The sequence below is a fragment of the Glaciecola sp. HA4-3 genome, from assembly GCF_055693685.1.
Map to the genome: position 1 here is coordinate 1 of NZ_CM146340.1, position 57,671 is coordinate 57,671.

A 57,671-nucleotide genomic window follows, 5' to 3' on the forward strand; every position below is an offset into this window, starting at 1 on the left:
TAACCGTAGCCCAACCCCCGTCTACTGCCAAGTGATTTAGCATCGCATAATGTTCTCTTTGATAACTCATCGAGGACACTATGCCCAGAAAACGCCGAACCAAAGAAGAATGGAAAGCTACGTTAGAAGCCCAAAAGGCCAGTGGCTTAACAGCACCTGAATATTGCGCCAAGCATAAAATCCATCTGCAAACGTTTTACGCCAGAAAAAGCGACATCTTAAAGCCGTGGCCCAAACCCAATCCTAAGGCATGGGTAAAAGTGAGTAAAGATAAGACAGAGTTGACTGCACTCTCGCCGCAACTAAGTCTGCACTATCAAGGTGTGGTGATTAACGTGCTGCATTCGCCAGAGCCAGAGTGGTTAACGGATGTCATTAAAGGCCTTGCCTCATGAAGATGTTTGTCGAGCCTAACGATATTTATCTGCACACCCGTTTCGTGGATTTCCGCAAAAGCATCAACGGCCTGTTAGTGATCATCGAATGTGAGCTTGAGTTGTCTCCATTTGACGATGCAATGTTTATCTTTTGCAATAAAAAACAAGACAAACTCAAAATCGTCTATTGGGATAAAACGGGCTTTGCCATGTGGTATAAAGTGCTGCAAAAAAATCGATTTAAGTGGCCTAAATTAAGCGACATGAGTCACCTCAGATTAAGCGAACAACAGCTCACTTGGCTGTTAGGTGGCTATGATGTTATTGGGCACAGCACGCTTCATTACACGTCCATGGGCTTATAACGTATGATCATAAAAACAACTTATTGATCACGATTTAATCTACATAAAATCAGCTATTTAGGAGAGCATTGAGGTAAAATATAGGGCATGAAAAAAGCCCAGAGCACACTGCCGACTGACGTTGCCGCCTTGCAAGAGATGGTGCTTAAGTTGCGCGAGCAAAACCAAGCATTAAACGCGAAGAACCAGCGTTTAACCGAGATGTTTCGCTTAGCCCAGCAAAAACGCTTTGGCAAAAGCAGTGATACATTCGGTGGGCAAGGTGAGCTATTTAACGAAGCGGAAGAGATTGTTGAGCAAGCAGACAAAGCTGAGGCCGATGCTAGCGAAACTATCACTTACACTCGCCGTAAAAAGCGGGCTGAGAAGATAGCCGATGATATTCCTCGTGAGCGCGTTATCCATGATATCGCCGATGAAGATAAGTTCTGCGACTGCTGTGAGCATCCGCTGCATCAAATTGGCGAAGACACGAACGAGAAGATTGAGTTTATCCCCGCCCAAATAAAAGTGATTGTGAATGTGAGACCGAAATATGCTTGCAAAGCCTGCGAGCAGCAAGGGACTCACAATCGTATTAAACAAACCCCTGTGCCGCCAAGCATTATTCCCAAGGGCTACGCCACGCCTAGCTTAATATCCCAAATCATTACCAGCAAATATCAATATGGCTTGCCGCTTTATCGGTTAGAGAGCATGTTTGCGCAATACGGCATTGAGCTGTGTCGGCAAACCATGTCAAAGTGGATGATAAAAAGTGGCAATATCTTCGAAATCTTATACGACATGATGCGGCAAATATTACTGGAGCAACCGGTCATCTTTAGTGATGACACTACCGTGAAAGTCGTGGGCGACAATAAGGCAAAATCCTACATGTGGTTATATGGCTGCGGGGCAGATTCGCCTGCCGGTAGAATAGTGGACAGCGATATTCCCAATATCGTGCTGTTTGATTATAACAGTGGCCGAGGCGGCCAAGTGATAGTGGACTACTTAGACGGTTACAATGGTTACATGCATGCCGACGGCTACCCTAGCTATCATAAAACACAAGCGACCATTGTTGGCTGCTGGGCACATGCTAGGCGCAAGTTCACTGATGCGCAAAAAGCCATGGGCAAGAACAAAAGTGGCAAAATCAATTGGGCCATTAACCACATTAAAAAGCTATATCGAGTAGAAACCCTCATTAAAGATAAAACTATCGATGAGCGTTACCGCATTCGCCAAGAGCAAAGCCTGCCATTGCTTGATGAATTTAAAACGTGGCTCATTCAATCCAAAAGCCAAGTGTTAGGGCTAACCGACCTAAGTGATGCCATTCAATACTGTCTAAATCAATGGGAAAAGCTTGAACGTTATACATTAGATGGACGGCTCAGCATAGACAATAATCGCGCAGAGCGCTCAATAAAACCCTTCGTGAATGGCAGGAAGGCATGGCTGTTCTCACAAACTGCAAAGGGTGCTAAGGCCAGTGCGATACTTTATTCAATGGTAGAGAGCGCAAAAGCCAATGGGCTTGTGCCTTACGATTATATCACCCATTTACTCGAAGCCTTTACGCAACCTGAGCCTAACATCGAGCAATTACTGCCTTGGAATGTGAAGTTAGGTGACGGTCTTTAGGCGACGGTTACCTTATAGTTCACAATTTGAGCCGAATAAAACTTGTTATTCGGCTCAAAAAATGATTTGATTAATCAATTCTAATCGGCTCATTTGTGTTCACTGTGTATATTTGGGAATTAAAAAACTGGCCTTCTTTCTGTTATCAGCACGACCACGTAATGACTTTACTCAAAGAGTTAGACCTGCTGCACTCAAACTTAAAAGAACAAATATTATCAACGCCTGAAGGACTAGATTCTGAAGCACAGCTTAATGCGTTAATTCAAAATGCAATAAAAACCTCAGAGATCGAAGGCGAACAACTTGATGTAAGCTCTGTACGCTCATCGGTAGCCAAACATTTAGGACTAAACCAAGCAGGATTGATTTCGGGCACTAAACAAACCGACAACTTAGTTGATATGTTAATGCAAGCGACCTCGAATTTATCGGAACCACTTTCTCTAGATACATTACTTAAGTGGCAATCTATGTTGTTTACTAATGAATACGCATTAAAACCAGTAATTACAGGTAAGTTGAGAGGTGAATCACCAATGCAGGTCGTTTCTCAACGAGGCCGATTTACTAAAGTGCATTTTGAAGCGCCTCCTAAACAAACACTTGCTGATGAAATAAACGAGTTTTTATCTTGGTTTAATGAAAATCACCGAGAGCATTTTGTCGTTAAAGCGGCAATATCACACTTATGGTTTTTAACGCTTCACCCTTTTGACGACGGCAACGGACGGATAGCTAGAGCGATCACTGATAGATTGCTTGCTGTGGATGAGCAGACCTCAGTACGTTTTTATTCATTGAGTGCCGCCATTGAACAGAATAAAATTAGTTACTACGATATGTTAGAAGCAACACAAAATTTAAAGTCCGTTTCACAACAGCAAAATCAGCTAGACATTACCGATTGGATCATTTGGTTCTGTGAAGTTTTAAAGCAAGCATTATTGCAGGGACAATATCGAATTAAACGAGTATTAGCAAAATCACAATTTTGGTACTCCCACGCGCAAACGGTTCTTAGTGAACGCCAAATTAAAGTGTTAAATCGTTTGTTAGATAATTTGGGTGATGCGTTTATCGAGGGTATTAATGCATCAAAATACAAAGGTATAGCGGGCGTAAGTAAAGCTACTGCAACGAGAGATCTAACCGATCTTTTAAATAAAAATTGTATAGTACAACTTGATGGCGGAGGTCGAAGCACTCGCTACCATGTTAATATTCAGATATAAGCTTCGACGAATCACTAAGAATCACAAGGAATCAAGGAGCAGGTTCCTTGAAGAAGTATTTACCATGTTATCGGCGTTTGTCCCGGAACGATGGCTTAGTGACCATTGCCTAGCTTAACACTGTCTTATTGAGAAACAATTATCAGACTATATTTATTAGGGCGATAAGTTAGTTGCAAAAGTACTCACCAAGCTAAATGACAGCGCCACACCACCATCGGCTACGTTCGTAAGACAAGGAAACGTTCAAGGATTCAATCGGTATGCTTATGCTAACAATAACCCTTATAAATTTGTTGATCCTGACGGAAGTGCCCCCACTAGACTCGGGCAACGTTTAGACCAAAGAGTCAAAGACCTTGAGAGTGGCAGCATGACTAAAGAACGATACAATCAGGAACTAGCAGCGGAGGTAGAAGGGGGGATAGAGGGCTTAAAATTGGTTGGTGGTCCAGTGGGAAGAGCAGTTAGTGGAGCTGAGATGATAGTGGATATCGTCGGCGGTGATGCCCCAATAGCAGATATGGCTGCAATGGCCGGATCTGATGCTGCTGGGAATACTGTAAATGGTATTGCCGAAGGCTTCTCGAATGGAAGTAGTTCTTCTAAAAAAGTAAAAGTATTAAAGTTTGTCGCGGAAAATCTTATAGGAAATGGCGTCGGTGCTCTCTCTCAGAGCACCGAAGATCACATTAATACGACGATAGACAATACAGAGACAACCAAGGAAAAAGTATAGATGCTATATAAGTTGGTACTTATAGTTTTATTAGGCGCATTAACCCAACATTCTTTTGCTACTGGCAATGAAGTTATAAAAGCCAATAAATGGAGATGCGTTGACTCTTATATATTGGGAGAAACATTTACAATAAGTGAAAATTATTTATTCGAGATGTACGATGATTACTTTGTTCAAGAGGGTAAATTGGGAGTTAAGGACCAGCTAGAGCAAACGTCAACCTTGTATTATATTTCTACTCATCAGTATGTAGTGATAGGTAATAATTATGAGTCGTCTTTGACATCATTTAAAGTCGTAGAGATCGAGGACCCAATTGGTTTTTTTGATAAAAATACAATTGATAGTCTTGCGGATAAAACGATTGTGACTGAGACAGAGATGTCGTTGCTCGATGAAACTCATTTGGAAGCCGTTTTCGAAAATGGGGCGAAAGTCACGTGCAAAATAGAACAGCCAGCGATTTGATTGAGTAGAGTTAGTTAAAAGTGAGTCAGAGATGGAAGTAACGCTCGTTACCAAAACCGACCTACTTGGCAATGTCACTTAGTTCTCAAGTCTAGCTTGGCCAAAAACAATGCATTTGCATTACCCTTTTTATAATTTGAATTCGTAATAAGTGACAATGGTACTCACCTAAAAATAACCATAATCCACACCGAATCATCAAAAATAACCATATTTCACGCCTCGTAATTATTTTTAACGTAATTGATTTAAGTTTTCAGTCATAATATAGTCTGTAATCATTATTCATGGCGTGATGCTTTATATAATCGTTTATCATGTGCGATAATCGTTTTTCATGGTAAATCGTCATTTTTAGGTTGGTAGTATGGTATTAGCTAAACGCGCAAAGTTTTTTGATGAAGAAGTCTATCCAGAGTCTGAGGCCGAGCTGGTTGGATATGCTTGGCTTATAAATGAATTCCAACTAAGCGTTCCTGCCCCTAACGCTATATGCGCCATTGTCCCGGCTATAAACGCTAAACGAAGCAAAGGTAGGTGGTTAATATGGGGAAGCCGTTATCAGCCTGAAGCTCACTGGTTTGCACAATTAACATTTGCGTTGAAATACGAAGGCGTTGACTTAGCTATTATGAAAAGTTTATTTGGCGCTTTGGTAATCAAAGATATTACTGCTTCAGTTGAAAATGAAATAACAGGCGCGTATAGCCGCAGAATTTGGTTTTTCTATGAATGGCTTACTGAGCGAGTACTACCCATTGAGGATGTTACTGCTGGTAATTATGTTGACGCGCTAAATGAAAAGCTTCAATTTGGCTGCACCAAAACCAAGGTTTCACGCCAACGAATAAATAACAACTTACCGGGTGTTAAAGGGTTTTGTCCTTTAATTAAGAAAACAAAGACGCTAGTTCAGTATATTGGAGAAAACTTAGACGAAAAAGCGGCTAAGAATATCGGGGCTGTTCATAGCGATTTACTTGTAAGAGCAGCAGCTTTTTTACTGCTTTCAGACTCCAAGGCTTCATATACCATTGAAGGAGAAGCACCGCCTCATAATCGTATAGAACGATGGGGTAAAATTATCGGTCAAGCTGGTATGCAAGCACTGACAGTAGAAGAGATAGAGCGATTACAAGAAGTAGTCATTCCTGATAGTCGATTTATTCTGACGGGAATTCGTTGCTTTGGCGGTTTTGTTGGTGAGCATGATCGTGTGACGAACCTACCTATACCTGAGCACATATCAGCAAAGCCAGAAGACTTAGAAGAATTATTAGATGCCTTTCTAAATGCCTATGAACGAATGAAAGGCTCAGGGTTTCATCCTGTTTTAGCTGCTGCAATCATTGCCTTTTCGTTTGTAATTATTCATCCGTTAGAAGATGGTAATGGAAGAATTCATCGCTACTTAATTCATCATGTTTTAGCCGAGAGCGGCTTCACGCCTAAAGGCGTAATCTTTCCTGTTTCAGCAGTAATTCTAGAAAACATAAAAGAGTACAAAGCCGTATTAGAGCAGTTTACAAAGCCGCGTTTACAGTATATTGAATGGCGACCAACTCAAGACAATAATGTTCATGTAACAAACGAAACGGCTGACCTGTATCGATATGGTGATATGACGCGCTATAAGTGGAGTTTTTATTTGAGTGTGTAAAAGATACAGTAGACACGGTTCTCCTTGGGGAAGTTCTTTATCTCGAACGATACGATGAGATTTGGAACTATGTAAATAATCGGTTTGATATGCCTCAGAAAAGCTTAAGTTTACTACTAAATTTTTTACGACAGAGTAATGGGCAATTATCGAAGAGAGCCAAAACTAAGGAGTTCTCTGCACTAACTGAGGCAGAGATAAAAGAAATTGAAAATAAATATCAAGAAGTGTTTCTACTTCATTAAGTGAGCCATTTTGTCGGTGAGTAGTTAGTTATTGTATAAGAGATAATACTTACTAACTGTCCAATAAATACGCTAAGCTTGAGGCAATTCAGTGCCGAATCGATGATGAAAGCTTGCCAAATCAAGCAGACCACGCGTGGCGAAGTTCTTGCGCAAGAAATACTCTATACAAGGAGTGCACAGAAAGAGTTAATGCATGGCAAGATTGGGGTCCAACGTCAAATGGAACTCATCCAGTGGTTGTGCCCTTAATAATAGGTGGGAAAGAAGTTACAGCGAATTACATTTGTGTAGTAACTTATTGCCGCGCAAAAGGTGATATACCAAAGGGTGGCTACATAGACCCTAAAGATCTAATACCAGATCCGCCGATTAAGAAACCAGACCCCCTTGATTTATTAAATAATTAGGAGATTATCCATTGAAACGTATTTTGTACTTAATTTTTTTATGTGCCTTTGGCGTGGCTGAAAGTAAAGGAAAAGAGTCAACTTTTAGTTTAGCAAAACCCCATATTCCAAGTGATCAGCGCTGTGAACTTGCGAGTCAATATATTAATGAGACCTTACTTTCGGTTGAAGAAAATCTTAGCAATTATAAAATTCTTGGGAATTGTGCACTGAAAATAGATGATATTAAGATGGCCAGATATTACTGGGGAAAAGCAGCATTACTCGGCAATGAGTCAAGTTTAATTAACATCGGCATGATAAGTAGTTTAGATCCATCGTCAGAGCAAGAGAGATTTTTTGGTATAACGATTCTACAGAAAGTGGGGATGAAAAATGTAAAAGAAAAGTCAATGAGCAAGTTGTTTACCGCGCTTATGCTCATATCTTACCCCTATGAAGGTTTATCAGATGATATAAAAAAGCGCAAAACGGTTGCAGAACTACTTACACAAGCTGAAGAACTAGAACAGAAGCATGAATTCTATCTTTCGGCAATGGTTATTAAATATCTTGTAAATCTAGGTTATTTTGATAACACCGAGTCTACCGATCCGATAATCGAACAAGTCTTTCAAATTGCGAAAGATACGAAGCCATATTACTGTTATATGAGTGAAGTTTTAGAGAGAAATTTATATCGGGTTCCTCAGAAAAAAGAGCTGACTCAAAGGTACAATAATGGTTGCACAACTGAGGCAGAAGCGCGCAACAAAGAAATTGAAAAAATGTTGGGACTAAAAAGGGGGTCAGTGTTACATAATCCTTGAGTCTGGTTTTGCTTGGTACAGGCTTGAAATGTTGGCGCTAAGCTTTAGTATTTACTTGGTAATGATTTATCAAAGGAATGAATATGGCAAGGCGCAGAAGGATAGGGCCTAAAGATGTTACTCAGCATGTTGTTCAACGTGGCAACAATCGTAAAATTTGTTTTAGATGTGAACAAGACTTCATTGTTTACGCAAGCTGGTTAAAACAGTATAGCGAAAAATATAATGTGGCACTGCATGCTTGGGTTTTTATGACTAACCACGTACATTTGTTGTGTACACCTAGAGCGAGCAACTTAGGCGTGAGTCAAATGATGCAATCATTAGGCAGGCAATATGTGAGGTACTTTAACGACACTTACAAACAGACAGGTACGCTCTGGGAAGGTCGATTCAAGTCGTCTTTAGTTTGTACATCAAGCTATTTATTGAACGTTTACCGCTACATCGAACTAAACCCTGTTCGCGCTAAAATGGTGAAAGAGCCTAAAGAGTATAAATGGTCAAGCTATCATCACAATGCCTTGGGTTTCATGTCAAAGCTCTGCACGCCTCACGAAATCTATTTGCAACTAGGCGACACATTTATAAAACGAATGCATGCATACAGGGCTTTGTTTAAAGGTGGACTCCCCCAGTCTTTGATAAATGAGATAAGTTTGAGTGCTAACAAAGAATTAGTACTGGGAAACGGTGAGTTCAAAAATAAAGTCGAAATAATGATTGGTCAGAAATTAAAAACTGGGAAGATGGGTAGACCTTGCAAGCAATAAGTGACTCTGACCCCTTTTTTAGACCCCTTTTTTTCCTTTTTTATGTAACTGATGGCGCTGGTAAAACAACATGCGATGTTAACGTTGTTTGCCCTTGATTTTGATTACTCAAGCGTGGCGATAATGGTCTTTAGACGCTCTTCTACACTGCCAACTAATGTGACAAATGGAATTTTGCGATTCTTTAGCTGTGCAGTGATAAAGGCTTGAAATTCGTGTCGTTTAACATCGCCCGAACGCTCCCATGTATCTTCAAATGGGATTTCATCGCCACATAAAAAAACAATGTCGAAGCGCTCTTTGCTTTGGTCGGCAAGCTTGTCTAGTTCAGGGTGAGCGCATCCATAGTAGTCTTGGGCAAAATGCCATGTTGTTAATGCGTTTGTATCAACAAATAAATATTGCTTACTGTCCTTAATGGCTTCGTCTTCTTGTTTGATTTGGGTTTGAGCAATATGTAGTAATTGTTCTTGCGTGAGTAGACGGTCAATTTGATTTTTTTCCCAATATTCTCGACCATATTCAAGTACGTAGTTGGTACGATAAAAAGCCGCAGCTTCTTTTAATATAGTTGTTTTGCCCGTTGAAGGCGCGCCCATGAAAACGATCTTTTTGACTTGCTGTTGGCTCATTGTGCTAGCTTTGCCTCACGGTTGTCTTGTGCACGATATTCTTTGTACCAAGTGTACTGACCAAAAAAGCACATCACTAAAAATGTGCAGTACAGTATTGATGTGGGATAAAGACCTTTTTGAAAATAGATAACAATAGCAACCACGTTGACAATTATCCAAAACAGCCAATTAAACAAATGCCTGCGGGCCAACAACCACTGCGCCACCAAACTGGTAGCGGTAGTAAATGCATCAGGGTAAGCATAAGCAGCATCTGTATACCTAGCCATCATGTAGCCCAAAACTAGTGTGCCGGTAATAGCGACTCCTAGCCATATGGCAATATCTTTAGTCGCCGTTAGCTGGATAGCAAGGCTGTTATTTTGGTGGTCTTGATTATTTGTCCAATTATACCAACCATAAATTTGTAGCCCGATATAAACCACGTGTAAACCAGCATCGGAATAAAGCTTACTTTGATAAAACACCCACACATACAAGGTGACTTGGATAAGGCCAAAAAACCAACACCAGATATTCCGTTTGATAATAAGAAACACACATATAAACCCTGAAATAGCCGCGACTATTTCGATAGGACTTGCACCTAAAAAACCAGATATAAATTGTTCAAGCGTCATGAATTATTAAAGGCAGGAAGATATTATATTCATTATGAACGAATTATATTTATTATCAAAAACTTAAGGTATATAGTAATTAAAAAATATACAAAATAGTGTATTTGTACCTACAAGGAGTGCGATCATGCCAGAGTTTTTACAAAATTTTGATATAAACGAATATTTACCGGTGGCTTTAGCTTGGGCGACAAACGTTTTATTGGCCATGTTAATTTTAATTATTGGTATTTGGATAAGCGGCAAAGCTTATAAGGCCGTTCATAATATCGGTAAAAAGTACGACAAACTCGATGATACGCTTTTTAGATTCTTTGGCAGTATTGTACGTTACGCCATTTTGGCGATTGTATTTATTGCAGTACTGAATCGTTTTGGTGTTGAAACTACATCAATTGTTGCATTAATCGGTGCAGCCGGACTAGCTATTGGCTTGGCCTTGCAAGGCGCAATGTCTAATTTAGCCGCTGGAGTGATGTTATTAATATTTCGCCCCTACAAAGTAGATGATTTTATCGATTCGGCAGGTCAGTTTGGTAAAGTTACCGAGGTTGATTTATTTACTACCATCCTTCAAACGTTTGATAATCAGCAAATCATCATTCCAAACAGTCAGATTTGGGGCCAACAAATTATTAATCACTCATATCATGGAATACGTGGTGTCGATATGACATTTGGTATTGCTTATGATGAAAATATTGATGCTGCACGCAAAGTTATTGATACCGTGTTGGCTGAGCATCCTCATATATTAAAAGACCCAGCACCGTTTGTGGAAATCGAAACACTAAACAATAGTTCTGTTGATTTTATTGTGCGCCCATTTTGCCAAGGTGAGCACTATTTTGATATTCGTTATTCTGTACCCGAGCTAATTAAAAAAGCACTTGATGAAGCCAATATTGAAATACCGTTCCCACATCGCAAAGTCATTCTTGTAAAAGAAGACTAAACATTTGATTCACAAGCGGATTTCAGATTCGTTTGTGAATCAAAATAACCTCACCCTTTTAGTTGCATATGCGATTACTTAATAACTAAAGGTTTTGTCATAATTTCCCGATAACACATCAATGATTGTTATTAGGAAGTAAGCATGAAGATCAAGACTAGACTGTTAATTACCTTATCAAGTTTAGGCGCTACTATTTTGTTTTTGGGTATCGTTGCAAGCACAAGCGTTAACCTGCTTGAAAAACAAGATGCAATATTTTCAGGACTTTTAAAAGCTGACTCCCAGTTATATCAAGCACGCTTGGCTCAAGCTGATTTTATGATCACGCAGAACCAACGCTTTGTTGAACAAGCTAAGCAATCACTATCTGAATCGTACGAACAATTACGCTCTGTTGAAGCTTTATTAAAGGGTACTCAAAACCTTGCTAAAGTGTTAAAGATTGAAGAGGCGGTCAATAGCTATGGCGAATCGTTTGATAATTTGGTGAAAGAAGAAAAAAATGGTGGTGAAAAATCTTCACAAATTACCGAAAAAATGATGAAGGATGCGAATCATGCATCTACGCTTTCGCAGGAGCTTTTGAAAGAAGAGCAAGTTATTGTTGATGATTTACGAGCTACCATAACAATTACCAGTATAGTGACAATGGTTGTGTCGTTAGTGCTTTGCATAACTTTGGGCGTTTGGCTTTCACGGTCTATTATACAGAGCATTGAAACAGCACGTTCGATAGTGAAGGAACTTAAAGAAGGTAATTTAAATACTAATATAAAGGTTGCCGGCGACGATGAACTTTCAAAGTTGAGCAACGAGCTGTTAGCGTCAATGCAAACTATCAAAAATAGTATTGAGCATGTCCAATCATCAATGCATACGCTTTCAGATTTAAGTGGTGTAGTAGAGGGTTTAGTTGAAGATTCTCAAAATTCAATTTTGTCTCAGCAGGCCCAGACCGATGGCTTAGCCGCTGCAATAGAGCAGATGACGACCAGTAGTATACAAATCACTGAAAATGCTATCAGCGCTCAGCAAAGCAGCAGTGAAGCTGAAGAGCAAGTTCGTAACGGTACTAGCATCATTAATGAAGCTAAAACCTCGATGCAGTCTTTGGCTGACAAATTGACCCAAGCGATGGATGTGGTAAGTAAACTTGATGAGGACAGCAAAGGTATTGCCGATATCGTATCTGTAATTCAAGGGATTGCAGAGCAAACCAATTTACTTGCACTTAATGCTGCTATCGAAGCTGCTAGAGCCGGAGAGCAAGGCCGAGGCTTTGCGGTTGTCGCAGATGAAGTCCGTCAGCTTGCCCAGCGCACACAAGAATCAACCGCGCGTATTACTGATATTGTATCAATGGTACAAACAGGCGCGTCTGATGTGGTGGGGGTCATTAATGATTCAAATGAAAAGTCTAACGATGTTGTTAAGCTTACCGAGTCCGCAGCAAAAGCTTACACTAAAATAAATGATTCGATTGATCAGGTTGCCCAATTAAACATCCAAGTGAAATCAGGCGCCGAAGAGCAAACTACAACATGCCAGCACATTACACACAGTGTAACTAGTATTAAAGATCGAGCGTCGGAAAATACTCATGCACAAAGTAGTATCAAAGAAAAAGCACATAGCCAAGTACTAGAATCTGCCGAATGCTTAGAACGCATCGCATTTTTTAAGTTATAAGTGAAGCTACTTCTTAACGCTTTCTAGCAGGGTGCGCAGATTAATTTGCGCACCGACCTTATTAGCGAGTAAAACCATTCCTGTTACTTTACGGTTAATCAGTGCAACATCAAATTCTGGTGAGGGTAATGCATCATTTTGAATGATTAAACCTTGAGTACGTGCTTGAATGCGTTTAATCAGACCTGCTTGTTTAATATTATATGGTTGTGTTTGTAGGCACTCACTTGCTAAATTCGCCGCGTCTAATATAGTGCCAAGCATTTCTTTTGACATGTTTGATGAAATTAGTCCTAATTGCAATAATGCACTTTGCATTTTTTGCTTGTCTTGTTCAAGCATGCCAAATGCCATATCAAAATAACCATCTTTTGCACTTTGAGACAGTGGTCGGCAAGCACCAAAGTCCAATAATACTACTTGCTTGGTATCATCTTTGTATAAGTAGTTTGCAAAATTTGGGTCGCTTTGCATAAAGCCAAAATCAAACATCTCTTTAAATAATAAATCAAATAAGTGCTCGGTGATGATTTGTTTAGTGGATGGACTTTCAAAGCTTAGTTCAGCCATTGATGCACCGTTAACAAATGACATACATAGCACTTGTTTACTGCAGAGCGCGTCATAGACTTTTGGCACAAGAAAGCGCTCATCACCACAAATAAAGTCTTGGTATTTGAGTAGATTCTCGCGTTCAATATTGTAATCGGCTTCGGCTTTAAGCTGCTCTTTGGCTTGTTCCAGTATGGTATCAATGTCTAAAGATTTTGGGATCATTCGGCTCACTTTGAGCAAGCGGGCTACATTATCAATATCACTATCAATTGATTCAGCCACCCCAGGGTACTGGACTTTTATGGCAAGTTCTTCTCCTGATACCAACGTGGCCTTATGAACTTGTCCAATTGACGCTGCAGCAATAGCGTCATAATCAAACATACTGAATTGGCTTTGCCATTGTTTACCCCATGCAGCCTCCAATGTTTGTTCTAATTGTTCACGAGGCATAGGGTTGGCTTTTTCGCGCAAAATCGCAAGAATAGGCTCCCATTTTGCTGGCAGAATTTCTCCTGCGTCCATCGACAGCATTTGACCAATCTTCATTGCTGCACCACGCATATGCGCAAGATGTTTGGCAATTGATGTGGCGTTGTTTTCGTGTAGTAGTGTGTTTTGAGTGTTGGGTAGTCGAGCAGTGCTAGCAGCTTTGATTGAGTTTTTGACAATATTACCTGTCAAAGACGCTCCTAAGCTTCCCAGCGTCGCTAATCGTGATAAGCGAGAGCTGGGGACAGGTTTGTTTTTCATGCTAACCTAGCAAGATACTGGCAATTAAGGGTGTGAATATATGAAACATCATGCCAAATACACTGCCACCAAAAAAGCCAAAAGCGCTTTTTTTCCAATATAGCGGAATAAAAACATACCGAAGAGTCCCCACCACAACATTAAACTATAGATAGACGTTAATCCGCCACCTAAACCTTGAGGAAACAAAAACAATAAGCTAATGGTAATTGCCATTGCGCCGGATAATAAAGGCCACATAATGTTTCCTCTATCTTTAAAAGCTTCTACCTTTTTTTGTTGCTCATTGTCGCTAAGTGCTTGTTCAGCAAGTGCTGCTTCTTTTTTTGCTTCGCGTTTTTCAGTTCTGGCGGTCTTTTTACCCATAAGGATGCCCTTTTTATCACAAACCAAGGCCTAATTAAGGCGTATATCAAAACTCAATATTGAGTACTTCAGTATTGTCAGTAAAAGTGAGCGATGTCACCTCATCTGACAATTTGATGTTAACAGTATTTGTTTGTGCAAACCAAATATCACGCAATGCATTATGCACAACTTGCAAGCCTTCGAAACTTTGCGGAATAGGCGCTTCTTGATACACCCAAAAATGTTTACCTTCAATCTCAAAGCCAACAAGCGTAAGGGCAAGTGCTGAATCATCTGCATGGAAAAGACCAAAGCGCTCACTAACGTAGTCTGCAAAGGCTGTTTGGGTTTTTTCATTCCCAATTATATCTGCGTTTTGATCAAAAATTTCACTCACGGCATGTTCTGCATCATGTAGTTCAAATCGGTGCATAATTTCAAGAACTTGCGTTCTTGGATTAATTTCAATACGAGTGAGAGCCATTTTTTGTTGGTGGGCGCTTACACAAAGCATCAATTGCCCTGCCAACATAAAGGCAATAACGCTTATAAAAGCCAACTTTTGAATCACCGCTTGCATTGTTTATTGCGCCTCTTCTTCTGTGTCTTCGTCAGATTTTAAAGGTGTTTTAATTTCCTGCATTAAATCTCTTCTTACACCTGATGTGCTGCGTGTATTTTTGTAAGCTTCTATTCGAGATTCAATTATTTTACGCGGGTAGTGGTTGTTGTGAATATCCACATCGGCCGTTTCCCATCTAGGGTCAAGCTCTACACTTACTAACACTTTATCTGTGTCAGTCACTATCAATTTTTGTACTTGTTTTGGTGACCTACGCCATATTTCTGCAGGGATACGCATCATTTGTGTAGAGCCATCTTCAAAGGTCATTTCAAAAATGACCGGCATAACCAAGCCTCCTACATTTGAAAATTCCAATACATAGTAATTTTTATCTTCGGCGACCGCGCGTTCGAAGGTAGCGCGTTCCCAAGGTTCAAGCTCCTCTAAAAAGCTCTGGTAGGTATTTCGGTCTTTGTTCGTTACTGTGAATATATCATTTTCATCATAAAAATCAGTGATATCAGGGTTCTTATCAACCCACAACGTTTTTCCTTCTTCTTGGTTACGCTCTTGTGTAATTGAAAGGGGCTTGTCGTTATAGGCTTGACGCTTGCGATCAAAATCAATGTCAGGATTTTTTGTATCTAAGCGCAGTTTATAAACTGAATCGAGCGATATATCGACATGGTCAGTTGTGTAAAACCAACCTCTGAAAAACCAATCTAAGTCGACGCCCGACGCTTCTTCCATTGAACGAAAAAAATCTGCTGGTGTGGGGCGTTTATATTTCCAAGCTTGAGCATACTCTTTGAACGCAAAATCAAACAGTTCACGTCCCATTATAGTCTCGCGCAGAATATTCAAGGCAGCGGCCGGTTTAGTATATGCATTTGGACCAAGTCGCAGCACTGAATCAGATTGCGTCATAATAGGCACTTGAGTATTTGATGCCATATAGTCAGTAATATCGCTTGGTTCAACGCCCCATGGAATAGTGGGATCCCACTCTCTGCCAGCGACGCCGTCTAGAAAGCTGTTTAGGCCCTCATCCATCCAGGTCCATTGACGTTCATCAGAATTCACAATCATTGGAAAATAGATATGACCGACTTCGTGAATAACCACGCCTATCAAAAACCGTTTTTCGGCCAAGGAATAGGTTCGGCTGCCATCGTCTTGTAAGGTGGTGCGTGGGCCATTAAACGTAATCATTGGATATTCCATACCGCCAACAGGACCATTAACCGATTGTGCTACAGGGTAAGGATAGTCAAATGAAAAGCGAGAATAGACTTCCATTGTATGAATCACTGATTCGGTAGAATATTTTTTCCATAAATCACCGCCTTCTTTAGGGTAAAAAGACATTGCCATGACTAGCTCTTGTTCGTCGCCACCTTGATGATAACCTTTGGCATCCCACATAAATTTGCGAGAGCTTGCCCAAGCAAAATCACGCACATTCTTAGCAACAAATGTCCATGTTTTGGTGTCATTACTAGCTTGTTTTTCATTTTCTAAGGCTTCATCTGCGGTCACAATAAATACTGGACGTTGAGCCTTTTCAGCTTCTTTTAAGCGTTTACGTTGCGTCGAGCTAAGCACTTCTTTGGGGTTATCTAGATAACCGGTAGATGACACAATATGATCAGCAGGCACCGTTATGTTGACTTCATAGTCTCCAAACTCAAGCGTAAATTCGCCCCTACCAATAAATTCTTTATTTGTCCAAGCTTCGTAGTCTGTATAAGCCGCTAAACGTGGGAACCATTGAGCCAATAAAAATATATCATTACCACCTTCACGCTCATCGTCAGGAAAGTGTTCATAGCCAGCGCGAGCAGACACGGCATTTTCTTCGACAATGTTAAATGCGAAGTCTATTTCAAATGTAGTACGTTTGCCTGATTGTAAAGGTGTTGGTAAATCAATTCGCATAAGTGTGCCTACAATGACATGCTCAAGTGAATTGCCTTTGGTATCGCTTACCTTTTGAATGTCATAACCAAGTTCTACATCTTCAACGTAATGTTGACGACGAAGCGCAGCTAAACTTAATTTTGCTGGTGAATCTCCACTGGCAGACTGTGTCGCTGGACCGCGAGCGCCAATGCCACCAAAGGTCGACGTAAGCGCAGACATAGAATCGGATCTAAATTTATTTTGGTCTAGTTGTACCCACAAATAGCGCAAAGTATCTGGGCTATTGTTAGTATAAGTGATACGTTGCGATGCGCTGAGCCTGCGATTTTCTTCATCAAGTGTCACGTCAATAAGATAGTCGACTTTTTGCTGCCAATATTGATGGCCCGGCAAACCACCGGCGGTACGATAGACATTTGCAGTAGGCAATACTTCATCTAGTTGGCGGAATTTGTCTTTAAAATCGCCTTTGGTTTGTTCGATTGCTTGCGCCGCTACTAGCTGACTGAAAGTAATAAGTGTGAATACAAAGTAGAGCCGAATGATAGACCCAAGTCCATTTGATTGAGATTGCATGAGACGTCCTAGAAAGCGTTATTTATTATAGTTTTCAACAAAGTGTACTCTTTTTGGGAGCGTAAACCTAGACTAGCAGCAAGAATTTAATTAGTACCTTGGTATCAAGCTCTACGAATGTTCCAATTACACTGCATTAGTGGTTGAGTTATCAATTGAAGCGGTTATGCTTGCTTTTATGAAATAAAACTTATTGTTTGTTAGGCTATTTATGCTCAAAGGCATTGGAAAAAGACTTGTTATAAAAGTAGGCAGTGCTCTTGTGTCACCCCAAGGAAGCGGGTGCAGTGAACAATATTTAGCCGCCATAGCGCAATTTATAGAGCAGTGTCATCAACAGGATATTGATGTGATTCTTGTTTCATCTGGCAGTGTGGCAGCGGCGCGTGGCAGTATCAAAACAGGCCAACAAGCGACCATTGCCGAAAAACAAGCAATGGCTGCGGTAGGGCAGACAAAAATGATGGCGAATTGGGCGAACTTGCTTCACACCGAATGTGCCCAGGTATTGTTAACAGTTGAAGACTTGGCCCAACGCAAACGTTTCGTCAATATCAAAAATACCCTAGAACAGCTACTAGCAAACAATATCATCCCTATTGTTAACGAAAACGATACAGTTGCGGTCGAAGAAATCAAAGTAGGCGACAACGATAATCTTGCCGCGCACACTGCTATTGCCGTGCAGGCGTCATGTTTAATTATTTGTACCGATGTTGATGGCTTGTATAGCGCAAACCCTAATGAAGATACTGATGCAACCTTGATTCATCATGTCCAGGCTATTGATCAAGATATTTTAGACTTAGCATCTGGCGCTAGCAGCTCAGTAGGCACAGGCGGCATGATCACAAAACTACAAGCTGCACAAAAAGCTTGCGCTAGTGGCATCAAAACCCTGTTACTAAATGGCAAAAAGTCCACAAGCTTTGAGGCGCTAGTAAATGGTGAATGTGTTGGGACGTATTTTGCTGTTAAAAGCGTCAAGAAAAGTGCAAGGCAAGACTGGTTAACTCACACAAGTAAAAGCCAAGGCAGTATAAACATTGATCAAGGAGCGAAAAGCGCTTTGTTTGATAAAGGCGCCTCATTGTTGGCGGCAGGCGTGACTCACGTTACTGGAAATTTCAATACAGGTGAGTGTATTGAGATGTATTTTGACGGTGATTATATGGGTAAAGGACTTAGCAACTTTTCGCATTCACAGCTTAAGCAGATTTTAGGATATTCTACTGGCGAGATTGAAGCCTTATTAGGTACAAACTCAAAAAATGAAGTAATTCACCGAGACAACATGGTGCTATTTATCGAGTCTTCAGACAGCGATAGTGCTTAAACAGAACAATAACAAAAAAGGATTCGCACCATGCCAGAAATACAAAAGTTATTGGATAACAACGAGCGATGGGCCAATACGACAAAAGAAGAAAACCCTGAGTTTTTTAAACGCTTAGCACAACAGCAAAGTCCAGTCTATTTATGGATTGGTTGCAGTGATTCGCGGGTACCTGCCAATCAAATAGTTGATTTATTACTACAGGCGATATTTTTGTTCATCGTAATGTAGCCAATATGGTAATACACACTGATTTTAACTGCATGTCAGTATTGCAATATGCACTAGATGTTTTGAAAGTGAAACATATTATTGTTTGTGGTCATTATGGTTGTGGGGGTGCAAGCCGCATTAGAAAATCAGCGGCTAGGCCTAATTGACAATTGGCTGCTTCACATTAAAGATATTGCGAAGTCTGCACACAATGAGTTAGCACAGCTTGATGAGCAGCAAAAAATTGACCGTTTATGTGAATTGAATGTTCTTGCGCAAGCACAGAATGTGCGAGAAACCAGTGTATTTCAAGATGCAGTGACTCGCGGACAGGATGTGAAGCTCCACAGCTTTATCTATAGTTTAGACAACGGCCGTATTAAAGTGCTTGAACGAGATTAGAAATAAAAAAAGTGCTAAATGCTCAATAGCTTGTGGCACTGAGTTGTGTTAAATTCGCGCGCCTGTTTAAGAATTAAACACTCACTGTATAAAACTAAGGTAAATACCCAAAGATGGAAACGGCGCAAGTTAGTATAAATCCACCTCCACAGGCCAGATTGCCCCTAGTAGAATTTATTCTGCTTATGGCATTCTTGACGTCCTTGGTGGCATTGAGCATTGATGCTATGTTGCCTGCACTTGATCTTATTGGTAGTCAACTTGACAGCGGCAGTCCACAACAGACCTATTTGATCATTTCGATATTCTTTATCGGTATGGCATTTGGACAAATTTTCTTTGGCCCTTTTGCAGATGCGCGAGGCAGACGTCTGACTATTCTGGTCGGTCTCATCATTTTCTTGTTTGGAACATGGGTTTGCTATATTGCTAATTCAATGGAAGTCCTGATCATCGGTCGCTTAATACAAGCATTTGGCGTATCGGGTCCACGTATTGCATCGATGGCTTTGGTGCGAGACCTTTATGTGGGTGATGCGATGGCAAGAGTTATGTCTTTTACAACGGTTATTTTTATTCTTGTACCGATGATAGCGCCTCTTATTGGACAGGTTGTTATGATCCATTTTGGGTGGCGTCATATTTTTACTGTTTTCTCAATCGTGGCCATTGTATGTGCTATTTGGTTTTTTGCTCGCCAAAAAGAAACGTTAACGCGCCCAAATCGCACAAGGTTTAATATGAAACACTATTTTCACTCCATCGCTTGGTTAATCAAACAACCTTCTGTAATGGGGCCTTCTTTTGGCATGGGTTTTATTTTTGGTGCTTTTTTGGCGTACTTAAGCGGATCCCAAACCATCTTTCAAACAATTTATGATACTGGTGCTTATTTCCCTGCTCTTTTTGCTGTTTTGGCATTTGCAATTGGTGCTGCATCGTTATTTAACGGCATTATGGTAGTGCGTCTTGGTATGATTAAACTCGTCAAAATAGCACTGGTGATGACGCTAATGTTTGGGGTCCTATTGAGCCTAGTTGTCATTGTTCATAATGGTATTCCACCTTTATGGTTGTTTGTTACCACCATGTTTATCGGCTTTTTCTTTATCGGAGTGTTGTTTGGCAACCTAAATTCACTTGCGATGATCCCTGTTGGACATATCGCAGGAGTGGGCGCATCGTTTATTGGGTCATTTACTAGCTTTTTAGCGGTGCCAATCGCAATGTTTATTAACTTGTTTTTGGCGGATAGTTTAACGCCAATTGCATTGGGGTTTTTAGTATTTGGCGCATTGACTTATTTTTCAGTTTCTCTTGGCATAAAGCATACGCCGGTGGTTCCCGTAGCATAAAGAAAAAACCCGGCCATAAAATGACCGGGCAAAAGGAGCTTTAAAAGCACCTAACGACAGAACTGTTTTAAGTTTTACACAATGGCTTTCATATCTTTCATGTAACCGCGTAAAACTTCACCAATGGTTTCAACACCATGACTTCGAATAGCTTTATTGATAGCAACAAGCTGAGTGTTATCGACCCCGTTGCTTGTATTGCTCAAGCCGCCACCAATATGTTCTAGGGAGATTTTTGACATAAAGTCTTGTTTCATTAGTGGTACAGCGGCGTTTGCAAATAAATAGTTTCCATATTCAGCGGTGTCTGAAATTACAACGTTCATTTCATATAAACGCTTGCGTGCAATGGTATTTGAAATTAAAGGGGTTTCATGTAGCGATTCGTAATAGGCTGACTCTGGTAAAATGCCTGCCTCTACCATGACATCAAAGGCTAGTTCGACACCGCATTTGATCATAGCGACCAACAATATACCCTTATCAAAGAACTCTTGATCACTTATTGTGCCGGTGTATTCGGGCGCATTTTCAAAGGCACTTTGGCCGGTCTCTTCACGCCATTTAAGTAAGTTTGCATCACCATTAGCCCAATCTTCCATCATTGTGTTTGAAAACTCGCCTGATAAAATATCGTCTTGATGTTTTTCAAATAATGGACGCATAAGGCTTGTTAGTTCTTCTGAAAGCTCATAAGCGATGACTTTAGCTGGATTAGATAGCCTGTCCATCATATTGGTGACACCGCCAATTTTAAGCGCTTCGGTAATCGCTTCTAATCCATATTGAATAAGCGCGCCTGCATAAGCAGCATCGATACCCTCAGCCACCATTTTTTCATACGCTAGAATCGCAGCTGCTTGTTGCATACCGCATAAAATCGTTTGTTCGCCCATCAAGTCTGATTTTACTTCGGCTACAAAGCTACTTTCTAGTACGCCTGCTCTATCACCACCTGTTGCACTAGCTAATGCTTTGGCAATATCTAAGCCTTGGCCTTGAGGGTCGTTCTCAGGATGAACGGCAATGAGTGTTGGCACACCGAACCCGCGTTTATATTCCTCGCGGACTTCAGTTCCTAGGCATTTAGGTGCGCACATTACTACCGTAATATCACTGCGTATTTGCTGGCCTTCCTCAACAATATTAAAACCGTGCGAGTATGATAAGCTTGCGCCTTTTTTCATCAATGGCATTACTGCTTCTACCACACTAGAGTGCTGTTTATCAGGGGTCAGATTATAGACTAAGTCAGCATTGGGAATGAGCTCATCATAAGTTCCAACACTAAAGCCGTTGCTAGAAGCTCGCTTAAAAGACTCGCGTTTTTCATCTATTGCGGCTTGTCTAAGTGCATACGATATATCTAGTCCAGAATCACGCATATTCAAGCCTTGATTAAGACCCTGAGCACCACATCCAACAATCACGATGGACTTTCCTTTCAAAAAATCACATCCTAGAGAAAACTCTTCTCGTTGCATAAAGCGGCATTGACCTAACTGGTCACGCTGATGTCTAAAAGCTAAGCTGTTAAAATAATTTGCCATGTGTGTTCCGAATGCTTGCTAAGTCTTAGTACAAAAATTGTATCTATCCTTAGTCATTAATACTGTGTCTTTCGACTTGTACTTAAGCATACAGTACTTTTATATTTTATAAATTGAATTAAATGCAATATAATATTTCAAAAATTGAAATAAAAGGCACGCGATGGACATTAAAAATCTGTCTCATTTTACCCATTTGGCAAATAGTTTAAGCTTTGCTAAAACTGCGTCTGCTACCTTTGTATCACCACCTACCTTAAGTCGTATTGTCATGCGTTTAGAAGAGGAGCTAAATACACAGTTGTTTGTGCGTGATAATCGCAACGTAGCGCTGACGCCTCAAGGTAGAAAGCTCCTAGCGTTTAGCGATGAGGTGTTAAGGCAATACCATGAACTTCTTGCTGATGTCTCAAGCGATTACGAACAAGTTAGCGGTCAATTGTCGCTATATTGTTCGGTAACAGCAGCGCAAAGTTATTTACCCGCGATGCTAGATAAAGTAAAACGCCAATATCCATATGTCGATATAAAGCTTGATACCGGTGATCATGCGCTAGCACTTGAACGACTTAGTGCACCGGAGCAAGCCTGTGATTTGAGTATTGCGATTAAGACGCCAAACTTTCCAAGCCATATTCACTTTCAATTAATGGATACAGTGCCATTAGTGTTGATTGTGCCTAGTGCATCGTCAATACAATCCCTAGATACGCTTAATTGGCATGAGCATAATGTAATATTGCCAGCCAAGGGTCCTTCAAGACGAATTGTCCATCATTGGTTCGCTGAGCATGGTATTCGTCCAAAAATATATGCACAGGTATCAGGTAATGAAGCTATTGTAAGTATGGTAGCGCTTGGTTTAGGTATTGGTTTTGTTCCACAAATTGTGCTTGATAATAGTACGGCCAAAGATAAAGTAAACGCCTTAACTGTGCACGATATTGAATCGTATAAGCTTGGGCTGTGTTATTTAGCTAAAAGAGCAAAAGAACCTATTTTTGAAGCACTTTCTACTATGTTCACACACACCTAGCCCAAGGATTAAAACACTCCCTTTTAAACAAAAAAGCCGACAAAATGTCGGCTTAACAATATGAGCTAGTTGTTTAGTCTTTTGCTTTTTCGTCTTTGTTTTCTTCTGTGCTTTCGTGCGAACTTTGATATTTATCAAACCACGCAAGTATATTGCCAATCTTACGCCCTAGATTTGATGGTTTACGGGCAATTGAGTGATATGCGCCCTGTATGCGTACCAAAGAACTTTCGACACCTTCAAGTCGCAGTGCACCATAATATTGCTCACTTTCACTCATAGGTGTACGCACGTCCAATTCGCCCGTAAGAACCATAGTAGGTGTGGAAACGTTGCCAACTAAACGAAGTGGTGAACGCTCCCAATATTGATCAACATCGTTCCAAGGAAGATCAGTGAACCAATACTTTGTCATAAAGGTGTAAATATCACTTGTACCGACCATGCTTATCCAGTTAATGACAGGTTTTGCAACAACTGCTGCTTTAAAGCGGTCAGTTTTGCCGATAATCCAAGCGGTTAAAACACCACCACCAGAACCGCCAGTCACAAACAGATTGTTTTCATCGACATACCCTTTAGCCAACAAACCATCAACCATATCCATTAAGTCGTCATAATCTTCTGATGGATAATTTTTATCAATTAAATTTGCAAATTCAGTTCCCATTGAAGTTGAACCTCTTGGGTTACCATATAAAACAACGTAGCCGGCAGCTGCAAACATTTGTACTTCAGTTGAAAACTCTGGGCCATAAGCTGTGTGAGGCCCACCATGTATCTCAAGTATCATTGGGTATTGCTTGTTAGGGTCAAAATGAGGCGGCTTGACTATCCATGCCAATAATTCTCGCTCGTCAACGCTGCTTTTTACTGTCATCAATTCGGGTTTATTCATGATTTTATGATCAAAAATATCGCCATTTAAGTCGGTTAACTGTGTGACTTTACCTCGTTTATTCACCACCGCTAAGTCGGCAGGACGATCGCCGGTAGATAGGGTAAATACAACCTGTGCATCATCAGTGGCTACATAGTCACCAGAGGTATATGGCCTGCCCAGACTCTGGCCGCCTAGCGCATCAGTTTTTAAAGTGCGTTTACCTGATAAGTTAACATAAGCGACATGCTTCTTACCTGCATCATCATAACTAAAATATAAGCCCTTTGAATTATCTGCCCATTGGATATTACCAACAGAACGGTCTAAGTCTTTGGTTAAATCGCGCACATCAGAACCATCCTTATTCATGACGTACAGGTGGTTAATTTGGTTTGATTTACCATTATCAATAAAGCCCGTGAAGGCGATTAATTTGCCGTTTGGACTAATATGAGGGTTTGACTCTGGCCCGCTTGTTTCAGTCAATTTGGTCATCACACCGGTATTGATGTTCACCGATATTAAATCGCTATTAAATACATCAAACTCACTATCATCACGCGTATTGGCCGATAACATCAGCGCTTCACCATTTTGATGCCAGCTAAGTTGTCCTGCATAATCATGATTACCACTTGTAATCTGGCGAGGTGTGCCTCCAATACTAGGAACAACATACACATGCATATTGCTCTGGTCGATTCATTCCAGCGCCATCTCGCTGAAATAAAGTATGGTCGATATAATGAGCTTCCTCAGCCCACTTGGCGCCTTTGGGCTTGCCAGGCAAGGTAAACAGTGAATTGCCCTTACTGGGCGTGAACATGGAAAACGCGATATATTTTCCATCAGGCGAAAAGCTTAAGCTGCTGGGTCTCATGGCAACATCGCTTACTCGAGCGGTGTTTCCAACTGATAAATCACGTACGTATATTTGTGTTTGGCCTTCTTTGCTTGATAGGTAAGCTAACTTGCTTCCATCGGCTTATAAAACTGGGCTGCTATGGTTAGCCATATCTGACAAAAATGGCATATGTGTTTGACCGTCTAAAGATACAGTCCATAAGTTAATGCGTTGCGAGTCAGTCATGATATCCATGCTTCTGCGCTCGTATAATACCGTTTTACCGTCAGGCATCATTAAGGGGTTTGCGGCATGCTCTAGATTAAATAAATCCTCATAGCTTATATGTTTACTCGTATCTATTTGCATCTTGTCACTGTGATGCTCTGCTAGCACTGGCGCTGAAAAAGCAAAGCTAAGACTTAACACTAGCGTTGATAATTTTAATTTGGTCATCCCAATTCCCGTCGCGTTATTAGTTAGTTTATCGTTTTTATTATTTTATTAGGTGAACAATCTCAGTCCAAGGATGTCTTGATAACTAAGCTGTCAAATATGGCACTACACTGATTATAATAACCTACTTTCTATAGTTTGTTATTCAATAATAAAAGTGCCTTCTCCATGGTTTCATCTTCGGTTAATCCACTTTGATATACGTAGTGCTTCGGCACAAAATTTTCTCGTAAACGGCCGTCTATGTGATAGATTTTTTCGGCAACAATTTTGTAGCCAAAATTCTGATGTATAAATCCAAAGTTATAATCTGAACCCGCCAATCGCTTCATAGATGTACCAACAATATCGGCTCTTCGCATACCATCAAACCCTACCGCTAAACCTTCACCCATACTGCCGGTCCAGCGACCTACCAATATTACTACCGGTTTATCATAAAGCTTTCCTCTAGGACTGACTAACTCAACCCACGAGCGCTTTATTTTCGCTTGGCCATCCCAAGACTCAGTATACTCGTGCTGCTGATAAGCCTGCGTTTTGTCAATAAATCGACCCATGATACCTTTTGCAACATATGAATTACCACCATTGTTGGTGTTACGTAAATCAATAATTAAGGCTCTTGTATCGAGCATCTCATCTAATGCCTTGTCAAAAGCAGCAATTAATTGATTATTGCCTAATGAGTTATTTAGCCGAATCAAGCCAACATCGTCGATATCTTTGGTGCTCAGTAAGCTGTTGTCTTGTTTAAGCTTAATAGCATCAAGATCCCAGTTTATTTTTTGGCCATTTTTAAGTTGTAAAGTCAGAACACGAGCTTGTGTGTATTTCCCTGCAATAATCTTATTTGCTACCCATGACCTGATGCTCGCTTGCGTTTTGTCCAAGCAAAGACTTGGGAATTCATCTATTTTTTGTGAAAAAGGAGTGCCATTAAACGCTGAGATTTGCGCGCCGATTATATTGACATCTATTGGTGATAGCTGACTTTGCCATACATTTTTAATGTGTGTGACGTCTTTATCTGTGTGCACATAAATAGGCGCAGATAATCGATATGATTCATTAACATTGGTTGTTAGTGACATATGGTTGTCATAAAACTCATTGAGTAAATATTCAAACAACAAAACAGTCTCAGTTTTGGATTTAACTGTTTCAGCTTTGTTTATGTATTGTTGTTCGATACAGGCTAAGTCAATTTGCTTGTCATCTAAGTAAACATAAGCACGCTTAATGTTAGCGACGACTCCTTTGACATCCTCTTTTAATGCTTGGATGTTAATTTCATTGACAGAATGGACGTTGCTTGAAAACAACACAATGGTGCAACTAAGCAAAACTAAGTACGGCAAACGGATTGTCATATTGAACCCTTAGGGACATTAAATACTGTCATTAAACATGGTATTAATGCCTACGCGCTGAAACATAGAAAAGTACACTTAATTTATAAAACGTCTAAAGAAATTTTTGCGCATAAGGTTTTGTACAATTCGGCACAGGTCACTTGCCTGACTAAAGCAACTTTACTCAGTGAGTTGTTTTAACATTTTATCAAAGCTTCTATAAGACAATGACTCTGCCAAGTGTTGCTTTTCAATATTGTTTGATTGTTCAATATCAGCGATGCTTCGAGCCACTTTTAGGGTGCGATGATAGGCTCGCATCGATAGTCCCAAGGTATCAATTGCGCTGGTAACAAAGTCTTGGTTGTTGGTACTTAAACGTGCAAATTGCTCAAGCTCTTTATTGTTTAATTCAGCATTTAACTTCCCTTGCCTTTCAAGTTGCGTATTCCTAGCAATCGTTACTCGCTTTTTCACAGCATGACTGTTTTGATTTGTATCTAAAGCGCTTGTTGTTTGCGTGTTAATGGCTTTACTAATATCAACTAAAGGCATTAAAACCTGCATATCAATTCGATCAAGCAGCGGGCCTGAGACACGATTAAGGTAGCGTAATATTTGGTCGTTATTGCATCGTTTGTCGCTGATATCACCTGTTGGGCTTGGGTTCATCGCGGCCACTAGCTGAAAGTCCGCGGGGTATTTGGTCTTATGTTTAGCTCTAGACAGATTGATTTCACCTGTTTCAAGAGGTTCACGAAGCACATCTAGCGTATGTCTACCAAACTCAGGAAGTTCATCTAAAAATAACACGCCTTTGTGTGCCAATGTAATTTCACCGGGCATTGGAAAGCTACCACCTCCTACTAGCGCAGTTGCTGAGCTTGAGTGATGTGGTTGTCGAAAAGGTCGTCGGCTAAACGAATTGCCTTGAGATTGTTCACCTACCACAGAACGAATAGTGGCTACGGTAAGGGATTCTTCATCGCTAAGAGGTGGTAATATCGATAGCAATCGGTTTGCTAACATGCTTTTGCCAGTGCCTTAGCGGGCCAAATAGTAGAATATTATGCGCACCGGCTGCGCACACTTCTAATGCGCGTTTAGCGTGTTGTTGATCAATAATATCGGCTAAATCCCCGTAGTCTACGTTATCTGCATTTGTATTAGGTTCATACTTGAGATGTTCAAGCGTCTGCTTGTCAATCAAGTGCAAATAAACGTCCCATAGTGAATTTGCGCATAAAATGGTTGCGTCTTTAACGATGATGGCCTCTTGCGCGTTTATTTTTGGCAACACGAGTGTGCGTCCACTTTTAGCGGCGGCAAATGCCATGGGAAGTGCACCTTGAATACTGCGCAAGTCTCCTGAAAGTGCAAGCTCGCCAACAAACTCAAATTTTGATAAACAATCCGCACCTAGTTTTTCAGACGCTGCAATAATGCCAACTGCAATAGCAAGATCAAACCTTGCGCCTCCCTTTGGTAAATCAGCAGGTGCCATATTTACCGTAATGCGTCGATTAGGGAATTCAAAACCAGCATTCAACATGGCGCTTCGCACTCTATCACGAGACTCTTTTACGCTAGTTTGCGGTAAGCCCACTAAATGAAAGCCCGGTAGCCCATTGCTTAAATGTACCTCGATAGTTACTAAAGGCGCATCGATTCCTAAGTTGGCACGTGTATACACTACCGCTAAATCCATATTACCTCCTGCAAAACGACTTATTATGCAAGGGCATTATGCTAGATGGTACTGAACCTTATGATGGTACTTACTTAGCTAATAGCTATGTCATTGATATTTTGACTTGCCTTGGATTATGTTTAAAGGCAGACTAAAAGCACCTTAATTGCTTAAGAGGCCACAGTCTTGCAGGTAGCTGCACGGCCTTTGAGCAATACATCTGCACAATAAGCTAAGTAAACACTCAACATTATGTCTATCGCCAGTTTCGATTATCTAATTAAAATTCTCCAAGCCCCTATTTATGAAGCGGCAACCGTCACCGACATTAATTTGTTAGAAAGACTTTCCCAGACGCTCGATAATCAAATTTTTTTAAAGCGAGAAGACCAGCAGCCGGTCAAATCATTCAAATTACGCGGTGCGTACAATTGCATGTCACAGCTTTCAGATGATGAAAAACGAAAAGGAGTGATAGCCGCTTCTGCTGGCAATCATGCACAAGGCGTTGCCTATGCCGCAAAAGCGATGAAAATTAATGCAACTATTGTGATGCCTGAAACAACACCCGATATCAAAGTTGCAGCGGTGACACATTTTGGCGGGCAATGGGTCAAGGTTATTCAATATGGAACCAGTTTTGATCAAGCTAGTGAGCATGCACGACAATTAGCTACCGAGCAAGGCTTGGTCATGATTCCTCCTTTTGATCATCCAGATGTAATTGCTGGACAAGGTACAATAGCAAAAGAAATGCTAGAGCAGCTAAGCCATATTGATTACTTATTTGTTGCCGTTGGCGGTGGTGGCCTAGCAGCGGGGATGGCGGTATATTTAAAGCAAGTCAAACCCGAGATTAAAATTATTGGAGTAGAGGCACAAGAATCTGCCTGTTTACTTGCGGCAATGAAAGCTAAAAAGCCGGTTACTTTGCCCCAAGTGGGGATTTTCGCTGATGGCGTTGCGGTTAAAACAATTGGTACAGAAACCTTTAGGTTGTGTGATAAATACTTAGATGAAGTAATCACCGTCAGCAATGACGAAATTTGTACTGGGATTAAAGATATTTTTGATGATACACGAGTCATTGCTGAGCCCGCCGGCGCGCTTTCAGCGGCGGCAATTCGTCAATACTGTCGTCAACACAATATCAAAAATAAGCGCATGGCTGGTATCTTGTGCGGAGCCAATATTAACTTTCATACCCTGCGTTATGTTTCTGAGCGTTGTGAGCTTGGTGAGCAAAAAGAAGCGGTATTTGCGGTGAATATTCCTGAGACGAAAGGCGCCTTCAAAGCATTTTGTGCTTTACTTGGTGGTATTGTCATTACCGAATTTAACTATCGTTATTCAAGTAGTGACAGTGCGCATATTTTTGTAGGCGTTAAGCTCAAAAATGGTATTAAAGAATACGAAAATCTGTTGTTAAAATTAAAGCAAGCAGGGTATGAATGTAGTGATTTGTCAGCAAATGAATTAGCAAAGTTACATGTCAGGCACATGGTTGGCGGCAGGCCTCAACAAGCAATTAAAGAGCATCTTTTTAGCTTTTCTTTCCCAGAATATCCTGGGGCCTTAATGCATTTTTTAAATACGTTAGGTGAATCATGGAACATTACTTTATTTCACTACCGTAATCACGGTGCTGCACAAGGCATGGTGCTATGTGGATTTGAAATGGATGCCATGCAACGGCAAGTGTTCCAACAATATTTAGATAAACTAGATTTTGATGTGCAAGAGCACATTGATGATCCGGCTTATGAGTTTTTTTGGCGTCGAATTAATAGCAAGGAGCAAACATGGATAATTACAACACGGAATTTGACGATATAAGTACCTTACCTGAGACCAGTAAAGTCTTGGTGATGATAGGTTGGGGCGCAATGTTAGCGGGATGGCTCGTGCCAATGGCAGGAATTGTCACTTTGGTAGTGGGTTATATTGGTCGCGGGGATCACCTCGATAGAGCCTCTTATAGTCACTTTCAAGAGATGATAAGTTCAGCGTGGATAGGCGTAATAGTAACAACAATCGCTTTTGTTTTGATAATGTCTGTTGTTGGTATCGTTATTGCGATACCACTGGGCATCGGTATCAGTATTTATTTGACCTATAAGAGTATCAAAGGGCTGATACGCGCGAATGATTCGCGCGCATACTTCGATTGATTAGATTCTTTCAAGATGTTGAATTATTTCAGGCCAAACTAAAGGCATTACGCTTGCTTTTAGTTTGGCTGTCGCGTCAGAGAACTCTAAACTACCGTCATCTCTGGTCAACAACATATTATTTTCGCGCAATGCATTCACAAAAGTAGCAAGGACGTTCTTGTCATAAAATTCAGGCGAATGCATGCCAAATAGCACCGATAAACGTTCTGCAACAACGGTAGATTGCCTCTCTAATTGAGAACGACCAATTACATTTTGCGTTTCTAGCACTCTTAGCACTACCGCATAACGTTGCCAAGTCTCTTGCATGCTTCGACTCAGCAGCCAAGCACTATGAAATTGCATAGAGCTTGGTTCAGCATGCGTAATCACTTTGCCTTTTTGCACCAACATTTTTTGTTCTTTTAAGTAAACAATGAGTTGCTCAACATAGGTTTGAGCTTGTTCTTGAGAAAAGTACATGAAAAATTCACGTTGAAGCATTGGGTATAGGTGAGCAACAAGGTCTAAAATCGCGGATTTTTCAAGTTTCTTATGTGCAAATACGGCGGCCATAACTAGGCTAGGTAAGGCGAACATATGCATGATATTGTTGCGATAATAGGTCAACAACACATCATTGCCCTGCTTTGGAGAAACCATCTCTCCATAGCTGTCTTTAAATTGTACAAAACGATTTAATGCAAGCGTTCTATCGACAATTTCTAAAGCATCTTCTTTAGGGTATGTTGCGTCTTTTGAATAAGGATTATTAGCAAATAAATGAATAAAATCATGAACTGAAGCGACCAACTCTTTTTTGCTCATGATATGTGTCTTAGATGACAGTAAGCTGAAAGCTAACAAAGCAGTACCATTTAGGGCACCGCTGTGGTTAATACGCGTCATGATGTTATTTGCCAAGCTGTTGACAGTCGGCGTTAACCATTTTGGTTTTTTGTCATCATCTGGCGTGGTTTCTCGCCAATCTGGTACTTGCTGATCTAAGAAGCCATGCAAATTAATAGGCTCGCCAAAATTGACAAAAGCATGGCCGTAATTCTTGAGCTTTCTGATGGCTGAAAATACTTGGGTGGGTGATTCTTTCTTTTTCCCTTTTCCTTTCAACTCTTTTTGATAACTTTTCACCTCCATCACATGCTCATATCCAAGATAAACGGGTACGATTGATACAGGGCGATTAATACCTTTTGTCAAGGCTTGTAAAGTCATTGCAAGCATGCCCGTTTTAGGCGGTAACAATCGACCAGTTCGACTACGCCCTCCCTCAGGGAAATACTTAACCGAGTACCCTTTATTAAACAGTAGTTCAAGATACTCTCTGAATATTGCGCTATATAGTTTGTTTCCTGCAAAGCTGCGTCTTAAGAAAAATGCACCACACCGCCTAAAGATAGGGCCTGCAGGCCAAAAGTTTAAGTTAATACCTGCCGCAATATGAGGGGTAACTAGCCCTTCATGATAAATCACGTAAGTGAGTAAAAGATAATCCATGTGGCTTCGATGACAAGGCACGTAAATGATTTCATGGCCATTCGCGGCAAGCTCTCTTACTCGTTTAGCATTATGTATTTCAATACCATCGTAGATCTTGTTCCACACTCGACGAAGAATTCTTTCCCCAATACGTATTAAGCCTTCACGATAATCTGCAGATATTTCATCAACATAAAACTTGGCTTTTTTCTTGGCAGCATGCGCACTAATCTTTTTACTACTAGTTTCGTTCTCTATCGCTAATTTAACGCTTGTTGCACCAAGTACCGAGTTATATAGGGTTTCTCGCTCAAGTAAAGTTGGCCCACTTAAGGTTTGTCTTTTTCGCTGAAAATGAGTGCGAGCCACGCGAATTAATTTTTGCGCGATTTGTTGATCGGAACCCTTTAAGTTGGCCATTTGCCGAGTGGAAACTGGCTTTGAATAACTGACAAAATTATCTCGACCAAACCATAGCACTATGAAGGCTTTACGGAGCCAACTTGGTGATGCCTTTGAGGCAATTAACTGTGCAAAACCAGACTTTTCTTTACCTGCACTTCGGCCCCACGTGATAAAAACAGGCACTACTTGTGCGTCCAACTCTTCATTTTCACGATGTAAATGAAACATTTCTGTGAAATTGTCTTCAATCGTGGTTGCTTTGGCTTTATCGCTAAAAAAGCCTCTTGGGTGGGTAAGCGAGTAATAACGTTTATGTGTTTTACCATCAAGTTTGAGCTTATTGGTTGGCGAGGGAAGGCCAGCGGCCTTTGTTGACTTTATCAGTGCAATGGTATCTGTAAACGATGAACTTTGAAGTAGATAGACAATAGGTTTTGTAGAATCAATGCCAAGCTCTTTTTCAACATCCGCAGGGACCGTTTTGACAGAAACAAATGCACTGATAGGCGCCGACAATAATCGTCTAATAATATTACCTAGTCTATTCATCTTACCTCTTTAATCATACTTTGGTAAAAACTATACCAAAGCATATTAACATGAACCGACTCGTTGGTAGCACTCAAATGTCATAATTAGTTGAGCTTATTTGTTACAAGTCATGATCGACCCTAATTAAAAAGTGCTTGCTTATTGATTTTTAAAGGATATACTCAAAATAACTGTATAGAAAAACAGGCTGTTTATGCGTCCACTAACTCCTAGGCAACAAGAAGTCCTAAACCTCATCAAAAATAGCATCCTTGATACTGGTATGCCACCTACACGGGCTGAAATAGCTCGCACCTTAGGCTTTAAATCAGCAAATGCCGCTGAAGAACATTTAAAGGCGCTAGCAAAAAAAGGAATGATAGAAATATTACTAGGAACTTCTCGTGGTATAAGGTTGAACGTTGATTTAGAGGATGAGCTTGAAGATGGTCTTCCTTTGATTGGCCAAGTGGCAGCGGGTGAACCTATTTTAGCAACCGAACATATCGAGAATAGATTTAAATGTGATCCCGCCATGTTCCATCCACGCGCCGACTTTTTACTCAGAGTAAAAGGCGCTAGTATGAAAGATATCGGTATTATGGACGGTGACTTACTCGCTGTTCATAAAACAGACCAAGTAAACAACGGACAGGTGGTCGTTGCGCGTGTTGACGAAGATGTCACGGTTAAGCGCTTTGAACGCAAAGGAAGTGAAATTCTACTTCACGCTGAAAATGAAGATTTTAATCCAATAAAAGTTGACTTAGCATCTCAGTTTTTTACGATTGAAGGGTTAGCAGTTGGCGTTATTCGAGACCACGGCGACTTGTAGTTTGTAAACAAATTGTTATTCATGAAAAAACGAGCTAATAGCTCGTTTTTTTTGTTTTAATCTCCCAATTTTGTACATCAATCGTACCATCGGCAATATTTTTCGAGTAATAAACCAGAAATTTATATAAAAAACACTAGACTATTTGTTTCAAGTGCCCGATTATTAGCGGGTAATTTACAAAAATACAACAAACCTATTACGAATTATTAAACCTATGTCTAGTTTTCACTCAACTTTTGCACAAATTTACTGCATCGATACTACAGGCATAGATAGGAGCACACTGTGAAATTTCGGAACCTCATCCTAAGTCCACTTTTCTTGTTGCTTGGGTTTTCGGCATTTGCTGCAGACCCATCATATACAGGCAGATCTGACTTAAATTTACGCCCTGGCGTTTCAGACATTAGTAATGAAGTCTTTGGACTTCATATGTTGATGTTTTGGATATGCGTTGTCATTGCCGTTGTGGTATTTGGCGTCATGTTTTATTCAATGGTTGTCCACCGTAAGTCAAAAGGCGCTAAACCAGCAAATTTTCATGAAAATGTTTCGGTTGAGATTGCGTGGACGGTCGTTCCGTTCTTAATTCTTATCTTTATGGCAGTACCAGCAGCGAATACCTTGATAGAAATGGAAGATGTGTCCGAGGCTGATATCACCATCTTAGTCACAGGCTCGCAATGGAAATGGCACTACGAATATCGTGATAATGATATTGATTTCTTTTCGGTCTTGGCAACTCAGCCCGAACAAATACGCAATAAATTTGATAAAACTGCTAATTACTTGCTCGAAGTGGATAGACCTTTGGTTATTCCAACGGGTAAGAAAGTTCGATTTTTAATCACCTCAGATGATGTTATCCACTCTTGGTGGGTACCTGACTTTGCAATCAAAAAAGACGCAAATCCTGGGTTTATCAATGAGACTTGGACGAAGGTCAATGAACCAGGCATTTATCGAGGCCAATGTGCAGAGCTTTGTGGTAAAGATCACGGGTTTATGCCAGTAGTCGTTATTGCAAAAGAACCTGCTGAGTATGAAGCATGGGTTGCAGAACAAGAGGCTATGGCGCGTTTCGCTCGTGAAGAAGAACAGCGATTATTAGCAATGAACATGAGCATGGAAGAACTGATGACAGAAGGTAAGCGCGTATATGATGGAGTTTGCGCCGCATGTCACATGCCTAATGGTGAAGGTCTGCCAGAGTGTATTCCCAGCATTAAAAGGGTCAAAGATGGCCTTAGAAGATATTCCTGGTCATATCGATATCATTGTTAATGGTAGCCCAGGTACATCCATGGCGTCATTCGCAAGACAATTAACAATGTCTGAAATAGCCGCAGTTGTGACATATGAACGCAACGCTTGGGGCAATGACACTGGTGATATGGTGCAAGCCAAAGATGTAAACGCAATAATGAACGGCGAGGAGTAATCAGATGTCGACAGTCACTGAAACACAAGAAACGCAATCTGATCACCATGATGATCATCATCACCATATTCCAAAGGGTATTACTCGTTGGTTATTTACAACAAACCATAAAGACATAGGTACGCTATATCTTTGGTTTGCTTTTATTATGTTCTTGGTTGGCGGTGCAATGGCAATGGTCATTCGCGCAGAGTTATTCCAACCAGGCTTACAAATAGTTGAGCCAAACTTCTTCAACCAAATGACAACCGTCCATGGTTTGATTATGGTATTTGGTGCCGTTATGCCAGCGTTTACTGGCCTTAGCTAACTGGTTGGTACCGCTAATGATTGGTGCACCCGATATGGCGCTACCACGCATGAACAACTGGAGCTTTTGGATTTTACCATTTGCCTTTTTGATTTTATTATCATCGTTGTTTATGGAAGGAGGTGGTCCGGCATTTGGGTGGACTTTCTATGCGCCGCTATCAACCACCTATAGTGGCGATAGTACTGCCTTATTTGTGTTCTCTGTTCATATTATGGGTATTAGCTCAATCATGGGCGCAATTAACGTAATTGTAACGATTTTCAATATGCGTGCGCTAGGAATGACATTAATGAAAATGCCGATGTTCGTTTGGACATGGTTGATTACTGCATTTTTATTAATCGCGGTAATGCCGGTACTCGCTGCTGCGGTCACAATGGTACTTACTGACAAGTATTTTGCGACATCATTCTTCGATGCGGCCGGTGGTGGTGATCCTGTATTGTTCCAGCATATTTTTTGGTTCTTTGGACATCCCGAAGTGTACATTATGATATTGCCAGCATTTGGTATTATTTCTCAAATTATTCCAACGTTCTCTCGTAAGAAACTGTTTGGCTATGCGTCAATGGTTTATGCCACTGCGTCAATAGCATTGCTTTCATTTGTTGTGTGGGCTCACCACATGTTTACGACTGGAATGCCAGTTGCTTATGAAATGTTCTTTATGTTTGCAACGATGTTAATCTCGGTACCTACAGGTGTGAAGGTATTTAATTGGGTTGCTACAATGTGGCGCGGGTCATTAACCTTTGAAATACCAATGCTCTTTGCCATTGCATTTATTGTACTGTTTACTATTGGTGGTTTATCAGGATTGATGTTGGCGATTACCCCGGTTGACTTCCAGTATCACGACACTTACTTTGTTGTTGCGCATTTCCATTATGTATTGGTAACGGGTGCTGTATTCTCAATCATGGCCGCTGTCTACTATTGGTTACCTAAATGGACAGGCAAAATGTTTGATATTACGCTAGCGAAATGGCATTTCTGGTGTTCACTTATATCGGTAAATGTCTTGTTCTTCCCTATGCACTTTGTTGGTCTAGCTGGCATGCCTCGTCGTATTCCCGACTATGCTTTGCAATTCGCCGATTTTAACAAGTGGATATCAGTAGGTGGATTTGCTTTTGGACTGTCTCAATTGATTTTCCTAGCCCTGTTGATCAAAGCTTGTCGTAAGCAAGGTGACCCTGTTACTGACCAAGTCTGGGAAGGTGCAGAAGGTTTAGAGTGGGAAATCCCATCTCCAGCGCCTTATCATAGCTTTGAAACGCCACCAGTCGTTAAGTAGTGATTGGGGCGTAGGTTAATGGAAAACGAACATAAGTCTATGCAAGCACAAGACTCAGGTGCCACTGGTGTGGTACGTGAGCAACCTAAGCATGGTAAAACGGTCGCTAAAATATTAGTGGTAGTTTTTGGTATGTTTGGGTTTGGTTTTGCGTTGGTTCCCCTTTATGACGTTTTTTGTGATTTAACGGGCATAAATGGCAAGACAAATGATCAAGCTGCAGTTTATGAAGCGGTAGAAGTAGATTTAAGTCGCACAATTACTGTCGATTTCATTACTAGAACAAATTCCGGTATGCCTTGGAAGTTTGAAGCTCAGACTAAAGAAGTAAAGGTCCATCCGGGTAAAATGGCTGAAGTGGCTTTTTACGTACGAAACCCAACCAAAAGGGACATCATCGCGCAGGCAGTGCCATCGGTGTCACCGGGAACCGCTTCACTATATTTAAATAAAACGGAGTGTTTTTGTTTTCAACATCAGCCCTTAAAAGCTGGTGAAGAAGCTGTTATGCCGATGGTATTTTATATTGACCCTCAGCTGCCTGAAGACATTACCTTTTTCACACTACAATACACTTTATACGATATTACTGAATCAGTTGAGCCTGCCCAAGAGTTGGCGCAAGTAGACTATTTAGACTCAAACGAATAACGGAGAACACAATGGCCGAACAACAATATGAAAAATACTATGTGCCAGAACAGAGTATTTGGCCGATCGTTGGCGCAGTTGCACTATTTCTAATTGCAGTTGGTGCTGGTAACTATGTAATAGAAGCAACCAGTGATAAAACCGGATACGGGTTCTATACTCTGATGGCTGGCTTAGCTGTTTTGTTAATAATGTTAGTTGGTTGGTTTAAAAACCAAATAGACGAATCTATGTCTGGTTTATATAGCGCTCAATTAAGCCGTTCATATCGCCAGAGTATGGCGTGGTTCATCTTCTCTGAAGTCATGTTTTTTGCAGCATTTTTTGGCGCATTGTTTTATGCCAGAACAATTTCAGTACCATGGTTGTCGGGCGAATCTAATAATGCGATGACTAATGAAGTACTATGGCCAGCTTTTGAAGCTGCATGGCCATTAGTTGTGACACCAGCAGGTGAAACGACTAACGCAATGGGATGGTACGGATTGCCGCTGATTAATACCGTTATATTATTAGTCTCTTCGGTTACATTACACTACGCACACGTTGGCTTAGAGCAAAATAAACGAAAGCAATTATCTGTCTTATTGTTTGCAACAATTGCTTTGGGTTCGGTATTTATTTACCTGCAAGGCGCTGAGTATGTGCACGCTTATCAAGACTTGAACTTGACCTTATCGTCAGGTGTGTATGGCAATACATTTTATCTATTAACAGGGTTTCACGGCCTTCATGTGACGCTTGGAACAATCATTTTGTTAGTATTGTTTTTTAGAGTCTTGAAAGGTCACTTTACCCCTGACGAGCATTTTGCATTTCAAGCTGGCAGTTGGTACTGGCATTTTGTTGATGTGGTATGGGTAATACTGTTTTTCTTTGTATATATTTTATAAAGATACAACGACTATATTAGTAAGGTCGCGGGTTTGGTTGAATTAAACCCGTGGCTATTGCAATTAGCATTAATGCAACGATAGCAACTGAAAGTAACACTCTTCTCCCAATAAATTTACTCATGGGAACCGTAGTATCACCTTTTAGCATGATCATCATAGCTCGAAACAAGTTGTAAACCATAAAAATAAGTAATCCACCTACAATAACTTTTAATAACATGATGACCCTTCACTAAGTGATAATAACAATTAAAGTAGTAGCGTAATAACAAAAGTAATGAAACAAGTGTCAAACAATTCGCCTTTCCCAATTATATCTACAGTAATCGCTTTAGCCGCGATTGTCATCATGTTGGTATTAGGTTTTTGGCAGTTAGAGCGTAAAGATCAAAAAGAAATTCGATTAGCACAGATTGAAAATGCGACTAAATACGACGTATTAGCCTTAGCAGAAGTAATTGACGAGTATCAATCCTTTGAAGATTTTACAATAAAGATAGACGGGAAACCTTTGGACACTTTGTTTTATATTGATAACAAAATGTATCATAGCCAAGCGGGATATCATGTTTTACAAGCCTTAAGAACCGATTATGGTATATTGATGGTTGACCTAGGTTGGCTTAAAGGAACTGGGATTAGAGATGAACTACCGGCATTTGAGAGTCCTTTTTTGTCAGAAGGTACGGGTATCTTATATGTACCGTTATTAAACACCTTGGTTAGCGAAACTAACCAGCAATATGGGATTTTTCCCGCGATTTTGCAGCAAATAGATTTGCAGGAAATACAAAAACATGTAAAAACACCCGTTCTACCTTTTATAGTGAGAGCAAATAATCCTAGTGATGAGTTTGTTAGGGATTGGCAAGTAGTCACAATGAGCCCAGAGAAACACTTAGGCTATGCAATACAATGGTTTGGGCTTGCAATCGCAGCGCTTACAATATTTTTACTTAGCTTAATAAAGCGATTGCAAGTAAAGTCAGAAGATAAAAAATAATAATAAGAAATTAGGCAAATCATCATGGAACATGCAAAAAGTAATCGTAGAAGTTTTATCCTCTTGGTCGTTGTATTTGTCGCGCCAGTTGTAATGGCATATATGGCACTGCAATTTGATTGGTTTAACAAAGCCGCCACAAACAGAGGTGAATTACTTGAACCTGTTATCGAAGCAGGTTCTTTACTAGAAGAGTCTTCAGCTAAATGGCATGTAGTATATATATTACCTGCTAATTGTGAGCTTGCTTGCGAAAACGCTATTTACAGCGCTGTGCAGATTCAAAAAGCAGCTGGCAAAGAAGCTGATCGCGTAGGAGTGCTGTTTTTACAAACCGAAATGAGTGATGTAAAAGGGGTAAACGCCATTGAGCAAAGTGCTGGCACGATGGTGTTACAAAGAAGTTTAACCAATGTAAATGAATTGTTTAAAAACGTAGATATAAATGCTATTTTCATCTCTGACACCTTACATAATGTGGTGTTACGCTATCCGGTGACCGACAATGCAGATAAAGCAATCATGGATAGTCGCAATATCTTAGCAGACCTCAAGAAGCTGTTAAAACTCTCTCGTATTGGATAAAAATTACAGGATAAGTAAGATGAAGAAGTTGGTGCTTGCGAGCATATTTTTAGCACTAGTAGTCATTATTTTAGGTGCCTACACTCGCTTAACTGACGCAGGACTTGGTTGTCCTGATTGGCCAGGTTGTTATGGCCATATTTTAGTACCTCAGGCTGAGCATCATATCGATGCAGCTAATCAAGCTTTTCCCGAGCGACCCGTTGAAGCGGAAAAAGCGTGGAACGAAATGATTCACCGGTATTTTGCTGCCGCGCTTGGTTTACTCATTTTGATTAATTTTTTAATTGCGCTTAAACATAAAATAGGCGGTAAAAAAAGCCCGTTTAAACTGCCTTTAATATTATTGCTTCTGGTTTGCTTTCAAGGCGCCTTGGGTATGTGGACAGTGACCTTGAATCTACTTCCTGTGGTTGTGATGGGGCATTTATTAGGCGGATTTACAGTGCTTAGCGGATTGTTTATTTTGTATTTGCGTCTGTCTCATTTTCGCATCCCTGGTGGCGATTCGAACATAAGACGCTATGCTAAATATGGGGTGGTCGGCATTGCATTGTTGGTTGGTCAAATAGCATTAGGTGGCTGGACTTCCGCCAACTATGCTTCCTTAGCATGCACAGAGCTGCCGATTTGTGAAGGCAACTGGACAAGTCGTTTGGACTTTGCTGGGGCATTTAGTGTGCCTGAAGCAGATAATTACGAATATGGTGTACATCCATATGAAGATCGCATGACAATGCATGTCATGCACCGATTTGGCGCGATATTGGTATTCTTGTATTTATGCTGGCTAGCGATAGCATTATACAAAGCTGCGAACAGTCAAATGGTAAAAAGCACAGTGACTTTGATGATTGTAGTGTTAGGCGTGCAAATTGGTCTGGGAATTAGCAATGTGGTTTATAGCTTACCATTAACGGTGGCAGTGCTTCATAACGCCGTTGCCGCCTGTTTGCTATTAGTGATGATTTTGCTTACATATACAATGTACCGAAAATATTAAAAACAAAAATAATAAATAAATGAAACAAGGAGTCAGTGGTGGCTAAAGCAACAAGCGTCAACGCAACAAAGCCTAGAAGCTTTTCTGAAAGCTGGGGCAATTATTATGAACTAACTAAACCACGCGTTGTGATGCTTTTACTTCTGACGGCGTTAGTTGGCATGTGTTTGTCTTCCCCGTCTTGGATAGACCCAGTAATCTTTATCGCCGGTATGGTCGGTATTGGGTTTTTATCGTCGGCTGCTGCGGTAATTAATCACGTAGTTGATCATAAAATTGATTCTGTAATGGCAAGAACATTCAATCGTCCAGTTGCCAAAGGTAAAGTTTCTGTCGAACGGGCCTTATTGTTTGCATTTGTATTAGCTGCGTCTGGTTTTGCCGCTCTTGCTGTGTTTGTTAATATGCTTACCGCCTGACTAACCTTGTTGAGCCTAGTTGGTTATGCAGTTATTTATACAATGTATTTAAAGCGCGCAACACCTCAAAATATTGTGATTGGTGGATTAGCGGGAGCCGCGCCTCCTTTGTTAGGATGGACGGCCGTGACAGGCGAAATCCATGCCTATGGCTTACTGTTGGTATTGATTGTGTTCACTTGGACGCCTCCTCATTTTTGGGCGCTTGCGATTCATCGAGAAAAAGACTACGCAAAAGCAGAAATTCCGATGTTGCCTAACACCCATGGTGTTGAATTTACAAAGACATGTATTGTGCTGTATACGGTTTTACTTTGTTTAGTGTGTTTACTGCCCTACTTAACAGGTATGAGTGGCATGATTTACTTAGTTGGTAGCTCTTTGCTGAATGCTTATTTTATGTATATGGCACTTAAGCTTAAATTTGCACCTACAAGCAGCACAGCAATGGCAACGTTTAAGTTTTCAATTTTACATTTGATGGTATTATTTGTTGTATTACTGGTTGATCACTATCTACCTTTTTAAGTTTAACAGTGTTAGTTTTTGAGATTGCAGTAGTTGTTGATTTACAAGAGAAGCAAATAAAATGAATAATAAATGGCTTGGCCTACTACTGGCAGTAGTATTTGGTTTAGGTATATATTTGGCCTTGGTTATTGCGCCGCCATCAAGCGATGATGCAGCAAAGCCACTATCTGAAAAAACAACGCACATGTCTTGGTATCCTGCACAACGTGCGCTATCGGATTTTACGCTAACTCATCATAGCGGCAGTGAATTTACCAACGCTAACCTTAAAAATAAATGGACTTTGGCCTTTGTAGGCTATACTTATTGTCCGGATATTTGTCCCGTAACTCTATCTGAGTTAAATAAAATATATCCGACTTTACTTGAATCAGTTCAAGATACGCCTTTGCAAATATGGTTTTTGTCGGTTGATCCAAAGCGAGATACTACCGAAAGACTTAACGAATATGTTAACTACTTCAACTCTGATTTTGTTGCAGCTTCTGGTCCACACGATCAACTATTTCCTTTGGTCCGAAGCATGGGAATGATGTATTCATTAAGCGAAAGTACAGATAATCCGAATTACCTTGTAGATCACAGCGCTTCAATCGTTGTTATTAATCCTCAAGGTAATGTAGTTGGTCGGTTTAAGCCTCAGCATACACCTGGACAGCTATCAATCTCTGATGTGCAGCAGCTAGCTATAGATGTGCCTATTTTACTAAATCATTCGTAAAATTATCGATGATTGAATTGAGGCAAGGTAACGCAAGTGATGCAAAATCGTTAGCGCCGTTAGTATTAAGCTCCGCCAATACATTACTGCCTTTTTTATTTGGTTCAGCCAAAAAAACAATCGATTATATTGAAAGAGCTGGTGCACAAAACGATGGACAATATAGTGCTAAACGTCATCAACTTGCTTGTGAGGGGAAAACGGTTCTAGCCTGTTTAACACTTTGGCACTCAAACATGCCCGATGACTTTACTCAAGGCACCATCGATAGTCTTACTTCTTTTTTAGACGCTGGACAAATTTCCCGTCTAGTAAAGGCTAATCCAATGCTCGTAAACGTCTTTTTACCTCCAGATGATCATCAACTTTGTATAGGGCACCTAGCAGTAAATGAGCATGCTAGAGGGCATGGTATTGGCAAAAAGCTAATTGCGTATGCAATAAGACAGGCAAAACAATTTCAAAAAGAAGAATTGATCCTTGATGTTGACGCTAACAATGATGAAGCTATCTCATTTTATTACGCGTGTGACTTTACAATCGTAAGCGAAAAACGATTTGCTCCAAGCAGCCAGAGCTTTTTGCGCATGCAAAGGCCTTTATTTTAGCGTAATTAGTTCATTGTGATTTAAATATCAGTGGTAGCGTTTGCGCCACGCAATCGGTATCTAATTTGTTTTTGTCGACATTTAAAAACTCTTCAACCAACATCCAAGTACAATTTTGGCCATTTTCTAGCTCAGTATAATTTGGAGTTCCGTGTCCGGCATATTCAAATAAAATGGCATGTTGCTTTGAGTGAATTAACTCGCTCTGAAGTTTGTTAAACCATAAGACGGGAGCTTGCATATCGAGTTTCCCATGAATCGCTAGAATGGGTAAGTCGCTTTGGAGCGAGTGACTTAATAATATTGGATCATCATGCAGTAACCATTGCTGACGCAACAAAAGGTATTGCTGAATTTGCGTATCTATTTCACCAAAGGGTAACACATCAATTCTATCTATAAGTGAACTTGGTTCACTCAATAAATCCACATACATTTGGTGATGCGTCATTAGCGGATTAAATTGAAACAAACGTTGAGCATTCTGGATGGCGTTGTCTCTTATTAGCAAAACCGTACTGTTGATTTCCAGAATGTCTTGTTCAGAACATCGCGCTAGCCTTTTAATAGTTAGAGGAAGCTCTACACGCAAATGGCTTGATGCCACACTTTTTATTAACATGCCGCTATTGAATGAGTCTGACAGTGCATATTGGCATTGCTTAGTTTTTGGTAATTGAAGATAAGATTGCAAGGTGTGTTTTGCACTATCTGGAAACATACTGCGACATTCATCTTGTGTTTGACATAAGTCTAGGATGTCTAACAGTGTGTTTTGCTCATAATGAGCGAAGTGCTCAAGTTGTGGGTTTAAGTTTGTGCCACTTAATAGTATTGCGGCGTCGATATCTTGCTCGAACAATTGAATAAACCGTTGTGCTAAGTATGTCCCATAAGATGTCCCCAACAATACAACGTTCTGATTATTTGTATTATTTGCACGAATTAGGTGTTGAAGGTCAAAAGCAGAGCCCGTAGCAGAAAACCAGTTTATATCTTTTGGATACTGAATAAGTAAGTTTTGCGTGCATCGTTTAACAAACTGCTCATTGAATGTTTGATGATTGAGTCCGCAATCTAGGTGAGTTGAATAACCTACACCGCGATGAGTGGGGATATATACATCCCAACCCATATCATGAATTAGTTTTACAAACTTCGGATCTGAGAAAGTAGATCCACTTGCTCCTGGACCGCCATCGAGAATCCATACTTGTCCTTTGCTTGCTTGAGACCTTTTAAATGCCCTTAAAAAGACATTGATGCTAACTGATGAGCCTGATTCCCAGTTAAGTGGGACAGTATATAAGCCACAAACATCATTGCCTATATTGGGCAACGCTTCAGGACAGCGCGCATTTATGCTATTGGCATTATCCATACTCATGGGCTTTAACGCATCCGTGCTATCACAACTTAGCAATAATAAAGTCATAATGACGCCACAAAACATACGGAAAACAAACTGACTAACAGATGCAAAATTATACATTGTAAATTAACTCATAAAACTTTATATTATTAATGTATGATCAAATTTAATTAATGTAAAACATTAATTAATTTAAAATAAGAGTTAGTATGTATATTAAAACAATGAGTAAAATGCTGTTTTTTGTAATGAGTGCAATGTTGGTATTAATCCCTATTTTGTGGGTTTATTTTTTTAGTTCATATGAGCTACTTAAAAGTATAGTGATGTCGAATATTCAAGTACCTATAATATGGATAACGGTTGAAGTTTGGCAGATATACGTAGTGGTTATAATTGCTATTTTCCCCTCAATAATACTAATGTGGGGAATATATAACTTAAGAGTTGCCTTTAGGCACTTTTCAAACGGGAACATTTTTGAGTTTGTTAATATTCGCTCAATAAAACGGTTTGCACAAAGCCTTATCTTAATTGCTATACTGAACTTGGTAATTTACTCTTTAGTGGTATTCATTTTGTCAATCAACCATCCCGATGGGCAGCAGATGTTATCCGTTAATATCAGTAGTCAAGATGTATTTTTGCTGATTGTAGGGGCTATCTTTTTCGTTATTGCCAAAGTATTTGATGAAGCCCTTGCAATATCGCTTGAAAATAAAGAATTTATATAGGTAAAACTTGTGACGATTGTCGTTAATCTTGATGTGATGTTAGCCAAAAGAAAAATGAGGTCCAAGGAGCTTGCTAGTATTATTGGTATTTCAGAACAAAACTTGTCATTACTTAAATCTGGCAAAGTAAAAGGCATCCGATTCAATACGCTGGCGAAAATATGCAAAGAATTAGATTGTCAGCCTTATGATCTATTGGCTTTTGATGATTGACACAATTCGTTCCTTAGGAACGAATTCTAGTTTTAAGCGCATGCAATTTTTGCTTAATTGATGAAGATATTGTCTTTGTTTGGTGCGACCATTTGATGTGAAAACCAATAAAAACGTGTTGGATACTTAACACTTGGTGCTGTGCAATTGTACCGTACTCGCCCTGCTTTAAAGGTGTGTTCTAGTGAAACGCTAACCATTGAACCTTCGGTTACAACGGGTACCTTTTTGCCTTTGAAAAAACAAGATAATGCATCTTTACGAACGTCTATGTCTGGTACTCTAAGTGTAACAGTCTCTAGTACTTCACCGTATTCAAATACATATCGATGCGGGCTAAGCATTTCAATGGGCATTGCTAAGCTTTTCAGTTTTACTTGTAAACTGTCTAAATTGGCATAGATACCTGACGCAGGAAACCGGGGTAGTGCTCCAAAATCACTATAAATGTTCACCGCCCCAGATTGCTGTCCAAATCCAATATAACCCCTTTCTTTGAGCGCTTGCTTAAGTTGGGTATTATATTCACCAAAAGGATAGGCCAACCACTTTTCACTATAAGAAAGTTTACTCGCAATTTGTGTTTCGGCTTGTTCTATGTCGTTGATAATTCGATTTAACCAAGCTTTTTCATCTTCGCCATTTAGTTTTTGCGTCAAATGAAGATGTGCAAGACTGTGATTTGCAAAACGAGCTAAGGGTTTCATTTTATCTATTTGAGACCATGACAGATGAACATTACTATCGCTTTGGACATTTGATATTTGAGTAGGATTAATAAAGACAGTATAAGGAAAGTTATAGGCTGCTAAAATGGGATGAGCATGAGTAAAATTATTCACATAGCCATCATCAAATGTAATGGCCACTGCGAACTCGGGTAAAGATTCGCCTTGGGCAATGCGTCCTAGTGCTAGTTTTAGATCAATCACATTATGATGCTTATTCAACCATTCCATGTGTTCTTTAAATATCTGGGGGCTTACAGATGTGCTTAAAGGTGTATCATTAGACACATGGTGATACTGTAAAATGACTAAATTACTATTACTATTTGAGCTCTTTGTATTTGCGCTAGCAGCGAAACCTACCGACGCAGATATCAACATAAGAAAAGTAAATAATAAGGGCAATAAACGCATTGAGCTTTTGTACCTGTATTAGAATTAAGAATCATATTTATGCTAATAAATACTAAGGATTAGAGTATTTCGATTAAAGCCAATCCTCACTATAGTTTGCTAAGTCTAGCGTTTCCGCTGATTCTTGCAAATATAACTACGCCCTTATTAGGTTTTGTTGACACGGCTATTTTAGGCCGAATGGATGACGTTTCGTTTTTAGCGGGCGCAGCGATTGGCAGTCTTATCGTAACTCAGGTGTATTGGATTTGCGGCTTCATGAAGATGTCTGTTACAGGCTTAAGTGCTGCAGCAAAAGGTAAGGGAGGCTTTGAGCCGATAAAAGTACTTACCCAAGCTAGCGCATTAGCTTTAGCTATTTCAGGTATATTGTTAATAGCAAGCCCTTGGATTCTATCTTTGGGGCTTCAATTTGCTCAAGCCAGTGAGGCGGTTAATCATAGCTTAAAGGATTATTTTTCGGTCAGAATCTGGGGGGCGCCTGCGGCACTTCTCAATATGGTATTAATTGGTTGGTTAATAGGCCAGCAAAAGACTAGTTGGGTACTTGGGTTGCAACTTGCCATCAATATTACCAACATCGTAGCAAGCTTAATACTAGTCTATGGTTTTGACTTAGCTGTTAAGGGGGTTGCCGCAGGTACTGTTATTGCTGAATACACAATGGTGTTTATTGCCTTTGGCGTTATCATTATTAAGGCAAGGCGTTCGTTAAATATGAACGCGCTTAACAAGCAAGTCATAAGTGCTTTATCGTTACAACAAATCCTTCCGCTTTTGCAATTAAATGGGCATATGTTTGTGCGTAATTTAGCCTTGCAGTTTACCTTAGCGTTTATCACCTTAAAAGGCGCTTCTTATGGCGCAAATGCTGCGGCGATGAACGCAATCATCATGCAATTTTTTGCTCTTATTGCCTTGGGTTTAGATGGGGTCGCAAATGGTGTTGAGGCACTAGTGGGTGAACAAAAAGGCAAAGGTAACCTTAAGCGACTGCACAAGTTCGTTTTGCTTGGCTTATTGTGGTCAAGCGTATTTGCGATTGCTTATACGGTGTCTTTTTATTTCATAGACGACTGGGTGATCAGTTTATTAACCACGCATCAGTCAGTTATCGAAACGCTTAATCAACATATTTACATTATTGTACTATTACCTTTAGTGGCTCACTGGTGCTTTTTGTTTGACGGTGTATTTGTTGGCCTTGGGAAGGGGGCTCCTATGCAAATCACGATGCTGATGAGTCTTTTCTTAGGATTTTTACCGGCATGGTATATCGCAAGTGAGCTTGAAAATACTGCCTTGTGGATTGGTATGTTTGTATTTTTAGCTTGTCGCGGCCTGTTTCTTGGCTTGTATTATATGTACTTATATATGCGTAAATCGCAATATTTATTACGCTAAAAGGGATATTTTGTTTAGCTGTTTGCTCGACTTTACACATAAAATCACATACCGTTTAAAAAAACGCACATTACTCAGGGAAGATACAATGTTTTCACGCACTCGATTTTCGTATATCTGCATTTCAATTTTGGCAGCTTTGCTAATTGTTTCGTGCAGCAATGACAAACAAACCTCAACTCAAAAACAAGATAAAATCGACGAAGTTAGCTTGCCTTCCATTGAATACGAAAAAGTGACTTTAGATAATGGTCTTGATGTTATTTTTCATATCGATCGCTCAGATCCTCTTGTCGCAATTAATTTGGCAGTTCATGTGGGTTCAGGCCGTGAAGAAATTGGAAAAACAGGCTTTGCGCATTTGTTTGAGCACCTTTTGTTCTTAGATTCTGAAAACCTCGGGTATGGCGGTTTGGATGAAATGAACACTCGGATAGGAGGCGAGGGTACTAACGGGTTTACCACAACCGATATGACCCAATATTTTCAGGCAGTTCCAAAGGACGGTTTAGAGAAAATTATTTGGGCCGAAGCGGACAAACTTGGATGGTTCATTAATACGGTTAATCAAAACGTGATAGACCGCGAAAAACAAGTTGTGAAAAATGAAAAACGTCAACGCGTTGATAATCAAGCATATGGTCATAATTTGTACATTATCGGCAAAGCAATTTACCCGCAGGGCCACCCATACCATCACCAAGTTATTGGCTCTTTAGAAGACCTAGAAAATGCGACATTAGAGGACACAAAGGCCTTTTTTGCAAAATGGTATCGACCCGATAATGTTACGGTCACTTTAACGGGTGATTTTGAGATTGAACAAGCAAAGCAATTAGTCGAAAAATACTTTGGCGATATTCCTAGTGGCGACAAGCCAACTCCTAGCACTTCAGTCCAGCCGGTTGCACTGACACAAACTAAACTATTTACTCATGAGGATAATTTTGCGACCGTCCCACAACTGACTTTAGTATGGCCTACCGTGCCCGAATATCATGAAGATTCCTATGCTCTTAATGTATTGCTTAATTATTTAACGCAAGGTAAACGTGCCCCTTTAAATGAAGTGCTTATTGATGAAAAGCAATTAACGACTCAAGTATCGGGCTTTAATTATAACAAGGAGCTCGCAGGCGAATTGTACTTGTTTGTTAGTCCAAAAGATGGCCAAGACATCGATGATTTAATGCCTGCTATCTGGGCTGGTTTTGAAAGGTTTGAGCAAAATGGTATTGACGAAAAGGCTTTGGTGCGCATTAAAACCGAGGCTGAAATTGGCATTTTGGATGCAATACAAAGTGCATTGGGGAAAGCTATCGCGTTGGGGGAATATAATGTTTTCACTGATAATCCAGGGTATTTACAAGAAGATATTAAACGACTACAAGATGTGAGTAGTGAAGATGTCATTGCAGTATACAAAAAATACATCAAGGGTCAGCATTTTGTGGCAACCAGTATCGTTCCTAAAGGGCAAATGGAGCTTGCTTTGGAAGGTGCGCAAATAGCGCAAGTGGTCGAAGAAGTGGTAAAACAAGGCGCTGAGAAAGAGGTGCCATATGACCCAAGTGCTCGCATATTTGAACCGAGTCCTTCATCTTTTGATCGCAGCATTGAGCCCCCTTTTGGACAGGCTTTTGAATTACCAAGTCCTAGCATTTGGCGCACTGAAGGCAAAAATGGGCTAGACATAATTGGTATGCAGTCTACCGAAGTGCCACTGATTGAATTCTCGCTTGAGTTCGACGCAGGCAAACAACGCGCTACTATCGAAAAACCAGGCCTTGCGGCGATGACAGGAGCGATGTTAACAAAAGGCACGCAGACCCTTGATTTAGCCTCTTTTGAACAAGCATTGGGCGAACTTGGATCTGAGTTAAGTGTATCAACGTCAAATCAGTCAACTGTGATCCGCGGCAAAACCCTTGTAAGAAACCTAGTAAGCACGGTTGAACTATTGCAGGAGATGATAGCCAATCCTCGTTTTGATGAAAAAGAATTCTCATTACTTCAAGAACGTTATATTCAAAGCGCAGTAGCGCAAAAAGCAAATCCAGCGTTTATCGCGACACGAGAACAACTCAAATTAAGCTATGCAGAACCTACGCCTCTTGCGATAGCAAGCAATGGTAACGAGACGCAAATTAAGGCCATTACACTTGATGATGTAAAAGACTTTCATACTAAACACTATGTAATGGCATCTGCACGTTTACACATTGTTGGAGACTTTGCACAAAACCAAGTAACACAGCTATTTGGTAAATTGTTCAGTGTAGGTGAAACTCCCTTAGACAAATTAGATATGCCTCGTTTAGCGAATGTTGAAAACACCAAGATATATTTTTATAACGTACCAGAAGCCAAGCAGTCTGTGCTGCGAATGCGTAGACCAGCGCTTGCTGTTACTCATCCAGATTTTCCAAAGTTGGAAGCGCTAAACTTTCCACTTGGAGGAATATATACGTCGAAATTAATGACCGAACTAAGGGTAAATAAGGGATATACATATGGTATAGGCTCATTCGCTTTTGGTAATGCACAACAAGGTCAATTTGGGATTAACACATCAGTAAGAACAAATGTGACAAAAGAAAGTATTGAGCTCATTAGTCAAATACTAGCTGACTATGGAGTTTCGCTTAGCGATGATGAACTGGCGCAAACAAAAGATGCACTTTTACGCGGTCAAGCGCTGAAAAATGAAACCTTAGGTGACAAGTTAGCGCTGGTACAAGGCATTGGCAGAAATAATCTGGCGGATGATGTACAGGCACAAAATATGTCGAGTATTCAAGCTATGACCTTAGAAAATGCAAAATCGATAATAGAAACTCATGTGAAGCCTCAAAGTATGAATATTATAGTGGTTGGTGACGCGGATTCTCAACTTTCACGTTTACAAGAGATGGCCATTGGAGAGGTAATCTTGTTGAATAAATAATAGATTGCTTATCATTACAAACACACGCGTATATGTTTTGATACAGACAAAATTCCCGAAAAAATGCATCCTTGTTAACGGATTCAAAAGAGAATATTTGGGAGATTTTTGTGACATTTGTTGGTTCTGTAGCCCCCTTGGAAGACCAAAAATATCGGTTGGTAACGCGCAGTGATTTTGATGGCTTGGTTTGTGCTGTCTTGCTCAAGCAGCTAGATCTAATTAATGACATCAAATTTGTGCATCCTAAGGATATGCAAGACGGTATTATTGATATTACTGACAACGATATAACAACAAATTTACCTTATGTTGACGGATGCTACTTAGCTTTTGACCATCACTTAAGTGAGATGTCTCGAAACGGCAATCAGCCCGAAGATAATCATATCATCGACCCTAAAGCGCCCTCTGCTGCGCGCGTGGTTTATGATTATTACGGTGGTAAAGATACCTTCCCCGAGGCATGGAATGATATGATGGCGGCGGTTGATAAGGCCGATGCCGCTCAATTTACAGAAGACGAAATACTTAACCCTCAAGGTTGGGTCTTACTTAATTACTTGATGGATAGCAGAACAGGCCTTGGGGCGTTTCAGAGACTTCACAATTTCTAACTATCAACTAATGATGGCTTTAATTGACTACTGCCGAAATCATACAATTGAAGAAATTATCGCCTTACCGGATGTCCAAGAAAGAGTAAAGTTGTACGTTGAGCAAGCAGAGAAATTTACTCAGCAAGTCAAAGAGTGTGCAACCGTTCATAAAAACTTAGTCGTGCTTGATCTACGTGACCAAGATATTATTTATGCGGGTAATCGTTTCATGATTTATGCTTTGTTTCCACAATGCAATATTTCGATACACCAAATGTGGGGCTTTCAAAAGCAAAATACGGTATTTGCAATTGGAAAATCAATCCTGGATAGAAGCTCAAAAACAAATGTAGGCGAGCTGTGTTTGCAGTTTGGTGGCGGTGGTCATATGGCTGCAGGCACTTGTCAGGTTGACAACAATACTTGCGATGAAGTCAAAACTCAGTTAATTGCTAGCATCAATCAAGACGGATAGTTTTAACAGCGGTCTACATGACGATTTTGTAGTCGTTTTTCACCGCCTTTGTAATCAAAGTGTTGTAGACTGACATAAAAAAGGAAGTGTTATGTCAGTTGATACCATCGAACTTTATGGTTACCCCACTAGTCCATATGTGATGAAAGTCGCCTGTTACCTTCAGTATAAGAAGTTACCTTTTACCTTTGTCCCTGTTAACCCAATCCATAGCAAAGAAATTGCGTTTTCTGAGCAAAAGCAAGTACCCGTTTTAAAAATCGGTAATCAGTGGCGAAAAGATTCGAGCAAGTTAGGTATTTGGTTAAACACTCTTTATCCGCAGCATGGACTGATGGGGGATAATGAAAAGCAAGGTTTGAAAATCCTTGAAATAGACAAATGGATAAGCGATGTTTTGATTCCTGCTAGATTTCGTGCCGCGGTAGATTGGGAGCATACAATTGATGCGATTCGAAATGGTTGGATTTTATCTCGCGCCGTGAGTGATGCCACACATCTACCTTGGTATGTCCGTTTATTATGGCCATTTTTTGTCAAAAAAGCGCCTTTCATTGTTAGAATGGTGAGTCGTTTAGACAGAACGAAACCAGTTAGTGAGATGCATCACCAACTTGCTAAAGAGTTTGTTTGTCACTTAGGTAGTGGCCCATTTTTAGGAGGGCAATCCAAGGTTTCGCTAGCAGATTTATCGGCCTATCCAATCATAGTATCGGGGTATTTAATGGGCATGCATGGCAAATCACCTTACTTAGCATCTGAACCTATTATAAAATGGTGCAAAGCAGTTCAGGCACATTTGCCAAGCAACCCCTTATTAGTTCCAGACTACTTAATCAAGCGGGCGCTTATAAAGTAGTCATGCACGTTACTGTAATCGCCGCCTTAGTAGTATGAATGCTCGCCTGCTTCATGCTCCGTTGCGTCTTTAACGCCCGTTATTTCACCAGCGAACGTTTCTAGCATTTGTTTTTCAATACCGTCTTTAAGCGTGACATCCACCATCGAACAACCGTTACAACCGCCACCAAACTGAAGTAGTGCAATACCATCATCAGTGAGTTCAGTTAATGTTACTTGGCCGCCATGACTAGCTAGCATTGGGTTTATTTCTGATTCAATAAAGTAATTAATACGCTCAACTATAGGCGCGTCGTCAGCGATTTTGCGTGCCTTTGCATTCGGCGCTTTTAGTGTAAGCTGAGAGCCCATTTGATCAGTAACAAAATCAATTTGCGCATCTTCTAAAAACGGCGCACTCTCTTCATCAACAACGGCGTCAAACCCGTTAAAATTTAAACGGATATCTTGTGGCTCAACAGCATCTGGTGGGCAATAAGACACACCGCACTCCGCTTTTGATGTACCTGGATTTATCACAAACACGCGAATGTTAGTGCCTTCGTCTTGCTGTGACAATAATTTACCAAAATGTGATTGTGCCGATTCTGAAATATTAATCATAAAACACCTCCAAAGCTTATTTGCGCGCAGTATAACAAATATTACTTGAGTAAAACACTCAAGTATTAAGTAAATTATATTTTTTTTGTGCTTAATTATACTTTCTTCTCATTTTGAGCCACAATTACTCCTTTAATATATTTGTATTTTTGAATGGGGTAAGCCATGCAAAAGGGCTTTATTGGGCTTTTACGTAATACTTTCTTAATCTTTAGCACCATGTTTGTTTTGAGCGTTAATGCACAAACAAAGGATCTGGACTATTTGCCAAGTGACCAAAACTACGATCCTGCTATTCCTTTGCCAGCTGATGTGATGGGATACCCTGTTGGAACTTGGCATGTTAGACATGATCAAATCGTTAGTTACATGAATGTGTTGGCACAGAAGTCGGATCGAATTACGATTGAAAAGATTGGTGAAAGTCATGGACAAAGACCACTTTTGCATCTAACGATTACCGCGCCTGATAACCATAGCAAAATTGATGCAATTAAAGATAAGCATCAACAGCATATCATGAAAGGCGAGGCCGCTGATTCAGACGACCCTTTGATCATTTATATGGGGTATAGCGTTCATGGTAATGAGCCTTCTGGCAGCAACGCTGCCTTGTTAGTGGCATACCATTTAGCGGCGTCAAATAGTCCAGAAGTCATGAAACTACTAAATGAAAATGTGGTTATTTTAGATCCTTCCATGAATCCTGACGGTTTATCTCGATTTGCGCATTGGGCAAATATGCATAAAGGGAAAAATGCAAATGCCGACCCTGCGCATCGCGAACATCGTGAAATGTGGCCCAACGGACGCACTAACTATTACTGGTTTGATTTAAACCGTGATTGGCTGCTACTAACTCACCCTGAGTCGAAAGCGCGAATTGATCAATTTCAAGCGTGGAGGCCCCATATTCTGACTGATTTTCATGAGATGGGTACCAATAGCACCTACTTTTTTCAGCCCGGTGTACCTTCTCGCAAAAATCCATGGACCCCTACGCAAAACGTTACATTAACAAATGCCTTAGGTGAGTACCATGCCAAAGCGTTAGATAGTAATAAGCAGTTATATTTTACGCAGGAACGTTTTGACGATTTCTATTACGGTAAAGGGTCTACTTATCCAGATGCTCACGGCAGTATCGGTATCCTATTTGAACAAGCCAGTAGCCGAGGGCATGTGCAAGAATCCATTAATGGAGAACTGACATTTCCAGCCAGTATAAGAAACCAAGTGATTACCTCGTTATCAACGTTTGAAGGTGCAATGGCAAACAAAGCGGCAATTTTGGCTTATCAAAGACAGTTTTATCGTGATACTCAAAAGCTCATAGCTCAAGACAAAAGTGCAGGGATTATTGTTTCTCAAGCCAAGGACCCAGCTAAATTTGAGCGAATGATCAATATTTTACAAACACATAAAATCGATTTAAACGTGGTATCTAAAAATGTTAGCATCGATGATAAAGATTTTATCGCAAATCAGTCGATTTATGTTCCGCTTGCGCAAAATCAATACCGATTAATACGCTCTTTATTTAGTGAGCGAAAAAGCTTTGCTGATAATACCTTTTATGATGTATCTAACTGGAACATCGGGTTTGCGTTTAATCTAGACTATAAAGAAGTAAGCGCCTCAAGTGCTAGGCGACTTGAATTAGCAAGTTGGACAGGCCTTCCTAATACAAATAATCAGATGCGCCCTGAAGCATACGCATACGCGTTTGAATGGCACAATCATAATGCGCCACGATTAGTGCAAAATTTACTAGATAACGGCCTTTCTGTGCGGGTAAGTAACGATGGTTTTACTGCTAATACAGGTAATACGCAAACAGTTTTTGATAAAGGTACGGTCATCGTCCCTATTGCTCTTGAACAGCCCAATGGATACGAAGACATCATTGCTGACTATGCTAATGAATTAGGTATAAAAGTGCATAGCATTACAAGCGGACTCACACCTAGTGGTATCGATTTGGGATCCGGTCAGATTCAAAATGTGGATTCACCACAAGTTTTATTGGTGGGAGGTCGTGGTACTGCAACTGGTGAGGTTGGAGAGATTTGGCATTACCTTGATACACGCATTGGCCTTCCTGTCACCATTTGGGACATAGAGGATCTTAATCGTTTGGATATTGAGCGCTATACGCACATTATTTTTGCGTCTGGGCGCTATAACGCCGTGACCGATAATGCCCTAAGCAACATAAACGATTGGTTAAATAAAGGTGGTGTGTTGATTGGTCAGAAGACGGCCTTACGTTGGTTTGCCGAAAATAACTGGATAAATAACGATATCTTGAGCAATGACGCAATTGATGCGGTATTCCCGACAAAAGGACTTCAGTATTCAGATCAAAGTGCCTTGCGAGCCAAAAAGCTTGTTTCAGGTGCCGCGTTTGAAGCTAATATTGATTTAAGCCATCCTTTATTTTTCGGCTTTGATGACAACACTCTACCGGTGTTTAAGACCAATAATATGGTGCTAAAAGCCAGTGATAATCCTTTTACAGACATCGCGACTTACACAGCAGCGCCTTTATTAGGCGGTTATGCAGCAGATGAGATGGTGGATTTAATCAAGAATACCACTGCAGTTGTGGTGAATAATAAGCGTCAAGGGCTTGTGATTGGTTTAGTTGATAACGTCCATTTTAGAGGTTACTGGGATGGTACGAATAAAATCACAGCCAATGCGCTATATTTGTCTACTTTAATGTAGATAAGGCGATTGTCCATACACTAATGTGTATATCTGGGTGCGACGCCAAAATCGTTGCACTGGCTTCATTTACTGTGCTACCTGTTGTGATGACATCATCTATTAGTGCAACATGAGTTATATTGTCTAACGAAGAAAGAGAAAAAGCGCCTTCAATATTTTGTGCGCGTGCTAATTTGTTTAAGGTTGCTTGCGGCTTAGTGTTTTTGATTCTGGTGAGTGCGTCGATATGCTCAACATCAAAGGTATCTGATAAGTGCTGACTAATCAGGCGAGCCTGATTGTATTGCCTTTTGATATATCGATTATGGCTTAATGGGATGGGTATAAAAGCATCTGGAACCTGTTGGCGTATTGTAAGAACTTGTAACAAATAATGAGTAAAGAGAATTGACATCACATCTGCACAAATCGCTTTATTTGCAAACTTTAGATCTTTGACAAGGCGCTTTAAAACCCCTTCATATAAACCCAAACTATGCAAAGTATGATATGCGGGTGTTTGTAAATTTTGTAGTATTTTTGTGTTCTCAAGTAAGTTGTGTCCAGGAGAAGGTAACAATGAGACGTGACAATCGGCAAGGCAGTCATCGCAAATAAGATCTGCTCCTGAATGACGGCAAAGGTAGCATGCTTGATGACCGATGAATGCTGCAATTTTTTGTTGTAAAGAATGAAAAAAGTACAAAGTATTTGATATGCAAAATTCACTAATAGATAAATCGTAAAGTATTAAAGAGACAAAAGATGCTGGCTAAAAGTAGTGATATAGATATTTTGCTTATCCACGGCTGGGGAATGAATCAGGGTATTTTTCTTCGCTTTGCCAACCAATTGGAGCAACAATTGGGAGTCGATACTCGATGTGTTGACTTACTTGGCTACGGTACCAAAGCCAAAGATATACCAATTGGGCAAGTTGATATAGCGGCTATGGCGCAGGATTTACAAAAAGATATTGGACCCAATACAGTCGTGATAGGCTGGTCTTTGGGAGGTTTGCTTGCACAATATATGTCGTTGTTTACAAACCAAGACAGTGATTTTGTATATATTGCTTCAAGCCCAAAGTTTGAGGCTAATGACGATTGGGCCGGCATAAAGCCAAGCGTTCTGAAGCAGTTTTCTCAACAGATTCACAGTGATTTCCCTATTCTATTAAAACGGTTTCTGACCATTCAGAGTCTGGGGCTTGATGCCCCTAAATTGGCGATTAAAGAGATGGCGAAATCTGTTTTAGA

At 40.4% G+C, this 57,671-nt stretch carries 48 protein-coding genes and 6 pseudogenes (1 of these 54 running past the window's edge); 36 read left to right on the forward strand and 18 right to left on the reverse strand.

Translation table 11 applies throughout. The annotated features are described in order from the left end of the window. The first annotated feature begins 80 nt into the window (after window positions 1-80). The 9 genes from tnpA to ACZ1G6_RS00045 all read left to right on the forward strand — a co-directional run bounded on the left by tnpA (window position 81) and on the right by ACZ1G6_RS00045 (window position 8,716). Window positions 81-395 carry an IS66 family insertion sequence element accessory protein TnpA gene (gene tnpA / locus ACZ1G6_RS00005; RefSeq protein WP_472617504.1) on the forward strand — a complete coding sequence of 105 codons (315 nt, stop codon included), beginning with the start codon at window positions 81-83 and terminating at the stop codon, window positions 393-395. Next, complete coding sequence (gene tnpB, locus ACZ1G6_RS00010; RefSeq protein ID WP_472617505.1) at window positions 392-742, forward strand: IS66 family insertion sequence element accessory protein TnpB; 351 nt, start codon at window positions 392-394, stop codon at window positions 740-742. The genes tnpA and tnpB overlap by 4 nt, the downstream gene beginning before the upstream one ends. 87 nt (window positions 743-829) lie before the next feature. Then, complete coding sequence (gene tnpC, locus ACZ1G6_RS00015; RefSeq protein WP_472617506.1) at window positions 830-2,374, forward strand: IS66 family transposase; 1,545 nt, start codon at window positions 830-832, stop codon at window positions 2,372-2,374. A 104-nt stretch (window positions 2,375-2,478) separates the two neighbouring features. Further along, entirely contained in the window at window positions 2,479-3,609 is a 1,131-nt protein-coding gene (locus ACZ1G6_RS00020; RefSeq protein ID WP_472619011.1) for a Fic family protein, read from the forward strand. Between the two features lie 373 nt (window positions 3,610-3,982). After that, window positions 3,983-4,348, forward strand: coding sequence for a hypothetical protein (locus ACZ1G6_RS00025; RefSeq protein ID WP_472617507.1), 366 nt, complete (start codon window positions 3,983-3,985; stop codon window positions 4,346-4,348). Then, window positions 4,349-4,819 carry a hypothetical protein gene (locus ACZ1G6_RS00030; protein WP_472617508.1) on the forward strand — a complete coding sequence of 157 codons (471 nt, stop codon included), beginning with the start codon at window positions 4,349-4,351 and terminating at the stop codon, window positions 4,817-4,819. 367 nt (window positions 4,820-5,186) lie between these two features. Further along, window positions 5,187-6,479: a Fic family protein gene (locus tag ACZ1G6_RS00035; RefSeq protein ID WP_472617509.1), complete on the forward strand. Its 1,293-nt coding sequence runs from the start codon at window positions 5,187-5,189 to the stop codon at window positions 6,477-6,479. A gap of 666 nt (window positions 6,480-7,145) precedes the next feature. Next, on the forward strand, window positions 7,146-7,943 hold the full coding sequence (locus tag ACZ1G6_RS00040; protein WP_472617510.1) for a hypothetical protein: 798 nt from the start codon (window positions 7,146-7,148) through the stop codon (window positions 7,941-7,943). 83 nt (window positions 7,944-8,026) lie between these two features. Then, a complete protein-coding gene (locus tag ACZ1G6_RS00045) occupies window positions 8,027-8,716 on the forward strand; it encodes a transposase (RefSeq protein ID WP_472617511.1) in 690 nt (229 codons plus the stop codon). A 104-nt stretch (window positions 8,717-8,820) separates the two neighbouring features. Here the strand turns inward: ACZ1G6_RS00045 and ACZ1G6_RS00050 are convergent, their stop codons facing one another. Both ACZ1G6_RS00050 and pnuC read right to left on the reverse strand, forming a co-directional pair. Further along, a complete protein-coding gene (locus ACZ1G6_RS00050; protein WP_472617512.1) occupies window positions 8,821-9,348 on the reverse strand; it encodes an AAA family ATPase in 528 nt (175 codons plus the stop codon). Beyond that, entirely contained in the window at window positions 9,345-9,971 is a 627-nt protein-coding gene (gene pnuC, locus ACZ1G6_RS00055) for a nicotinamide riboside transporter PnuC (protein WP_472617513.1), read from the reverse strand. The genes ACZ1G6_RS00050 and pnuC overlap by 4 nt, the downstream gene beginning before the upstream one ends. Window positions 9,972-10,098: 127 nt before the next feature. Here pnuC and ACZ1G6_RS00060 point away from each other — a divergent pair, with 127 nt between their 5' ends. Further along, window positions 10,099-10,926 (forward strand): mechanosensitive ion channel family protein, encoded by an 828-nt coding sequence (locus ACZ1G6_RS00060; RefSeq protein WP_472617514.1) that lies wholly within the window; start codon window positions 10,099-10,101, stop codon window positions 10,924-10,926. 144 nt (window positions 10,927-11,070) lie between these two features. Next, window positions 11,071-12,618, forward strand: a complete 1,548-nt coding sequence (locus ACZ1G6_RS00065; protein ID WP_472617515.1) for a methyl-accepting chemotaxis protein — start codon at window positions 11,071-11,073, stop codon at window positions 12,616-12,618. 6 nt (window positions 12,619-12,624) lie between these two features. Here the strand turns inward: ACZ1G6_RS00065 and ACZ1G6_RS00070 are convergent, their stop codons facing one another. Genes ACZ1G6_RS00070 through ACZ1G6_RS00085 form a run of 4 tightly spaced genes read right to left on the reverse strand, consistent with a single transcriptional unit; the run spans window position 12,625 to window position 17,338 of the window. Next, window positions 12,625-13,926: an ABC1 kinase family protein gene (locus ACZ1G6_RS00070; RefSeq protein WP_472617516.1), complete on the reverse strand. Its 1,302-nt coding sequence runs from the start codon at window positions 13,924-13,926 to the stop codon at window positions 12,625-12,627. Window positions 13,927-13,974: 48 nt separating this feature from the next. Then, complete coding sequence (locus ACZ1G6_RS00075; RefSeq protein WP_472617517.1) at window positions 13,975-14,292, reverse strand: hypothetical protein; 318 nt, start codon at window positions 14,290-14,292, stop codon at window positions 13,975-13,977. Between the two features lie 46 nt (window positions 14,293-14,338). Beyond that, window positions 14,339-14,854, reverse strand: coding sequence for a DUF6702 family protein (locus ACZ1G6_RS00080; RefSeq protein WP_472617518.1), 516 nt, complete (start codon window positions 14,852-14,854; stop codon window positions 14,339-14,341). A 3-nt stretch (window positions 14,855-14,857) separates the two neighbouring features. Beyond that, window positions 14,858-17,338: a M1 family metallopeptidase gene (locus ACZ1G6_RS00085; RefSeq protein ID WP_472617519.1), complete on the reverse strand. Its 2,481-nt coding sequence runs from the start codon at window positions 17,336-17,338 to the stop codon at window positions 14,858-14,860. A 211-nt stretch (window positions 17,339-17,549) separates the two neighbouring features. On the opposite strand from ACZ1G6_RS00085, the gene proB reads away from it, so the two are divergent. From proB to ACZ1G6_RS00100, 3 genes and pseudogenes are all read left to right on the forward strand, one after another. Continuing rightward, window positions 17,550-18,674: a glutamate 5-kinase gene (gene proB, locus ACZ1G6_RS00090; RefSeq protein WP_472617520.1), complete on the forward strand. Its 1,125-nt coding sequence runs from the start codon at window positions 17,550-17,552 to the stop codon at window positions 18,672-18,674. Between the two features lie 30 nt (window positions 18,675-18,704). Continuing rightward, window positions 18,705-19,289, forward strand: a pseudogene (can, locus tag ACZ1G6_RS00095) (carbonate dehydratase). Between the two features lie 113 nt (window positions 19,290-19,402). After that, a complete protein-coding gene (locus tag ACZ1G6_RS00100) occupies window positions 19,403-20,644 on the forward strand; it encodes a multidrug effflux MFS transporter (protein WP_472617521.1) in 1,242 nt (413 codons plus the stop codon). Window positions 20,645-20,718: 74 nt separating this feature from the next. On the opposite strand, the gene ilvC is transcribed toward ACZ1G6_RS00100, so the two are convergent. Next, on the reverse strand, window positions 20,719-22,194 hold the full coding sequence (gene ilvC / locus ACZ1G6_RS00105) for a ketol-acid reductoisomerase (protein WP_472617522.1): 1,476 nt from the start codon (window positions 22,192-22,194) through the stop codon (window positions 20,719-20,721). 163 nt (window positions 22,195-22,357) lie between these two features. Between ilvC and ilvY the strand changes: the two genes are divergently transcribed. Further along, window positions 22,358-23,230 (forward strand): HTH-type transcriptional activator IlvY, encoded by an 873-nt coding sequence (ilvY, locus tag ACZ1G6_RS00110; protein ID WP_472617523.1) that lies wholly within the window; start codon window positions 22,358-22,360, stop codon window positions 23,228-23,230. A 73-nt stretch (window positions 23,231-23,303) separates the two neighbouring features. Here ilvY and ACZ1G6_RS00115 read toward each other — a convergent pair whose 3' ends face one another. From ACZ1G6_RS00115 to ACZ1G6_RS00135, 5 genes and pseudogenes are all read right to left on the reverse strand, one after another. After that, a complete protein-coding gene (locus ACZ1G6_RS00115; RefSeq protein WP_472617524.1) occupies window positions 23,304-24,800 on the reverse strand; it encodes a S9 family peptidase in 1,497 nt (498 codons plus the stop codon). Further along, a complete protein-coding gene (locus ACZ1G6_RS00120) occupies window positions 24,778-24,993 on the reverse strand; it encodes a hypothetical protein (RefSeq protein WP_472617525.1) in 216 nt (71 codons plus the stop codon). Before ACZ1G6_RS00120 ends, ACZ1G6_RS00115 begins: the two co-directional genes overlap by 23 nt. Before the next feature lie 105 nt (window positions 24,994-25,098). Further along, window positions 25,099-25,413, reverse strand: a complete 315-nt coding sequence (locus tag ACZ1G6_RS00125) for a hypothetical protein (RefSeq protein WP_472617526.1) — start codon at window positions 25,411-25,413, stop codon at window positions 25,099-25,101. 131 nt (window positions 25,414-25,544) lie between these two features. Then, the gene (locus ACZ1G6_RS00130; RefSeq protein ID WP_472617527.1) at window positions 25,545-26,786 is read right to left on the reverse strand and encodes a S41 family peptidase; all 1,242 of its coding nucleotides are present in this window, start codon (window positions 26,784-26,786) and stop codon (window positions 25,545-25,547) included. 162 nt (window positions 26,787-26,948) lie between these two features. Continuing rightward, a pseudogene (locus tag ACZ1G6_RS00135) lies at window positions 26,949-28,476 on the reverse strand (YifB family Mg chelatase-like AAA ATPase). A 234-nt stretch (window positions 28,477-28,710) separates the two neighbouring features. Between ACZ1G6_RS00135 and ilvA the strand changes: the two are divergent. Both ilvA and ACZ1G6_RS00145 read left to right on the forward strand, forming a co-directional pair. Next, window positions 28,711-30,294 (forward strand): threonine ammonia-lyase, biosynthetic, encoded by a 1,584-nt coding sequence (gene ilvA, locus ACZ1G6_RS00140; protein ID WP_472617528.1) that lies wholly within the window; start codon window positions 28,711-28,713, stop codon window positions 30,292-30,294. Next, window positions 30,261-30,629 (forward strand): hypothetical protein, encoded by a 369-nt coding sequence (locus ACZ1G6_RS00145; RefSeq protein ID WP_472617529.1) that lies wholly within the window; start codon window positions 30,261-30,263, stop codon window positions 30,627-30,629. The genes ilvA and ACZ1G6_RS00145 overlap by 34 nt, the downstream gene beginning before the upstream one ends. Here the strand turns inward: ACZ1G6_RS00145 and plsB are convergent, their stop codons facing one another. Continuing rightward, complete coding sequence (plsB, locus tag ACZ1G6_RS00150) at window positions 30,630-33,062, reverse strand: glycerol-3-phosphate 1-O-acyltransferase PlsB (protein ID WP_472617530.1); 2,433 nt, start codon at window positions 33,060-33,062, stop codon at window positions 30,630-30,632. 196 nt (window positions 33,063-33,258) lie between these two features. Here plsB and lexA point away from each other — a divergent pair, with 196 nt between their 5' ends. The 5 genes and pseudogenes from lexA to ACZ1G6_RS00175 all read left to right on the forward strand — a co-directional run bounded on the left by lexA (window position 33,259) and on the right by ACZ1G6_RS00175 (window position 38,477). Next, on the forward strand, window positions 33,259-33,879 hold the full coding sequence (gene lexA / locus ACZ1G6_RS00155; RefSeq protein WP_472617531.1) for a transcriptional repressor LexA: 621 nt from the start codon (window positions 33,259-33,261) through the stop codon (window positions 33,877-33,879). 324 nt (window positions 33,880-34,203) lie between these two features. Next, a pseudogene (coxB, locus tag ACZ1G6_RS00160) lies at window positions 34,204-35,323 on the forward strand (cytochrome c oxidase subunit II). Between the two features lie 4 nt (window positions 35,324-35,327). Then, a pseudogene (ctaD, locus tag ACZ1G6_RS00165) lies at window positions 35,328-36,933 on the forward strand (cytochrome c oxidase subunit I). 39 nt (window positions 36,934-36,972) lie between these two features. After that, complete coding sequence (locus ACZ1G6_RS00170; RefSeq protein ID WP_472619012.1) at window positions 36,973-37,584, forward strand: cytochrome c oxidase assembly protein; 612 nt, start codon at window positions 36,973-36,975, stop codon at window positions 37,582-37,584. A gap of 11 nt (window positions 37,585-37,595) precedes the next feature. Beyond that, a complete protein-coding gene (locus ACZ1G6_RS00175) occupies window positions 37,596-38,477 on the forward strand; it encodes a cytochrome c oxidase subunit 3 (RefSeq protein WP_472617532.1) in 882 nt (293 codons plus the stop codon). A 16-nt stretch (window positions 38,478-38,493) separates the two neighbouring features. On the opposite strand, the gene ACZ1G6_RS00180 is transcribed toward ACZ1G6_RS00175, so the two are convergent. Continuing rightward, entirely contained in the window at window positions 38,494-38,700 is a 207-nt protein-coding gene (locus ACZ1G6_RS00180; protein WP_472617533.1) for a DUF2909 domain-containing protein, read from the reverse strand. A gap of 57 nt (window positions 38,701-38,757) precedes the next feature. Between ACZ1G6_RS00180 and ACZ1G6_RS00185 the strand changes: the two genes are divergently transcribed. From ACZ1G6_RS00185 to ACZ1G6_RS00210, 6 genes and pseudogenes are all read left to right on the forward strand, one after another. Then, complete coding sequence (locus ACZ1G6_RS00185) at window positions 38,758-39,483, forward strand: SURF1 family protein (RefSeq protein ID WP_472617534.1); 726 nt, start codon at window positions 38,758-38,760, stop codon at window positions 39,481-39,483. A 24-nt stretch (window positions 39,484-39,507) separates the two neighbouring features. Then, window positions 39,508-40,068 (forward strand): hypothetical protein, encoded by a 561-nt coding sequence (locus ACZ1G6_RS00190; RefSeq protein WP_472617535.1) that lies wholly within the window; start codon window positions 39,508-39,510, stop codon window positions 40,066-40,068. A gap of 19 nt (window positions 40,069-40,087) precedes the next feature. Beyond that, window positions 40,088-41,071, forward strand: a complete 984-nt coding sequence (locus ACZ1G6_RS00195; RefSeq protein WP_472617536.1) for a COX15/CtaA family protein — start codon at window positions 40,088-40,090, stop codon at window positions 41,069-41,071. A 38-nt stretch (window positions 41,072-41,109) separates the two neighbouring features. After that, a pseudogene (gene cyoE / locus ACZ1G6_RS00200) lies at window positions 41,110-42,018 on the forward strand (heme o synthase). A gap of 61 nt (window positions 42,019-42,079) precedes the next feature. Next, window positions 42,080-42,742 (forward strand): SCO family protein, encoded by a 663-nt coding sequence (locus ACZ1G6_RS00205; protein ID WP_472617537.1) that lies wholly within the window; start codon window positions 42,080-42,082, stop codon window positions 42,740-42,742. An 8-nt stretch (window positions 42,743-42,750) separates the two neighbouring features. Beyond that, on the forward strand, window positions 42,751-43,350 hold the full coding sequence (locus tag ACZ1G6_RS00210; protein WP_472617538.1) for a GNAT family N-acetyltransferase: 600 nt from the start codon (window positions 42,751-42,753) through the stop codon (window positions 43,348-43,350). Window positions 43,351-43,360: 10 nt separating this feature from the next. On the opposite strand, the gene ACZ1G6_RS00215 is transcribed toward ACZ1G6_RS00210, so the two are convergent. Then, the gene (locus ACZ1G6_RS00215; RefSeq protein ID WP_472617539.1) at window positions 43,361-44,785 is read right to left on the reverse strand and encodes an alpha/beta fold hydrolase; all 1,425 of its coding nucleotides are present in this window, start codon (window positions 44,783-44,785) and stop codon (window positions 43,361-43,363) included. A 146-nt stretch (window positions 44,786-44,931) separates the two neighbouring features. Here ACZ1G6_RS00215 and ACZ1G6_RS00220 point away from each other — a divergent pair, with 146 nt between their 5' ends. Further along, a complete protein-coding gene (locus ACZ1G6_RS00220; RefSeq protein ID WP_472617540.1) occupies window positions 44,932-45,456 on the forward strand; it encodes a DUF2975 domain-containing protein in 525 nt (174 codons plus the stop codon). Window positions 45,457-45,465: 9 nt separating this feature from the next. After that, window positions 45,466-45,669: a helix-turn-helix domain-containing protein gene (locus ACZ1G6_RS00225; protein WP_472617541.1), complete on the forward strand. Its 204-nt coding sequence runs from the start codon at window positions 45,466-45,468 to the stop codon at window positions 45,667-45,669. A gap of 53 nt (window positions 45,670-45,722) precedes the next feature. On the opposite strand, the gene ACZ1G6_RS00230 is transcribed toward ACZ1G6_RS00225, so the two are convergent. Further along, window positions 45,723-46,811, reverse strand: a complete 1,089-nt coding sequence (locus ACZ1G6_RS00230; protein ID WP_472617542.1) for a polysaccharide deacetylase family protein — start codon at window positions 46,809-46,811, stop codon at window positions 45,723-45,725. Between the two features lie 96 nt (window positions 46,812-46,907). Here ACZ1G6_RS00230 and ACZ1G6_RS00235 point away from each other — a divergent pair, with 96 nt between their 5' ends. The 4 genes and pseudogenes from ACZ1G6_RS00235 to ACZ1G6_RS00250 all read left to right on the forward strand — a co-directional run bounded on the left by ACZ1G6_RS00235 (window position 46,908) and on the right by ACZ1G6_RS00250 (window position 53,095). After that, on the forward strand, window positions 46,908-48,215 hold the full coding sequence (locus tag ACZ1G6_RS00235) for an MATE family efflux transporter (protein WP_472617543.1): 1,308 nt from the start codon (window positions 46,908-46,910) through the stop codon (window positions 48,213-48,215). Between the two features lie 88 nt (window positions 48,216-48,303). Further along, window positions 48,304-51,162, forward strand: coding sequence for a M16 family metallopeptidase (locus ACZ1G6_RS00240; protein ID WP_472617544.1), 2,859 nt, complete (start codon window positions 48,304-48,306; stop codon window positions 51,160-51,162). Window positions 51,163-51,299: 137 nt separating this feature from the next. Next, window positions 51,300-52,236 (forward strand): annotated as a pseudogene (locus ACZ1G6_RS00245) (exopolyphosphatase). Window positions 52,237-52,327: 91 nt separating this feature from the next. Continuing rightward, window positions 52,328-53,095, forward strand: coding sequence for a glutathione S-transferase family protein (locus ACZ1G6_RS00250; RefSeq protein WP_472617545.1), 768 nt, complete (start codon window positions 52,328-52,330; stop codon window positions 53,093-53,095). A gap of 26 nt (window positions 53,096-53,121) precedes the next feature. On the opposite strand, the gene nfuA is transcribed toward ACZ1G6_RS00250, so the two are convergent. Continuing rightward, the gene (nfuA, locus tag ACZ1G6_RS00255; RefSeq protein ID WP_472617546.1) at window positions 53,122-53,700 is read right to left on the reverse strand and encodes a Fe-S biogenesis protein NfuA; all 579 of its coding nucleotides are present in this window, start codon (window positions 53,698-53,700) and stop codon (window positions 53,122-53,124) included. Between the two features lie 165 nt (window positions 53,701-53,865). Between nfuA and ACZ1G6_RS00260 the strand changes: the two genes are divergently transcribed. After that, the gene (locus tag ACZ1G6_RS00260) at window positions 53,866-56,430 is read left to right on the forward strand and encodes a M14 family metallopeptidase (RefSeq protein WP_472617547.1); all 2,565 of its coding nucleotides are present in this window, start codon (window positions 53,866-53,868) and stop codon (window positions 56,428-56,430) included. Here the strand turns inward: ACZ1G6_RS00260 and ACZ1G6_RS00265 are convergent. Then, entirely contained in the window at window positions 56,417-57,118 is a 702-nt protein-coding gene (locus tag ACZ1G6_RS00265) for a ComF family protein (RefSeq protein ID WP_472617548.1), read from the reverse strand. The two genes, ACZ1G6_RS00260 and ACZ1G6_RS00265, sit on opposite strands and share 14 nt — an antisense overlap. Window positions 57,119-57,177: 59 nt before the next feature. Here ACZ1G6_RS00265 and bioH point away from each other — a divergent pair, with 59 nt between their 5' ends. After that, window positions 57,178-57,671, forward strand: the 5' portion of a protein-coding gene (gene bioH, locus ACZ1G6_RS00270) for a pimeloyl-ACP methyl ester esterase BioH (RefSeq protein WP_472617549.1). 277 nt of this gene lie beyond the right edge of the window; only the first 494 of its 771 coding nucleotides appear in the window; its start codon is at window positions 57,178-57,180; the stop codon falls past the right edge of the window.

Coding starts and splice junctions, on each gene's coding strand:
- nfuA (WP_472617546.1), bottom strand. CDS start 53,700: ATGATTAATATTTCAGAATCGGCACAATCACATTTTGGTAAATTATTG.
- tnpA (WP_472617504.1), top strand. CDS start 81: ATGCCCAGAAAACGCCGAACCAAAGAAGAATGGAAAGCTACGTTAGAA.
- ACZ1G6_RS00085 (WP_472617519.1), bottom strand. CDS start 17,338: ATGCAATCTCAATCAAATGGACTTGGGTCTATCATTCGGCTCTACTTT.
- plsB (WP_472617530.1), bottom strand. CDS start 33,062: ATGAATAGACTAGGTAATATTATTAGACGATTATTGTCGGCGCCTATC.
- ACZ1G6_RS00170 (WP_472619012.1), top strand. CDS start 36,973: ATGCAAGCACAAGACTCAGGTGCCACTGGTGTGGTACGTGAGCAACCT.
- ACZ1G6_RS00125 (WP_472617526.1), bottom strand. CDS start 25,413: ATGACCAAATTAAAATTATCAACGCTAGTGTTAAGTCTTAGCTTTGCT.
- ACZ1G6_RS00025 (WP_472617507.1), top strand. CDS start 3,983: ATGACTAAAGAACGATACAATCAGGAACTAGCAGCGGAGGTAGAAGGG.
- ACZ1G6_RS00115 (WP_472617524.1), bottom strand. CDS start 24,800: ATGCATGTGTATGTTGTTCCTAGTATTGGAGGCACACCTCGCCAGATT.
- ACZ1G6_RS00195 (WP_472617536.1), top strand. CDS start 40,088: ATGAAGAAGTTGGTGCTTGCGAGCATATTTTTAGCACTAGTAGTCATT.
- ilvC (WP_472617522.1), bottom strand. CDS start 22,194: ATGGCAAATTATTTTAACAGCTTAGCTTTTAGACATCAGCGTGACCAG.
- ACZ1G6_RS00220 (WP_472617540.1), top strand. CDS start 44,932: ATGTATATTAAAACAATGAGTAAAATGCTGTTTTTTGTAATGAGTGCA.
- ACZ1G6_RS00230 (WP_472617542.1), bottom strand. CDS start 46,811: ATGCGTTTATTGCCCTTATTATTTACTTTTCTTATGTTGATATCTGCG.
- ACZ1G6_RS00080 (WP_472617518.1), bottom strand. CDS start 14,854: ATGCAAGCGGTGATTCAAAAGTTGGCTTTTATAAGCGTTATTGCCTTT.
- lexA (WP_472617531.1), top strand. CDS start 33,259: ATGCGTCCACTAACTCCTAGGCAACAAGAAGTCCTAAACCTCATCAAA.
- ACZ1G6_RS00175 (WP_472617532.1), top strand. CDS start 37,596: ATGGCCGAACAACAATATGAAAAATACTATGTGCCAGAACAGAGTATT.
- tnpC (WP_472617506.1), top strand. CDS start 830: ATGAAAAAAGCCCAGAGCACACTGCCGACTGACGTTGCCGCCTTGCAA.
- proB (WP_472617520.1), top strand. CDS start 17,550: ATGCTCAAAGGCATTGGAAAAAGACTTGTTATAAAAGTAGGCAGTGCT.
- ACZ1G6_RS00185 (WP_472617534.1), top strand. CDS start 38,758: ATGAAACAAGTGTCAAACAATTCGCCTTTCCCAATTATATCTACAGTA.
- ACZ1G6_RS00100 (WP_472617521.1), top strand. CDS start 19,403: ATGGAAACGGCGCAAGTTAGTATAAATCCACCTCCACAGGCCAGATTG.
- ACZ1G6_RS00250 (WP_472617545.1), top strand. CDS start 52,328: ATGTCAGTTGATACCATCGAACTTTATGGTTACCCCACTAGTCCATAT.
- ACZ1G6_RS00065 (WP_472617515.1), top strand. CDS start 11,071: ATGAAGATCAAGACTAGACTGTTAATTACCTTATCAAGTTTAGGCGCT.
- ACZ1G6_RS00260 (WP_472617547.1), top strand. CDS start 53,866: ATGCAAAAGGGCTTTATTGGGCTTTTACGTAATACTTTCTTAATCTTT.
- ilvY (WP_472617523.1), top strand. CDS start 22,358: ATGGACATTAAAAATCTGTCTCATTTTACCCATTTGGCAAATAGTTTA.
- ACZ1G6_RS00060 (WP_472617514.1), top strand. CDS start 10,099: ATGCCAGAGTTTTTACAAAATTTTGATATAAACGAATATTTACCGGTG.
- ACZ1G6_RS00240 (WP_472617544.1), top strand. CDS start 48,304: ATGTTTTCACGCACTCGATTTTCGTATATCTGCATTTCAATTTTGGCA.
- ACZ1G6_RS00035 (WP_472617509.1), top strand. CDS start 5,187: ATGGTATTAGCTAAACGCGCAAAGTTTTTTGATGAAGAAGTCTATCCA.
- ACZ1G6_RS00205 (WP_472617537.1), top strand. CDS start 42,080: ATGAATAATAAATGGCTTGGCCTACTACTGGCAGTAGTATTTGGTTTA.
- ACZ1G6_RS00070 (WP_472617516.1), bottom strand. CDS start 13,926: ATGAAAAACAAACCTGTCCCCAGCTCTCGCTTATCACGATTAGCGACG.
- ACZ1G6_RS00120 (WP_472617525.1), bottom strand. CDS start 24,993: ATGAGACCCAGCAGCTTAAGCTTTTCGCCTGATGGAAAATATATCGCG.
- tnpB (WP_472617505.1), top strand. CDS start 392: ATGAAGATGTTTGTCGAGCCTAACGATATTTATCTGCACACCCGTTTC.
- ACZ1G6_RS00215 (WP_472617539.1), bottom strand. CDS start 44,785: ATGACTTTATTATTGCTAAGTTGTGATAGCACGGATGCGTTAAAGCCC.
- ACZ1G6_RS00190 (WP_472617535.1), top strand. CDS start 39,508: ATGGAACATGCAAAAAGTAATCGTAGAAGTTTTATCCTCTTGGTCGTT.
- pnuC (WP_472617513.1), bottom strand. CDS start 9,971: ATGACGCTTGAACAATTTATATCTGGTTTTTTAGGTGCAAGTCCTATC.
- ACZ1G6_RS00210 (WP_472617538.1), top strand. CDS start 42,751: ATGATTGAATTGAGGCAAGGTAACGCAAGTGATGCAAAATCGTTAGCG.
- ACZ1G6_RS00180 (WP_472617533.1), bottom strand. CDS start 38,700: ATGTTATTAAAAGTTATTGTAGGTGGATTACTTATTTTTATGGTTTAC.
- ACZ1G6_RS00075 (WP_472617517.1), bottom strand. CDS start 14,292: ATGGGTAAAAAGACCGCCAGAACTGAAAAACGCGAAGCAAAAAAAGAA.
- ACZ1G6_RS00130 (WP_472617527.1), bottom strand. CDS start 26,786: ATGACAATCCGTTTGCCGTACTTAGTTTTGCTTAGTTGCACCATTGTG.
- ACZ1G6_RS00045 (WP_472617511.1), top strand. CDS start 8,027: ATGGCAAGGCGCAGAAGGATAGGGCCTAAAGATGTTACTCAGCATGTT.
- ilvA (WP_472617528.1), top strand. CDS start 28,711: ATGTCTATCGCCAGTTTCGATTATCTAATTAAAATTCTCCAAGCCCCT.
- ACZ1G6_RS00030 (WP_472617508.1), top strand. CDS start 4,349: ATGCTATATAAGTTGGTACTTATAGTTTTATTAGGCGCATTAACCCAA.
- ACZ1G6_RS00050 (WP_472617512.1), bottom strand. CDS start 9,348: ATGAGCCAACAGCAAGTCAAAAAGATCGTTTTCATGGGCGCGCCTTCA.
- ACZ1G6_RS00145 (WP_472617529.1), top strand. CDS start 30,261: ATGGATAATTACAACACGGAATTTGACGATATAAGTACCTTACCTGAG.